General features: G+C 69.8%; 56 protein-coding genes, 6 tRNA genes and 1 riboswitch (2 of these 63 only partly in view). Of the genes, 41 read left to right on the top strand and 21 right to left on the bottom strand.

Features of this window, described 5'->3' with window-relative positions; translation table 11 throughout:
- From dxs to RBS60_RS05600, 9 genes are all read left to right on the top strand, one after another.
- Positions 1–716, top strand: the final stretch of a protein-coding gene (dxs, locus tag RBS60_RS05640) for a 1-deoxy-D-xylulose-5-phosphate synthase (RefSeq protein WP_307956552.1). Its footprint begins 1,342 nt before the window's first position; only the last 716 of its 2,058 coding nucleotides appear in the window; the start codon falls outside the window, past its left edge; it ends in the stop codon at positions 714–716.
- Positions 713–1,309, top strand: coding sequence for a DUF402 domain-containing protein (locus RBS60_RS05635; RefSeq protein ID WP_307956551.1), 597 nt, complete (start codon positions 713–715; stop codon positions 1,307–1,309). Before dxs ends, RBS60_RS05635 begins: the two co-directional genes overlap by 4 nt.
- Positions 1,306–1,863 carry a hypothetical protein gene (locus RBS60_RS05630; RefSeq protein WP_307956550.1) on the top strand — a complete coding sequence of 186 codons (558 nt, stop codon included), beginning with the start codon at positions 1,306–1,308 and terminating at the stop codon, positions 1,861–1,863. Before RBS60_RS05635 ends, RBS60_RS05630 begins: the two co-directional genes overlap by 4 nt.
- A 54-nt stretch (positions 1,864–1,917) precedes the next feature.
- Positions 1,918–2,895, top strand: a complete 978-nt coding sequence (locus RBS60_RS05625) for an aldo/keto reductase (RefSeq protein WP_307956549.1) — start codon at positions 1,918–1,920, stop codon at positions 2,893–2,895.
- A 60-nt stretch (positions 2,896–2,955) separates the two neighbouring features.
- On the top strand, positions 2,956–3,978 hold the full coding sequence (locus RBS60_RS05620; RefSeq protein ID WP_307956548.1) for a nucleoside hydrolase: 1,023 nt from the start codon (positions 2,956–2,958) through the stop codon (positions 3,976–3,978).
- Positions 3,979–4,069: 91 nt separating this feature from the next.
- Positions 4,070–4,906: an ECF transporter S component gene (locus RBS60_RS05615; protein WP_307956547.1), complete on the top strand. Its 837-nt coding sequence runs from the start codon at positions 4,070–4,072 to the stop codon at positions 4,904–4,906.
- A gap of 79 nt (positions 4,907–4,985) precedes the next feature.
- On the top strand, positions 4,986–5,696 hold the full coding sequence (locus RBS60_RS05610) for an energy-coupling factor transporter transmembrane component T (protein WP_374049227.1): 711 nt from the start codon (positions 4,986–4,988) through the stop codon (positions 5,694–5,696).
- Positions 5,693–7,324 (top strand): ABC transporter ATP-binding protein, encoded by a 1,632-nt coding sequence (locus RBS60_RS05605; RefSeq protein ID WP_407073420.1) that lies wholly within the window; start codon positions 5,693–5,695, stop codon positions 7,322–7,324. The genes RBS60_RS05610 and RBS60_RS05605 overlap by 4 nt, the downstream gene beginning before the upstream one ends.
- A gap of 122 nt (positions 7,325–7,446) precedes the next feature.
- Positions 7,447–8,061 (top strand): hypothetical protein, encoded by a 615-nt coding sequence (locus RBS60_RS05600; protein ID WP_307956545.1) that lies wholly within the window; start codon positions 7,447–7,449, stop codon positions 8,059–8,061.
- Between the two features lie 115 nt (positions 8,062–8,176).
- On the opposite strand, the gene RBS60_RS05595 is transcribed toward RBS60_RS05600, so the two are convergent.
- Positions 8,177–10,345 (bottom strand): 3-hydroxyacyl-CoA dehydrogenase NAD-binding domain-containing protein, encoded by a 2,169-nt coding sequence (locus RBS60_RS05595; protein WP_307956544.1) that lies wholly within the window; start codon positions 10,343–10,345, stop codon positions 8,177–8,179.
- Complete coding sequence (locus RBS60_RS05590) at positions 10,346–11,560, bottom strand: thiolase family protein (protein WP_307956543.1); 1,215 nt, start codon at positions 11,558–11,560, stop codon at positions 10,346–10,348.
- Positions 11,561–11,764: 204 nt separating this feature from the next.
- Here RBS60_RS05590 and RBS60_RS05585 point away from each other — a divergent pair, with 204 nt between their 5' ends.
- Genes RBS60_RS05585 through RBS60_RS05570 form a run of 4 tightly spaced genes read left to right on the top strand, consistent with a single transcriptional unit; the run spans position 11,765 to position 14,756 of the window.
- Positions 11,765–12,592 carry a hypothetical protein gene (locus RBS60_RS05585; protein WP_307956542.1) on the top strand — a complete coding sequence of 276 codons (828 nt, stop codon included), beginning with the start codon at positions 11,765–11,767 and terminating at the stop codon, positions 12,590–12,592.
- The gene (locus RBS60_RS05580) at positions 12,547–12,819 is read left to right on the top strand and encodes a hypothetical protein (RefSeq protein WP_307956541.1); all 273 of its coding nucleotides are present in this window, start codon (positions 12,547–12,549) and stop codon (positions 12,817–12,819) included. Before RBS60_RS05585 ends, RBS60_RS05580 begins: the two co-directional genes overlap by 46 nt.
- Before the next feature lie 18 nt (positions 12,820–12,837).
- Positions 12,838–14,085, top strand: coding sequence for a histidine kinase (locus tag RBS60_RS05575; protein WP_307956540.1), 1,248 nt, complete (start codon positions 12,838–12,840; stop codon positions 14,083–14,085).
- Positions 14,079–14,756 (top strand): response regulator transcription factor, encoded by a 678-nt coding sequence (locus tag RBS60_RS05570; protein ID WP_307956539.1) that lies wholly within the window; start codon positions 14,079–14,081, stop codon positions 14,754–14,756. Before RBS60_RS05575 ends, RBS60_RS05570 begins: the two co-directional genes overlap by 7 nt.
- Here RBS60_RS05570 and RBS60_RS05565 read toward each other — a convergent pair.
- The 7 genes from RBS60_RS05565 to RBS60_RS05535 form a co-directional block, all read right to left on the bottom strand.
- Complete coding sequence (locus RBS60_RS05565; RefSeq protein WP_307956538.1) at positions 14,719–16,113, bottom strand: ribonuclease D; 1,395 nt, start codon at positions 16,111–16,113, stop codon at positions 14,719–14,721. The two genes, RBS60_RS05570 and RBS60_RS05565, sit on opposite strands and share 38 nt — an antisense overlap.
- Before the next feature lie 38 nt (positions 16,114–16,151).
- Positions 16,152–16,745, bottom strand: coding sequence for a DUF3000 domain-containing protein (locus tag RBS60_RS05560; protein WP_307956537.1), 594 nt, complete (start codon positions 16,743–16,745; stop codon positions 16,152–16,154).
- 82 nt (positions 16,746–16,827) lie between these two features.
- The gene (locus RBS60_RS05555; RefSeq protein ID WP_307956729.1) at positions 16,828–17,898 is read right to left on the bottom strand and encodes a low specificity L-threonine aldolase; all 1,071 of its coding nucleotides are present in this window, start codon (positions 17,896–17,898) and stop codon (positions 16,828–16,830) included.
- Positions 17,899–17,975: 77 nt separating this feature from the next.
- A complete protein-coding gene (locus RBS60_RS05550) occupies positions 17,976–18,749 on the bottom strand; it encodes an SDR family NAD(P)-dependent oxidoreductase (RefSeq protein ID WP_307956536.1) in 774 nt (257 codons plus the stop codon).
- Entirely contained in the window at positions 18,746–20,149 is a 1,404-nt protein-coding gene (locus RBS60_RS05545) for a DUF6421 family protein (protein ID WP_307956535.1), read from the bottom strand. Before RBS60_RS05545 ends, RBS60_RS05550 begins: the two co-directional genes overlap by 4 nt.
- 171 nt (positions 20,150–20,320) lie before the next feature.
- A complete protein-coding gene (gene msrB / locus RBS60_RS05540; protein ID WP_307956534.1) occupies positions 20,321–20,773 on the bottom strand; it encodes a peptide-methionine (R)-S-oxide reductase MsrB in 453 nt (150 codons plus the stop codon).
- Positions 20,774–20,787: 14 nt separating this feature from the next.
- Entirely contained in the window at positions 20,788–21,279 is a 492-nt protein-coding gene (locus RBS60_RS05535) for a hypothetical protein (RefSeq protein ID WP_307956533.1), read from the bottom strand.
- A gap of 119 nt (positions 21,280–21,398) precedes the next feature.
- Here RBS60_RS05535 and RBS60_RS05530 point away from each other — a divergent pair, with 119 nt between their 5' ends.
- A complete protein-coding gene (locus RBS60_RS05530) occupies positions 21,399–22,703 on the top strand; it encodes an alpha/beta fold hydrolase (protein ID WP_307956532.1) in 1,305 nt (434 codons plus the stop codon).
- Positions 22,704–22,735: 32 nt separating this feature from the next.
- Here RBS60_RS05530 and ybaK read toward each other — a convergent pair whose 3' ends face one another.
- From ybaK to RBS60_RS05515, 3 genes are all read right to left on the bottom strand, one after another.
- Positions 22,736–23,251 carry a Cys-tRNA(Pro) deacylase gene (ybaK, locus tag RBS60_RS05525; protein ID WP_307956531.1) on the bottom strand — a complete coding sequence of 172 codons (516 nt, stop codon included), beginning with the start codon at positions 23,249–23,251 and terminating at the stop codon, positions 22,736–22,738.
- Position 23,252: 1 nt separating this feature from the next.
- The gene (locus tag RBS60_RS05520) at positions 23,253–23,723 is read right to left on the bottom strand and encodes a SufE family protein (protein ID WP_307956530.1); all 471 of its coding nucleotides are present in this window, start codon (positions 23,721–23,723) and stop codon (positions 23,253–23,255) included.
- 175 nt (positions 23,724–23,898) lie between these two features.
- Positions 23,899–24,813 (bottom strand): sulfurtransferase, encoded by a 915-nt coding sequence (locus RBS60_RS05515; protein ID WP_307956529.1) that lies wholly within the window; start codon positions 24,811–24,813, stop codon positions 23,899–23,901.
- A gap of 290 nt (positions 24,814–25,103) precedes the next feature.
- On the opposite strand from RBS60_RS05515, the gene zapE reads away from it, so the two are divergent.
- Positions 25,104–26,138: a cell division protein ZapE gene (gene zapE, locus RBS60_RS05510; RefSeq protein ID WP_307956528.1), complete on the top strand. Its 1,035-nt coding sequence runs from the start codon at positions 25,104–25,106 to the stop codon at positions 26,136–26,138.
- Between the two features lie 155 nt (positions 26,139–26,293).
- Here the strand turns inward: zapE and RBS60_RS05505 are convergent, their stop codons facing one another.
- From RBS60_RS05505 to RBS60_RS05480, 6 genes are all read right to left on the bottom strand, one after another.
- The gene (locus RBS60_RS05505; RefSeq protein ID WP_307956527.1) at positions 26,294–26,488 is read right to left on the bottom strand and encodes an antitoxin; all 195 of its coding nucleotides are present in this window, start codon (positions 26,486–26,488) and stop codon (positions 26,294–26,296) included.
- A gap of 231 nt (positions 26,489–26,719) precedes the next feature.
- Positions 26,720–26,791: transfer RNA gene (locus RBS60_RS05500), tRNA-Val, on the bottom strand.
- Between the two features lie 22 nt (positions 26,792–26,813).
- Positions 26,814–26,886, bottom strand: a tRNA-Gly gene (locus tag RBS60_RS05495).
- Between the two features lie 23 nt (positions 26,887–26,909).
- Positions 26,910–26,981, bottom strand: a tRNA-Val gene (locus RBS60_RS05490).
- 31 nt (positions 26,982–27,012) lie between these two features.
- A tRNA-Cys gene (locus RBS60_RS05485) sits at positions 27,013–27,083 on the bottom strand.
- 38 nt (positions 27,084–27,121) lie between these two features.
- Positions 27,122–27,194: transfer RNA gene (locus RBS60_RS05480), tRNA-Gly, on the bottom strand.
- Positions 27,195–27,419: 225 nt separating this feature from the next.
- On the opposite strand from RBS60_RS05480, the gene RBS60_RS05475 reads away from it, so the two are divergent.
- The 15 genes from RBS60_RS05475 (at position 27,420) to hisF (ending at position 38,525) form a co-directional block, all read left to right on the top strand.
- Positions 27,420–27,491, top strand: a tRNA-Val gene (locus RBS60_RS05475).
- Between the two features lie 135 nt (positions 27,492–27,626).
- Positions 27,627–28,487 (top strand): PD-(D/E)XK nuclease family protein, encoded by an 861-nt coding sequence (locus RBS60_RS05470; RefSeq protein ID WP_307956526.1) that lies wholly within the window; start codon positions 27,627–27,629, stop codon positions 28,485–28,487.
- A 100-nt stretch (positions 28,488–28,587) separates the two neighbouring features.
- Positions 28,588–29,184, top strand: coding sequence for a peptide deformylase (gene def / locus RBS60_RS05465; protein WP_307956525.1), 597 nt, complete (start codon positions 28,588–28,590; stop codon positions 29,182–29,184).
- On the top strand, positions 29,181–30,101 hold the full coding sequence (gene fmt / locus RBS60_RS05460; RefSeq protein ID WP_307956524.1) for a methionyl-tRNA formyltransferase: 921 nt from the start codon (positions 29,181–29,183) through the stop codon (positions 30,099–30,101). The genes def and fmt overlap by 4 nt, the downstream gene beginning before the upstream one ends.
- Positions 30,098–31,681, top strand: coding sequence for a transcription antitermination factor NusB (locus RBS60_RS05455; protein WP_307956523.1), 1,584 nt, complete (start codon positions 30,098–30,100; stop codon positions 31,679–31,681). Before fmt ends, RBS60_RS05455 begins: the two co-directional genes overlap by 4 nt.
- Positions 31,678–32,358, top strand: coding sequence for a ribulose-phosphate 3-epimerase (gene rpe, locus RBS60_RS05450; RefSeq protein WP_307956522.1), 681 nt, complete (start codon positions 31,678–31,680; stop codon positions 32,356–32,358). Before RBS60_RS05455 ends, rpe begins: the two co-directional genes overlap by 4 nt.
- A gap of 123 nt (positions 32,359–32,481) precedes the next feature.
- Positions 32,482–32,624: riboswitch (FMN riboswitch) on the top strand.
- Between the two features lie 79 nt (positions 32,625–32,703).
- Positions 32,704–32,847, top strand: coding sequence for a hypothetical protein (locus tag RBS60_RS05445; protein ID WP_307956521.1), 144 nt, complete (start codon positions 32,704–32,706; stop codon positions 32,845–32,847).
- A complete protein-coding gene (gene ribD, locus RBS60_RS05440) occupies positions 32,844–33,938 on the top strand; it encodes a bifunctional diaminohydroxyphosphoribosylaminopyrimidine deaminase/5-amino-6-(5-phosphoribosylamino)uracil reductase RibD (protein ID WP_307956520.1) in 1,095 nt (364 codons plus the stop codon). The genes RBS60_RS05445 and ribD overlap by 4 nt, the downstream gene beginning before the upstream one ends.
- A complete protein-coding gene (locus RBS60_RS05435; RefSeq protein ID WP_307956519.1) occupies positions 33,938–34,561 on the top strand; it encodes a riboflavin synthase in 624 nt (207 codons plus the stop codon). The genes ribD and RBS60_RS05435 overlap by 1 nt, the downstream gene beginning before the upstream one ends.
- A complete protein-coding gene (gene ribB, locus RBS60_RS05430) occupies positions 34,558–35,211 on the top strand; it encodes a 3,4-dihydroxy-2-butanone-4-phosphate synthase (RefSeq protein ID WP_307956518.1) in 654 nt (217 codons plus the stop codon). The genes RBS60_RS05435 and ribB overlap by 4 nt, the downstream gene beginning before the upstream one ends.
- Positions 35,208–35,891 (top strand): GTP cyclohydrolase II, encoded by a 684-nt coding sequence (ribA, locus tag RBS60_RS05425; protein ID WP_307956517.1) that lies wholly within the window; start codon positions 35,208–35,210, stop codon positions 35,889–35,891. Before ribB ends, ribA begins: the two co-directional genes overlap by 4 nt.
- A gap of 89 nt (positions 35,892–35,980) precedes the next feature.
- Positions 35,981–36,454, top strand: a complete 474-nt coding sequence (ribH, locus tag RBS60_RS05420; protein ID WP_307956516.1) for a 6,7-dimethyl-8-ribityllumazine synthase — start codon at positions 35,981–35,983, stop codon at positions 36,452–36,454.
- A gap of 87 nt (positions 36,455–36,541) precedes the next feature.
- The gene (locus RBS60_RS05415) at positions 36,542–36,805 is read left to right on the top strand and encodes a phosphoribosyl-ATP diphosphatase (RefSeq protein WP_307956515.1); all 264 of its coding nucleotides are present in this window, start codon (positions 36,542–36,544) and stop codon (positions 36,803–36,805) included.
- An 84-nt stretch (positions 36,806–36,889) separates the two neighbouring features.
- Positions 36,890–37,738 carry an ATP phosphoribosyltransferase gene (hisG, locus tag RBS60_RS05410; RefSeq protein WP_307956514.1) on the top strand — a complete coding sequence of 283 codons (849 nt, stop codon included), beginning with the start codon at positions 36,890–36,892 and terminating at the stop codon, positions 37,736–37,738.
- 13 nt (positions 37,739–37,751) lie between these two features.
- Complete coding sequence (gene hisF / locus RBS60_RS05405; protein ID WP_307956513.1) at positions 37,752–38,525, top strand: imidazole glycerol phosphate synthase subunit HisF; 774 nt, start codon at positions 37,752–37,754, stop codon at positions 38,523–38,525.
- Between the two features lie 72 nt (positions 38,526–38,597).
- Here hisF and RBS60_RS05400 read toward each other — a convergent pair whose 3' ends face one another.
- Positions 38,598–39,062, bottom strand: a complete 465-nt coding sequence (locus RBS60_RS05400) for a hypothetical protein (protein WP_307956512.1) — start codon at positions 39,060–39,062, stop codon at positions 38,598–38,600.
- Between the two features lie 69 nt (positions 39,063–39,131).
- Positions 39,132–39,776, bottom strand: a complete 645-nt coding sequence (locus RBS60_RS05395) for a TIGR03085 family metal-binding protein (protein WP_307956728.1) — start codon at positions 39,774–39,776, stop codon at positions 39,132–39,134.
- 145 nt (positions 39,777–39,921) lie between these two features.
- Here RBS60_RS05395 and hisI point away from each other — a divergent pair, with 145 nt between their 5' ends.
- From hisI to pyk, 11 genes are all read left to right on the top strand, one after another.
- Entirely contained in the window at positions 39,922–40,344 is a 423-nt protein-coding gene (gene hisI, locus RBS60_RS05390) for a phosphoribosyl-AMP cyclohydrolase (protein ID WP_307956511.1), read from the top strand.
- A 62-nt stretch (positions 40,345–40,406) separates the two neighbouring features.
- Positions 40,407–42,017, top strand: a complete 1,611-nt coding sequence (locus tag RBS60_RS05385) for an anthranilate synthase component I (protein WP_307956510.1) — start codon at positions 40,407–40,409, stop codon at positions 42,015–42,017.
- A complete protein-coding gene (locus RBS60_RS05380) occupies positions 42,010–42,687 on the top strand; it encodes a Trp biosynthesis-associated membrane protein (protein ID WP_307956509.1) in 678 nt (225 codons plus the stop codon). Before RBS60_RS05385 ends, RBS60_RS05380 begins: the two co-directional genes overlap by 8 nt.
- A 73-nt stretch (positions 42,688–42,760) precedes the next feature.
- The gene (locus RBS60_RS05375; RefSeq protein ID WP_307956508.1) at positions 42,761–43,024 is read left to right on the top strand and encodes an HGxxPAAW family protein; all 264 of its coding nucleotides are present in this window, start codon (positions 42,761–42,763) and stop codon (positions 43,022–43,024) included.
- Positions 43,024–43,866, top strand: a complete 843-nt coding sequence (gene trpC, locus RBS60_RS05370; RefSeq protein WP_307956507.1) for an indole-3-glycerol phosphate synthase TrpC — start codon at positions 43,024–43,026, stop codon at positions 43,864–43,866. The genes RBS60_RS05375 and trpC overlap by 1 nt, the downstream gene beginning before the upstream one ends.
- Positions 43,867–44,068: 202 nt before the next feature.
- The gene (trpB, locus tag RBS60_RS05365; protein ID WP_307956727.1) at positions 44,069–45,388 is read left to right on the top strand and encodes a tryptophan synthase subunit beta; all 1,320 of its coding nucleotides are present in this window, start codon (positions 44,069–44,071) and stop codon (positions 45,386–45,388) included.
- A complete protein-coding gene (gene trpA / locus RBS60_RS05360) occupies positions 45,385–46,194 on the top strand; it encodes a tryptophan synthase subunit alpha (protein WP_307956506.1) in 810 nt (269 codons plus the stop codon). The genes trpB and trpA overlap by 4 nt, the downstream gene beginning before the upstream one ends.
- 5 nt (positions 46,195–46,199) lie before the next feature.
- Positions 46,200–47,303 (top strand): prolipoprotein diacylglyceryl transferase, encoded by a 1,104-nt coding sequence (gene lgt / locus RBS60_RS05355; protein WP_307956505.1) that lies wholly within the window; start codon positions 46,200–46,202, stop codon positions 47,301–47,303.
- A gap of 436 nt (positions 47,304–47,739) precedes the next feature.
- Entirely contained in the window at positions 47,740–52,371 is a 4,632-nt protein-coding gene (gltB, locus tag RBS60_RS05350; protein ID WP_307956504.1) for a glutamate synthase large subunit, read from the top strand.
- A complete protein-coding gene (locus RBS60_RS05345; protein WP_307956503.1) occupies positions 52,364–53,824 on the top strand; it encodes a glutamate synthase subunit beta in 1,461 nt (486 codons plus the stop codon). Before gltB ends, RBS60_RS05345 begins: the two co-directional genes overlap by 8 nt.
- Before the next feature lie 65 nt (positions 53,825–53,889).
- On the top strand, positions 53,890–55,398 hold the full coding sequence (gene pyk / locus RBS60_RS05340) for a pyruvate kinase (RefSeq protein ID WP_307956502.1): 1,509 nt from the start codon (positions 53,890–53,892) through the stop codon (positions 55,396–55,398).
- Between the two features lie 121 nt (positions 55,399–55,519).
- Here the strand turns inward: pyk and RBS60_RS05335 are convergent, their stop codons facing one another.
- A protein-coding gene (locus tag RBS60_RS05335; protein WP_307956726.1) for a response regulator crosses the window boundary here: on the bottom strand, positions 55,520–55,703 show its final stretch. The gene runs 416 nt beyond the window's last position; 184 of the gene's 600 nt are visible here — the last part of the coding sequence; the start codon falls outside the window, past its right edge — the gene reads right to left on this strand; its stop codon occupies positions 55,520–55,522.

Here is a 55,703-nt window from a genome sequence, read left to right as displayed (position 1 = left end):
TGCCCGGGCTGCACCTCGCGGCGCCCCGCGACGCGACCCGGCTGCGCGAGGAACTGCGAGAGGCGATCGCGGTCGACGACGCACCGACGGTCGTGCGGTTCTCGAAGGGCGCCGTCGGGCCCGAGACGGAGGCCATCGAGCGACTGGCCGACGGTGTGGACGTGCTCGCGCGCACGGGCCACAGTGCCGTTCCCTTCGATGACCGCGGGCGCTCAGACGGTCTGGACAGCCGAGACCTCCACGACGGCCGGGACGTCCACGACAGCCAGGAGGCAGGACCGGACGTCCTGCTCGTAGCCGTCGGCGCGATGAGCGACCTCGCGCTCGACGTCGCCCAGCGGCTCGACCACCAGGGCATCAGCTCGACGGTCGTGGACCCGCGGTGGGTCCTGCCCGTGCCGCGCAGCATCATCCGGCTGGCCGCACAGCACCGGATCGTCGTGTGCCTCGAGGACGGAGTACGGGCAGGCGGAGTAGGCTCGCGGATCCGTCAGGAGATGCGTGCCGCTGGCGTCGACACTGCCCTGAACGAGGTGGGCCTGCCGGTCGAGTTCCTCGACCACGGGACCCGCTCGCAGGTGCTGGCCCGCGTGGGGCTCACCGCCCAGCAGGTGGCCCACGACATCGTGGCCCAGGTGCTCGGCACGAAGGTCCCCTTCGCGCGGCCCCTCCCGGGCCAGACAGCGCCCACGACCGGTACCATCCCGACGCTGTGACGTGGGTGATCCAGCCCACCGCGGCCGGTGACGCGCCCCGCCCGGGTGAGCTCGTCGTCGCCCGCAACCGGAAGTGGGACGGCATGGCCCACTGGGTGGTGCCCGGCTACGGCCTGGGCGAGGACGAGCATGGCTGGTGGATCTATCAGGGCCGCGGCGAGTTCATCTCCCGCCCGGGGGCCGCCCTCCACACCCGCTCGGACGCGGTCCTCCTGATCCCGCGGGCTGGCGGTTACGCCGCGACGTTCTACGACGAGACCAACCCCGGCGACTTCCGCGTGTACGTGGACCTCGCATGGGACCTGTCCTGGCGCCGCATTGGGGAGCCCGCAGGTCCGGGGCACCCCGGCGTGGTCGAGTTCCACATGGTCGACATGGACCTCGACGTGATCCGCTCATCGAGGCACGGGGTGTTCGTGGACGACGAGGACGAGTTCAGCGATCACACAGTCTCGATGGCCTACCCGGACGGCCTCGTGGCTGCGGTGCGCGCCGAATGCACCCGCATCCACGCCGCAGTGCTCGACGCGACGGGTCCCTTTGAAGGAATCTCGGACGCCTGGATGGCGCTCGGACGGAAGGACTACTCATGAGCTACACCCGCCTCTACCGCCGCCGCGACGACGGGACGCTTGAGTTCCGCGAAGCGTGGCACGACGAGGAGGCCGCACAGTTCGTGATCAACCACGGGAGGGTGGGCCACCAGTCCGAGACGGAGGAGACCGACGACGTCGACGGCGCCACGGCCGAGGGTCTTATGGGAGCGTTCGAGGACCAGTGCGCCCAGGACGGCTACGGGCCGCTCGGGGACAAGGAGCTGTGGCGCGTCGTCGCGCAGTTCTCCCTCAAGACGGCGGGCGGCACCGACCGCGACCGTTCCCTCGAGCGGCAGGCCTCCGAAGCCCTCGCCGCGCACCTGGCATGGCGGGGCCTCGGAACGGTGGACGGCAGCTCGATCGACGGGAGCAGGCTGAACATCGTCATGACCTGCGTCGACCCTGGTAAGGCCGTCGCGGCCGTGAAGACCTGCCTCCGCGAGGCCACGAGCGACTTCACGAAGCTCTCGATCGGCGTCGCCCCCGTCACGGATCCCGAGGCATTCAAGCTCAGGCACGGTCCGGCCGGCGCCCGCGGCTTCGCCCTCTGACGCCCGCTCCGCAGGCCCGGTTCGCAGTGTCGGAGCCGCGGGTAGGCTGGCACCATGACTGACTACCGCCGTCTCGGACACTCCGGCCTGACCGTCTCGACCGTTGGCCTCGGCTGCAACAATCTGGGCCGGGCCAACACGCCGACCGAGACGCAGGAGGGCACCGACGCGGTCGTGCACGCGGCGATCGATGCCGGCATCACGCTCTTCGACGTCGCCGACACCTACGGCCGGACGCCGGGCCTGAGCGAGGAGATGCTCGGGAAGGCACTCGTGGGCCACCGCGACGACGTTGTCGTTGCCACGAAGTTCGGCATGGACATGCATGGGGCCAACGGGAACGACTTCGGGGCGCGCGGTTCGCGCCGCTACATCCGCAAGGCCGTCGAGGCATCATTGCGGCGCCTCGGCACGGAGTGGATCGACCTGTACCAGTTCCACACCCCGGATCCACTGACTCCGATCGAGGAGACGCTCTCGGCCCTGGACGATCTCGTCCGCGAGGGCAAGGTCCGCTACCTCGGCCACTCGAACCGTGCGGGCTGGCAGATCGCCGAGGCGGAGTTCGTCGCGCGGATGGGCGGCTTCACGCCGTTCGTCTCGAGCCAGAACCACTACAACCTCCTCGACCGGCGCGCCGAGCTCGAGGTGACTGAGGCCGCGGAAGCCTACGGGCTCGGGGTGCTCCCGTACTTCCCCCTGGCCAACGGCCTGCTCACGGGCAAGTACTCGCGGGACTCGGCGCCAGAGGGCTCGCGCCTGTCCCACACGCGCACGAACCTCGTCCATGACGCGGACTGGGACCAGCTCGACCGGTTCTCTGCGTTCGCCCAGGAGCGTGGCCTCACGGAGCTCCAGGTCGCCTTCTCCTGGCTTGCCGCACAGCCCTCCGTGTCCAGCGTGATCGCCGGTGCGACGAGGCCCGAACAGATCCGCGAGAACGCCGAGGCCGCCTCGTGGGACCCGAGCGTAGAGGACCTCGCCGAGCTAGACGAAATTTTCCCCCAGACGGCCCGCGTCGCGCTCTTCTGAGGGCAGGCACGCATGCACGACCAGTCCCGCCCTGTTGTCCATGAGCCGAGCCGGACACCTGTGTCCGTCCTCCTGGACTGTGACACGGGCATCGATGATGCCCTCGCGCTCCTGTACCTGTGCAGCCAGCCCCACGTCGAGCTTGTGGCGGTCACGAGCACGCCCGGCAATGTCGACGCGGACCAGGTCGCCGCGAACAACCTCGCCCTCCTGCAGCTGTGCGGCAGGGGCGATGTGCCGGTGGCCATCGGTGCGAGGGCCCCGCTGCGGATCCCCCTCGTCACGACCCCGGAGACCCACGGACCCCAGGGGATCGGCTACGCCGAATTGCCGACGGCGAGCCGGGCCCCGGAGGCGAGGGGCGCCGTCGAGCTCTGGGTCGAGGAGGCACGAGCGCGCCCGGGCGAGCTGACTGCCCTCATCACCGCGCCGCTGACCAACTTCGCCCTGGCCCTGCGCGCCGAGCCGCGGCTGCCCGAGCTGCTGGCCGGCGTCGTGATCATGGGAGGGGCCTACTACTACCAGGGCAACACGACGCCCACGGCCGAATGGAACACGCACGTGGATCCGCACGCGGCCGCAGAGGTGTTCGCGGCGTTCGCGGGGCAGCCTGAAGAGCGGCTCCCGATCGTGTGCGCGCTCGAGACGACCGAGCGGATCGAGATGCACCCCGAACACGTCGCCGCCCTGGCGGAGGCGGCCGGATGCGCAGCTCCCGAGCTTGTCCTCCCCGACCAGCCCGAGGGGCAGCGCAGCACGGCGTCGAACAGGCTCGTCAAGCACGTCAGTGACATGCTGCGCTTCTACTTCGAGTTCCATCGGCATTACGACCAGGGCTACGTAGCCCACGTGCACGACTACTTCGCAGCGAGCGTCGCGGCCGGGACCGCCCGGTACGCGGTCAGGACCGCCACGGTGCACGTCGAGGTCGACTCGCCGCGGCTCATCGGCACGACGGTGGCGGACTACCGCGAGCTGTGGGGCGAGCGGCCCAACGCGCGGATCGTGAGCGCGAACCACCCCCAGGAGGCCTTCGCCGAGCTCATCGGCTCGCTTGCCTCTCTCGCGCGCATGGTGGGCTAGAATTTCCGGTGCGCGCGGATGAGTCCGTGCGCCCGCCGAGGTGACATAGGCGGCCCGCTTCCACGCGCAGACCTGAAGGACGTGCCCTGCCATGTCACACTCCCGGACATCACACCCCCTGACTGAGGAAGCGCCGCGCCGCACCCCGCTGAGGACAGCGCTCATCGCCCTCGGCGCGGCGGCCATCATCGCCACGTTCATCTACCTCGTGGCCACATCCCCGGCCGAGCCCGTCGACGTGCCGTCGGCCTCCGCCGCGCTCGTGGCGCTGACTGGCTATGGCCTCGCCGCCGTGCTCCTTTTCGCGGGCATCCTCCCCGCGCTGCCCACGACGACGCTTGCCCTCATCCCCGTGGCCCTCGTGCTCAATATCGTCCTGGGCCAGTTCGTGGGAACGGCCATCGTGCCCATCTACCTCGACTCGATCGGCACGGTCCTCGTCGGATTCCTCGCCGGGCCCGCGGCCGGGGCGGCGACGGGCCTGCTCAGCACGATCGTGTGGAGCTTCTTCAACCCGACGCTCATCCCGTTCGCTGCGGGCGCTGCGGTGATCGGTGCGCTAGCGGGGCTCACGGCGCGCCTGGGCGGCGTGCGGCGCGTCTGGCTCCTGCCCGTCGCCGGCCTCGTCACGGGAGCCATTGCGGCGGTGATCGGAGCGACGGTCGCGGTCGCCGTGTTCGGAGGGACATCCACTGGCGCAACCGGCGCCGTCATCGCTGTCTTCCGAGCCACGGGGGACACCCTGGTCGATTCGGTCGTCAAGGGGGCCATCCTCTCTGACCTCATCGACAAGCTCGTCACGTTCGTCGTGGCAGCACTCCTCGCCTACGCCCTGCCCCGGCGGGCCACGCAGCGGTTCGACTTCGTCCGCAGGTACCGCGTGCTCGCGTCGCGCACCAACGACGCCAAGGCGGCGCCGGCTGTCTGACCACCGTTCCCCGACCGTCCCCCCGAGGCGACGGCTCAATCCGCTGACGGGACTCGGGCTGGCCGCAGCCGGTGTCGTCGTGTGCCTCGCATGGCCCCATGCGGCGGTGTGGATCGTCGCGATCGTGGGGGGCGCAGCTGCGGCGGCACGGGCGGGAACCCTGCGCCGCGTCGGGGCGACGGCCGCAGTCGTGGTCGCTCCGTTCGCGCTGTGGGCTCTGGTGATCCACGGGCTCTTCTTCCCCGAGGGCCACACCGTGCTCGCCTCGTTCGGTCCCGCACGGGTGACCGTCGAAGGTCTCGCGTACGCGGGCGGGTTCGTGCTGCGCACGGCCGCGCTCGTCGTCGTCATGCTCGCGTTCTCCGTGTGGGTCGACATCGCGGTGCTGCGGGTCGCGCTGCTGCGGCGAGGCGTGCCCGCCCCGCTCGGGTACGTGCTGGCCTCCGCCCTCGGACTGGCCTCGACCGTCGCCGAACGCATGTGGCGCATCCGCGAGGCGCAGGAGGCCCGCGGACTCGTGGTCAGGCCGGGACCGGGCGGACGGATCCTCGCGGCCAGGCTCCAGGCGTTACCGCTTGTCCTCGCTCTCGTCGACGAGGCGGGGGAACGGGCCACGGCCCTCGACGCACGCGGCCAGCGGCTTCCCGGCCCGCTGACCTCCTATGTCGACGAGCCCGACTCGGCGGTGCAGCGCGTCCTCCGCTGGGCCCTCGCCGCCGCCTGCGTCGGGATCGTCGGCTCGGTGGTGGTTCGGGCCGTCGCCGAGGCTCTCGCCGGTGGTGCCGGATGAAGGTGCCGAACACGCTTCTCGCGGCTGAGGTCACGCGCTTCGCGTACGACGGCGCCCCCCAGCTCTTGCGTGACGTGAGTCTTGCGCTGGGGGAGGGGACCCTCACCGCAGTGCTCGGGGGCTCGGGAAGCGGCACTTCGACGCTCGCGAAGATCCTGGCAGGCTGGGCCCTGACCGGCGGACGCAACAGGTTCGAGGGGCATCTCGAGCTTGCCGGAAGCTCGACTCGGCTCGCGTTCCATGGGACCCCCGACGATCCCCGCCTCAGTCTGGGCGCGTGGGGCCGTCACGTCGCGTTCGTCCCGCAGCGGGCGGCCGATCTGCTCACCGGTGCCTCAGCGACCGTCGGCGAGGAGATCGCCTTCACGCTCGAGCATCGCGGTCTTCCCCGCGAGCGGATGCGAGCGCGCGTCGAGGAGGCCGCGCGCGCCGTCGGCCTTGCGGCCCATCTTCACCGGCATCCGGCCGGTCTCTCCGGGGGAGAGGAGCGTCGGCTCGCCCTCGCGTGCGCGATGGTCGGCGAGCCTGCCGTTCTGGTCCTGGACGATCCGGCGGCCTCCCTCGATGCCGATGGACGCGCGGCACTTGCCCGTCTGGTCGACGCCGAGCGCGCCCGCGGCGCCGCGGTGGTCGTGGCGGGCTCCTGCGCAGATGGGCTCGTCCGCTGCGCCGACCACTGGATCCTCCTCGACGGCGGCACTGCCGTCGCGGCAGGTCGACCCGCGGAGGTCCTCGCGTCCGCGGCGTTCGGACGCTCTGGGGTGCTGCCCCGCGACCCTGCGGAACCGGGGTACCCCGATCGGACGGTCTCCTCCGACGAGCCGGCATACCCCGATGGGCCGGAGGCGCCCAGCACCTCGGCCTCGCACTCCGGGTCCTCAGCGGCCTCGGAGGGCTCCGCCGCGTCCGAGGGCCTCGAGACCCGCGAGGGTTCCCGTGGTGCCCCTCTGGCGGTCCTGGACCGGGTGACGTTCGCCTATCCGGGTGCCGCCCCGGACGGGCAGCGCAGCGTGCTCATCGACGCCAACCTCGAGGTGCGCCCAGGCGAGGTGGTCGCGATCACGGGCCCCAACGGCGCGGGGAAGTCCACCGCGCTGCGGCACCTCGGGGGGCTCGTGCGCCCGGGCTCCGGCCGAGTGCGGATCGGCGGTCAGGACATCGCGGGCCTCCCGGCCGGGCGCGTCGCCGAACACGTCGGCACCCTGTTCCAGGAGCCGCGCGACCAGCTGTTCGAGCGCACCGCGCTGCGTGAGGTCGCCTTCGGGCTCCGCATCGCTGCGCGCGGACGCCCTCGTGTGCCGCGGGACGTCGCCGAGCGGCGCGCGCTCGAGGCGCTGCGCGCCGTCGGCCTTGAAGGCAGTGCCGGCGAGCACCCCTACGACCTGCCGGTCTCGGGCCAGAGGCTCGTCGCGCTCGCGACAGTGATCGCGCGGAGTCCTCGGGTGCTGCTGCTCGACGAACCGACCGTGGGGCTCGACCGGCACGGTCTTGCCCGGCTCGAGTCCGTGGTCGCCGAGGCCGCGCGGGAGGGGTGCGGCGTCGTGCTTTCCACCCATGCGCTGGGCTGGGCGAGGCGTCACGCACATCGGGTGCTTGCCCTTGAGGGCGGCCGCTTCGTGGCTGCCTGATCGGCGCGGAAGCGCCGGCTTGCGGAGCCGACGGCCCGGGCCGTTCCGGTAATGTTCTTCGCTAGGGCAACGGGCTGAGAACGGCCGCGTAAGGCAGTGGCCCGAGAGCATGAGGAGGGCGCGTGCGCGCTGCGTGGGAGCGGTGGGAGGGCTTCTGGGTGGCCGGGGTGCGGCGGGGTGCCGTCTGCCGGGCGTTCGACGGCGATGTGCTCACCACCCGCATCGCGTTCGACGACGGCTCGGGGACCTTCTTCGCGTCCGAGTCGCTCATCCGGCTCACTGCGTCGGGCGAGACGTGGGAGGCCTTCAGGTTCCGGCAGGAGCCGGGCGGCCTGTGTGCCGGCGCGCGCCGAGACGAGGCCGGTCACGACGCCGACACGCTGCCCGCGAGCGGGGAGTATCTCCTGGTCTCCCAGCTTGCCGGCTCCGCCCGCGAAGCAGCCACGTACCGGCGGGTCGAGGACGCCGCACCGCACGAGACCCCGGCTCCGGCCGAGGTCCGGCGACACCCGGAGGAGCCCGTCGATCTTCCCGACGGGCGGACGGTGTGGGCCGAGCGCTTTGATGTGACCGCTGGCGGGGTCCGCGTCGCAAGCCACTGGACGCATGGCGGGGCCGTGGTCCGCAGCTCGTGGGCCGGCGCACTCTGCTTCGCGAGTCCTTCTGGAGCCGAGGCCCTCGACGGCCTCGGCGAGCGGCTCGGTGCCTTCCTGACGGCGGGCTTCCCACGCGACTGAGCGCGTGCGCGCTCGACCAGCCGCCAGAGACCCCGCAACGGGCCGCCAGAGACCCCACAACCCTGGGTGTGGAGTTGTGGGGTCTCTGGCGGTGACTTGTGGGGTCTCTGGCGCCTCAGGACGCCTGGTGGAAGGGCTTCCCGTTGACCCGCTGGGAGGCGCCGACGCGGTCGAGGTACGGCGTGATGCCGCCCAAGTGCATGGGCCAGCCCGCGCCGAGGATCATGCACAGGTCGACGTCCTCGGGGCCAGCCACAACGCCCTCGGCGAGCATGAACCCGATCTCCTCCGCCAAGGCGTCCTGGCAGCGCGTCAGCACCTGCTCGGAGGTCGAGGGCGTGTCGCCGAACCGCAGGACGGCAAGCGTCTCGGCGGGGATCTCCTTGCCGCCATCCGGCGTCGTGGTCCAGAGTCCCTTGATTCCCGCGTCGATGAGCGCCTGCTGGTTCGCAGACACGTGGAAGCGGTCGCCGAACGCGGCGTGAAGGGACTCGGCAACGTGCTGGGCCACGGGCAGGCCCACCATCTCGGCGAGCACGAACGGCGTCATCGGAAGGCCCATAGGCGCGAGCGCGGAGTCGGCGATCTGGGCCGGGGTGCCCTCGTCGAACGCCGCAGTGACCTCGCCCATGAGCCGCAGGAGCACCCGGTTCACGACGAACGCGGCGGCATCCTTGACGAGCACCGCAGTCTTCTTCAGGCCCTTCGCGAGCGCGAACGCCGTGGCGAGCACGGTTTCCTCGGTCTCGGGGGCGCGCACAATCTCGATGAGCGGCATCACGGCCACCGGGTTGAAGAAGTGGAAGCCGACGACGCGCTCGGGGTGCGCGAGGTCCTCGGCCATGGCAGTGACGGACAGCGAGGACGTGTTGGTCGCCAGGATGCACTCGGGCTTGACCACGGCCTCGACCTCCGCGAGGACCTGCTTCTTGACCGAGAGCTCCTCGAACACTGCCTCGATCACGAAGTCCGCGTCCGCGAACTCGGCCTTTGAGGCGGACCCGGTGACGAGCGCCCTGGTGCGGTTCGCGGCGTCGCGGGAGACGCGGCCCTTCGCGAGGAGTTTGTCTACCTCGGCGTGGACGTACGCCACGCCCTTGTCCACGCGCGCCTGGTCGATGTCCGTCATGACGACCGGCACCTTGAGCTGCCGCGCGAACAGAAGGGCGAGCTGGCCCGCCATGAGGCCCGCGCCAACGATGCCGACCTTGGTGATCGGCCGCGCCAGCTTCGGGTCGGGCGCCCCCGCGGGCCGCTTGGCCCTCTTCTGGACCAGGTCGAGGAACGCGTACACGGTGTCGCGGAACTGCGGAGTCTGCATGAGCTCGGTGAGCGCGGCAACCTCTAGCTCGGCAGATTCCTTCTGCGTCGCCGTCCGGCCCGCCTCGAACACGTCGAGGACCTTGAGGGGTGCGGGGGCCGCGTTGGACGTCTTCGCGGCGACGAACGCGCGGGCGGCCTTCGCCGCGGCAGACCACCGCTGGGCCACGGCCGGGTCGGTCAGTGGTTCGACGGCGTTCGGCCGCTCCACGGCGGTCTCTCCGGCGATCACCGACGCAGCCCAGGCGAGGGACTGCTCGAGGAAGTCCGCCGGCTCGAAGAGCGCATCGGCGATCCCGAGCTCGAACGCCTGTTTCCCGCCGATCGAGCGGTTGCCGTTCAGTGGGTTCTCGAGCATGATCTTCATTCCCGCTTCAGGGCCCGTGAGCCGCGGGAGGCGCCATACGCCGCCCCAGCCCGGCACGAGGCCGATGAACGCTTCGGGGAGCCCGATGCCCTGGGCGGCGGCGGAGACGGTGCGGTAGGTGCAGGCGAGCGCGATCTCGAGGCCGCCGCCGAGCGCCACGCCGTTGATGAACGCGAAGGTCGGCACACCCATGTCGTCCAGGAGGTCGTAGGCGGCGTGGCCGAGGCGCGCCATGCTCTCTCCGGCCGCCGGATCCTCGAGCGTCTTGACGGTGGAGAGGTCAGCGCCGGCGACGAGGAAGTACGGCTTGCCGGTGACGGCGACGGCGTTGATCTCGCCTGTCGCCGCGCGGGCGTGCAGGACCTCAAGGGTCTTGCCGAGTTCGATGAGGGTGTTCGGCCCGAGCGTCGTGGGCTTGCTGTGGTCGAGGCCGTTGTCGAGGGTCACGAGGGCGATCGTGACGCGTCCGCCGTCGCGGCCCGGCAGGACGACGTCGTTCACGAGCGAGTGCGTGACGATCTCGTGCGGAACCTGCTCGGCGAGCGGGGCGAAGGAGTCGAAGCGTGAGGGCTGCGTGGGCTGGGGTGCGGCGGTCATTCACTCGCCCTTTCCGTAGTCGGGGTGGTTGGGGTTCTCCCAGATGACGGTGCCGCCCATGCCGAGTCCGATGCACATGGTCGTCATTCCGTAGCGCACGCTCGGGTCGTCGGCGAACTGGCGCGCGAGCTGGGTCATGAGTCGCACACCGGAGGAGGCGAGGGGATGCCCGACGGCGATGGCGCCACCATAGCGGTTGACGCGCGGATCGTCGTCGTCGATCCCGAAGTGGTCGAGGAAGCTGAGCACCTGGACGGCGAACGCCTCGTTGACCTCGAAGAGGCCGATGTCCTCGATGGAGAGGCCGGCCTTCGCGAGTGCCTTCTCGGTGGCGGGAACGGGGCCGATGCCCATGACCTCGGGCTCGACGCCCGCGAACGCGAACGAGACGAGCCGCATCTTCGGCGTGAGGCCCAGCTCGTCGGCCGCTTCCGCCGAGGTGAGCAAGCATGCGGTCGCACCGTCGTTGAGGCCCGCGGCGTTGCCAGCCGTGACGCGGCCGTGGGGCCTGAACGGGGTGCGCAGCCCCGCGAGGTCTTCCATGGTGGTCCCGGCCCGCGGGGGCTCATCCGCCGTTGCGAGCCCGAAGCCTTCGCCCGGGCGGCGGGTCGCGACCGGCACGAGGTCCGGCTGGATCCTGCCATCCGCGTAGGCGGCGGCCAGCTTGGCCTGCGACGCCACGGCGTACGCGTCGGCGCGCTCTTTGGTGATGGCCGGGAAGCGGTCGTGGAGGTTCTCAGCCGTGTTGCCCATATTGAGCGCCGCCGGGTCGACGAGCCGCTCCGACATGAAACGCGGGTTCGGGTCGGTGCTCTGGCCCATCGGGTGGTTGCCCATGTGCTCGACTCCGCCCGCGATCACGACGTCGTACGCGCCGACGCCGATGCCGCTGGCTGTGGTGGTCACCGCCGTCATGGCGCCCGCGCACATACGGTCGATCGCGAAGCCCGGGACGCTGCGCGGGAGGCCGGCCAGGAGTGCGGCGGTGCGCCCGATCGTCAGGCCCTGATCTCCCGTCTGGGTCGTGGCGGCGATGGAGACCTCGTCGACCCGCTCCGCGGGCAGCGACGGGTTGCGGCGCAGGAGTTCGCGGATGGTCTTCACCACGAGGTCGTCGGCGCGGGTGCCGTGGTAGATCCCCTTCTCGCCGGCCTTGCCGAACGGGGTGCGGACGCCGTCGACGAAGACGACGTCGCGTATGTGCCTGCTGGCCATGGACAGCTCCTTGGATGTCTCGACAGGGCGTGGCCGCCCTCACACTTCATGTTACTGATGAGTAACTTCGAGTGCAATCCGGTCGGAAAGCACCCCCTGCGGGGGAGAGGGTCCACTCTCACGAGGGAGGCCTGCATCCAGCGCCACGAGGAGGCTGGAGCCATGAGAACAAGCATGGCATCCAGCACACCTCACACGCGCCCTTTGCGCCACACACAGCCGAGGAGGATTGCACCCCTCGCGGGCTTCGCATCGCTCGCCTATGCCGCGGCTGTCCTGGGGTGGATCGCCCTTGGACACCCGTACCCGCTCGGTGCCGGCACAAGGCCGTCACCGGACCTCCTCAGCAGCGGATGGCCGTGGGAGCCAGCGGCGGGCGTGGCCGTTGCCGCGGCGTTGGCAGGCGCAGGGCTCGGCGCCCTCCTGTCGCGGCGCCGGGCGCCGTCCGCGCTCCTGACAGGGGGCGCCGTCGCGTTCGCGGCCGCCGTGGCCCTGGCATTCCTCACGCTCATTGCGGAATCCGGCATGCTTGCCGTCGCTGGGTACCTCCCCCTGCTCGTGGTCAAGGCGTTCTCGGACCCGGCCTGGTTCGACGGCCGTGACATCCCGTGGGACCAGTTCGTCAACGAGTACGCAGTCCTGGCCGTCGCGGGTCTGTGGGCGGGAGCGGCCGTCGTGGCCGTGCGGGAAAACCGCGGCCGGTGCGCCGCGTGCGGCCGTCGTGACACGCACGACGGCGCCCCACGGTCGCCGCGTCATTGGGTCACCTTCGCGACGTGGACGGCCGTGGCCATCCCCCTCGTCTACGCGACGACGCGCTTCGCGTGGGTTGCCGGCATTCCGCTGGGGATCAACGCGACGGCGTACGCGTCCCTCCGCGACGAGGCGGGCTCGCGGCCGCCGCCGGTCTCGCGTCGATGGCCACTCTGGGCGCCTCCCTCACGTGGGGCCTCGTGGCCCGGTGGGGCGAGCGGATCCCCACGTGGGTGCCATGGCTCGGCGGCAGGAGGGTCGCACCCCTCGCGGCCCTGATCCCGGCACTGGCAGTCGCCGCGATGCTCGTTCCCGCGAGCGTCATGATGGTCCGAGCGGGGCTCGCCATGTCCTCGGACGCGCCCTCGGGCCTCACATGGTCCGACTGGGGCGCATTCGGTCCTGGGCTGCTGTGGCCACTCTGGTCGGTGGCCCTCGCCACGGCCGCCGTCGCGTATTGGCTGCGCCGGCGCGGCGTGTGCCACCGCTGCGGCCGCAGCGCCTGAGGGATCACAATGGGAGCCATGGCGCGGTTGGTGAAGCGGATCCTGTTCGTCCTGCTCGGCAGCCTGCTGTCCGCCCCGTATGTCGCTGTCGTCGTGTGGGCGATTGCCCTCTACCGCTTCGGGTCGGTCAATCCGCTCGCGCCGCTGTTCGGCACGGGCGTGGCGATCGGCCTTTTCGCGGTGCCAGCGGCGCTGCGTGTCACGGCGTCCCTCGAACGCACAGCCTCCGACGAGCTCCTCGGGACCCGGCTGGGCCGAGACGCGCCCCCTGCTGAGCTAGGCGACGTGCTCCGAGCCGCGCTCTGGTTCGGCGTCCACCTCGCCACAGGGTTCCTCGCGGCGGTCTTCCTCGTGATTCTCCTCCCCGCGACCGCTGCGGTCGCCGTCGACGCGCTGGGCGGCGGCCCCGGCCTGATCCCAGGCCTGCTCGAGGGCGTCGGTACGGGCACGACGGCGGTGCTGCTGTCCGCGGGCACGCTCGCCTCGGCGGCGCTCCTGACCGTGGTCGTATCGCAGCTGCCCCGATGGGCGGCGTTCCTGCTCGGGCCCTCCGCGGGACAGCGGGTGGCTCTCGCCGAACGCGAGGCCCGCGCCGCCGCGGCAAGGAACCACCTCGCCCGCGAACTCCATGACTCGATCGGCCACGCGCTCACCGTGACGACGCTCCAAGCGGCCGCGGCACGGGCCCAGCTCGGCACTGATCCCGGCGCGGCCTACGCGGCGCTCACAGCAGTCGAGGAGACCGGGCGCCGGGCCCAGGGGGAGCTCGACGCCGCGCTCGCGGTGCTCCGCGACCCGGGAAGCCCCCAGGCCTCGGGCACGCTGGCTGAACCGCCCGGGCTCGCGCAGCTCGACGAGCTGGTTGCCACGTTCAGCGCCGCGGGCCTCACCGTCCACCTGACCGCCGATCGCGCGTGCCGGACTGGCGCGCTGCCGGCGGGGGCGTCCCGCGAGGCGTACCGGATGGTCCAGGAGGCACTGACGAACGCGCTGCGGCACGGCGCCGAGCCGGTGGCCCACGTGTGGCTCGCGCTCGACGGCGCGTGGCTGCGGATCCGTGTCACGAACCCCTCTGACCCGGGCACGCTCGTGTGCGCGAGGCCCGGCACGCCGTCCACGGGCCGGGGACTGCTCGGCCTGCGCGAGCGGGTGCTCCTTCGGGGAGGCAGCCTCGAGGCGGGCCGGAGCGACGGGACGTGGACGGTGGTCGGTGCCCTGCCGCTGGGCGACAGAGGAGACCGGATGGAGGGCGGAGACCCATGGTGACGGTGGTGCTCGCGGACGACGACGCGCTGGTCCGCTCGGGCCTGCGGGCCCTGCTCGCCGCGGCCGGGGGGATCGACGTTGTGGGCGAGGCCGCGGACGGCGCGGAGGCGGTGAGCGTCGCGCGCGAGGTCCGGCCCGACGTCGTGCTCATGGATGTGCGGATGCCGGGAATCGACGGCATCGAGGCAACCCGGATCCTTGTCTCTCGGCCGTCGCCGCCCAAGATTCTCGTGCTCACGACGTTCGGCAGCGACGACTACGTTTTCGCGGCGCTCCGGGCTGATGCGTCGGGATTCCTGCTCAAACGCGCCCGGCCCGAGGAACTCGCCACCGCCATCGAGGCAGTTGCCGCGGGCGAGAGTCTCGTCTTCCCTGAGGCCATCCGTGCCCTTGCCGCGCACGCGGCGCAGGGCTCCGAGCAGGAGGTGCCGCAACGCGGCGAAGGCTGGGCCCGGCTCACGCCGCGCGAGGAGGCCGTGCTGCGTGCGGTGGCCCGAGGGATGAGAAACGCCGAGATCGCCGCGACGATGTTCGTGGCGTCGGAGACGGTCAAGACGCACGTTGGGTCCGTGCTCGCCAAACTCGGGGTCCGGGACAGGACGCAGGCGGTCATCGCCGCCGATGAGGCCGGGTTCATTGATCCCCGGACGCCCCGCGCTCCTTCGGCTTGAGGGGTTCGGGGTGCTCGAACGCGTCGAGCAGCGTGGGGACCACGCGCGCGATCTGCCACTTGCGGGCGCCCAGGTCCCGCAGGGCGGAGGCGAGGGACTCATCGGTGAGCGGCTCGGGTGGCCGCCAGGCGACCCGGCGCAGGTAGTCCGGAGTCAGCAGGTTCTCCGTGGGCATCCCGAGGCCCTCGGCGACCGAGGCAATGCGTGGGCGGGCGGTCTTGAGCCGTGCGGCGGCCGCGGGGTCGCGATCGTCCCACGCGCGGGGCGGAGGCGGTCCCGAGCTGGAGACGTGGAGAGGGGGAAGCTCGTCGAGGCGCCGCGCCGCCGAGATCGCCCTCAGCCAGCGCGGTGCCTCGCGCTGCGCAGCCCGTCCGTGGAACCCCTTCGTGGTGAGCAACTGCGGCACGGTGGTGGGCATCGCGCGGGCTACGGCGACGAGCGCAGAGTCCGGAATGAGCTTGCCGGGGGCGATGTCCCGCTTCTGGGCCAGAGCGTCCCGCTCGAGCCAGAGTTCACGGACGGCCGCAAGTTCGCGACGGTCGCGGATCTGGTGCACACCGGACGTGCGGCGCCAGGGTTCGGGCTTGGGCTCGGGGAGGCCCGCGGCCAGGATCGCGGCGAACTCCTCCTGAGCGATGCCGAGCTTGCCTTGAGACTCGAGGAGGTCCGCGAGCTCGTCGCGCAGTTCGACGAGAACCTCGACGTCGAGCGCCGCATAGCGCAGCCAGGGTTCGGGGAGGGGGCGCGTCGACCAGTCGGCCGCCGAATGCTCCTTCGCGAGGCCGAACCCGAGCATCTGCTCGACGACGGCGGCGAGGCCCACGCGTGGAAGGCCCGCCAGACGCGCGGCGAGCTCAGTGTCGAACAGCTCATCGGGCCACATCCCGAGCTCGGACAGGCAGGGAAGGTCCTGCGTCGAGGCGTGGATGATCCACTCGACGCCCGAGAGCGCCTCGTTGATGACTGAGAGGTCCTCGAACGCCTCGGGGTCGATGAGCCAGGTCCCCGCCCCATCGCGCCGGATCTGCACCAGGAAGGCGCGCTGGCCGTAGCGGAAGCCCGAGGCGCGCTCGGCGTCGACGCCTGCCGGACCTGTGCCCGCTGCCAGCGCGGTGGCAGCGCGCTCGAGCCCCTCAGGGGTGGAGATGACCAGCGGAACGCCATCGCGCGGTTCGTCGAGCTCGACGACGGCCGGGATGGGCACTTCGAAGCCGTCGACGACGATGCTCTGCGGAGCGTCCTTCGGAACTGCTCTGCTGGGCTCCGAGTCCGGATCGGCCTCCGGGCCCGTCCGCGGTCCGCCGCCCGCTCCCGTCCCCGTGCTTTCGTGGGTGTCGTCCTGGGGCTCCGCGGTCATGATTCCGCCAGTCTAGCGCCGTCGTCGGATTTCACCGGTCAACGGGACTCGGCCCGGCGGCCGCGGCGGGGGAGCGCGGAGACGCCGGCGGGGAGTGGCGGCACCCCGGCGAACGTCGCCACCATGTCACACCAGGCTTCGAGATGGTCGGTGAGATCAGGGCCGGCCGGAGTCCAGGAGGCCCGCAGCTCGATGTCGATCGTGTCGCTGCGGTCTGCGAGGGTCCCATAGGTCTCGGACAGCACACGGGTGGCCGTTCCGCCCGCTGCGGTGTACTGGGCGTGGTGCTTCTCGAGGGACTCGACGAGCCAGGTCCATGCCACCGAGCCCAGGAGCGCATCGTTGCCCATCTCCGGCTCGAGCTGCGCCCGGATGTAGGTCACGACACGGAACGTGCCCGCCCACACCTCGGGCGGCTCGGGATCGTGCAGGACGATGAAGCGTCCCGTGGCGAGCTCTTCGTCTCCCTCGATGACGTCGGCCTCGAGCGCCACGGCGTACTTGGCGAGCCGTGCGGGTGCCGGGATCTCTTCGAGGCGGAGGCCCCCCGGGCGAGCCGCGCTCGTGGCACTCCGCAAGGAACGGAGGGCGGCCAAGAAGTCCGCAGGCAGATGTGCTGATGCGGTCACCATCACAGGGTACGCCGGGCCCACGAGTCTGGGGGGAGCGGCACGCCGGAGCTGGGTGCTGGGCCCGCTCGGGAGGCCGAGCCGCCTAGCGGGCCACTTCCTCCTTGAGCGCGGCAGCGAACGCGTCCACGTCGTCCTCCGTCGTGTCGAAGGAGCACATCCAGCGGACCTCACGCCGTGCAGGGTTCCAGTCGTAGAAGCGGAACCGTGCGCGCAGACGATCCGCGACCCCCTCGGGCAGGATCGCGAAGACTCCGTTGGACTCGGTCGCCTGGGTGAGCTCTACGCCGTCAACTCCTTCGACCGCTGCGCGCAGCCGCGCCGCCATCGCGTTGGCGTGGGCGGCCGAGCGCAGCCACAGGTCGTCTTCCAGCAAGGCCAGGAACTGCGCCGAGACGAACCGCATCTTGGAGGCGAGCTGCATGTCCATCTTGCGCAGGTACGTCAGGCCCCGCGATGCCTCGGGGCTGAGGGCTACGACGCACTCGCCGAAGAGCATGCCGTTCTTCGTCCCGCCGAACGAGAGCACGTCGATGCCGGCGTCCGTGGTGAACTCCCGGACCGGGATCGCCAGGCCGGCGGCGGCGTTCGCGAGGCGTGCGCCGTCCATATGGACCTTCATGCCGAGGGCGTGCGCGTGGTCGGTGATCGCCTTGATCTCGGCCACCGAGTACCGCGTGCCCAGTTCAGTGGTCTGCGTGATGGAGACCGCGAGAGGCTGTGCGCGGTGTTCGTCGCCCCAGCCCCAGGCCTCGCGGTCGATGAGCTCTGGGGTGAGCTTGCCGTCCTCTGCGGGCACGGACAGCAGCTTGAGCCCGCCCACGCGCTCCGGGGCGCCGTTCTCGTCGACGTTGATGTGGGCCGTCGTCGCGCACACGACCGCGCCCCAGCGCGGCACGAGCGACTGGAGCGACACGACGTTGGCCCCCGTCCCGTTGAACACCGGGTAGGCCTCGACGCTGGCGCCGAAGAGCGCGGTCATCTCGCTCTGGAGCCGCGCCGTGTACTCGTCCTCGCCGTAGGCGACCTGATGCCCGCCGTTCGCCGCCGCGAGGGCCGCGAGCACCTCGGGCTGGGCGCCCGAGTAGTTGTCGGACGCGAAGCCGCGGACCGAGGCGTCGTGCAGGGGCCATCCGGCCGGGGCCGAGGGGGACAGGGCGTGCGCAGACACGTCAGAAGCAGAGGGGAAGGAAGTCACAGTCACAGCCTAAGGTCGGGGCGGGGATCAGGCGGTCAGATCGATGAGGCGGTCAGATCGATGCGGGAGCCGTTGACGTCGGCGGCATCGTCGGAGAAGAGGGCCACAGCGCGCGCAGCCAGGACGTCGACGTGCGTGTAGCCGGGAAACCGGCGGTTCGGCTCGGCGGCGCGCATCGCCTCGTCGAGGAGCGCTTTGACCGCGAGTACGACGGCGGCGCTCGTCTGAGGTTTCGGATCCTCCTTGCGCGCGGACTCCAGGAGCGAGAGGCCCTGGGCCATCGACCTCGTCCAGGCCTCGGCGGCGGCCTTGGCGGCCTGGTAGTTCGCGTTGGCGGCACTGGGCCGGGCCAGCGTCGTCGAGGACACCATGGCGAAGCGCCCGCGCTGCGACGCGGCGACGTCTTCGAAGAACGCCCGGGAAGTGTTCCGCAGCGTCGTGATGCCGCCGCGGGCGAGGAAGTCCCAGTCTGCGTCGCTCTGGTCGGCGAAGGTCCCGCCGCCACGCCATCCGCCCACGAGGTGGATCACACCGTCAACGGCGCCGAATGCGCCACGCACGTCCGCGGCGAGCGATTGGACAGCCCCGAAGTCGGCGAGGTCGCAGGTTCGCTGGGGGACCGCGCCGTCGCGCGCGCCCGGCTCCCCGAACGCTGCGGCGAGCCGGGCGGCGTCGCTGCCCACGGCGATCGGCGTTGCGCCGGCAGCGCGCAGGGCGCGGACCGCCGCGCGCCCGGAAGCCGAGGTGGCTCCAGCGACGACGACGACCGCGCCCTGCGCGCCCGGGCCCGGAGTCGGCTCCGGCTTCACGCGGCGTCCGGGTGGCCGGGCAGCGCGGTGTCGCCGGTGATGCCGGCGGTGGACTCGATCACGGAGCGCATCTTCTTCTCCAGGGCCTCGTAGAACATCGACAGCGGGAACTCATCGTCGAGGACCTGGTCCGTGATCTCGCGCGGGGTCCCCGTCAGCGGCAGGGCGTCGGGGCCCTTGGCCCACCTCGATGCCGGATGGGGGGTCACGGTGTTCGAGACGAGCTCGTACGCTGCGAGCCAGTGTGCCACCTTCGGGCGGTCAATGGAACGCCAGTACAGCTCGTCGATCGAATCGCCGAGGGCGCTCACCACCTCGGGCACCCGGTCCCAGTCGATCGTAAGCTTCGTGTCGGTCCAGTGGAGCACGTGGTGCTGGTGCATCCATGCGAAGAGCAGCTGCCCACCGAGCCCGTCGTAGTTGCGGACCCGGCCTCCCGTGATGGCGAAGCGGAAGATCCTGTCGAAGATCACGGCGTACTGGACGAGCTTCGCGTGCCGGCGTGCCTCGGCAGCCGCCTTCTCGTCCCGCTCGATCCTGACTGATTCGCGGAACGCCGTGAGGTCACAGCGGAGCTCCTCGAGCGAGTAGAGGAAGAACGGCATGCGCTGCTTGATCATGAAGGGGTCGAACGGCAGGTCGCCGCGCATGTGGGTGCGGTCGTGGATGAGGTCCCACATCACGAACGTCTCCTGGGCCAGCTTCTGGTCCGTGACGAGCTCGGCGGCATCGGCAGGCAGCTCGAGATTCGTGACCTTCGCGGCGGCGTCGAGCACGCGGCGGAAGCGCGCGGCCTCACGGTCGGCGAAGATGGCGCCCCACGTGAACGTCGGGATCGAACGCATCGCGACGGTCTCGGGGAACAGGACGGCGGAATTCGTCGCATATCCGGGCGTGAAGTCGAGGAAGCGGATCGGAACGAAGAGCTTGTTGCTGTAGGCGCCGGACTCGAGCTCGGCGACGAACTCGGGCCACACGACCTCCACGAGGACGGCCTCGACGTAACGGTTGCGGCTTCCGTTCTGGGTGTACATCGGGAAGACCACGAGGTGCTGCCGGCCGTCGGTGCGATCAAGCTGGGGCTGGAACGCGACGAGTGCGTCGAGGAAGTCGGGCACACCGAATCCGGTGGCTGCCCACGAGCGGAAGTCCTCCTGGAGCAGCCGGAGGTACTCGGCGTCGTGCGGGAAGCGGGGGGCGAGGGCTGCGACGGCGGCGACGATCGTGTCGACCAGGACCCTGGCATGCTCGGCGTCCGATGACTCGGGCACGGAGCCATCCTGGGACTGGAGGCCCTGGAGGCAGATCGCAGCATCCTTGAGGGCGAGCCAGGCGGGGTCGGCCTGGACGGGGAGCAGGGGATTCGATGCGACGGGGGTCGCGACAGCGTTGGCGGTCATGTCACTCTCGCTTTCTATCAGCTGCCCCGAGCGTAGCGAGATACCGGCTTGCCTGAGTCTGAAATAGCTTGAGCATCAGAAAGAATTATGCTTGAGGGGACGCGCGACGACGGAGGCGGGCCTCGCGCTGATCCTCGCCAGCGCGCGACCCGCCTCAACGGGGGGTGTGATTCAGCTCTCGTCCGGAACGAGCACTAGGGAGATCGAATTGATGCAGAATCGCTGGTCCGTCGGCGTCCCGTAGCCCTCGCCCTCGAAGACATGGCCGAGATGGGAGTTGCAGGTCGCGCACCTGACCTCCACCCGGTCCATGCCCAAGGTCCGGTCGTGCAGGTAGATGACGGAATCATCGGCAAGCGGCGCCCAGAATGAGGGCCAGCCGCAATGCGAATCGAACTTCGTGGTGCTCGTGAAGAGCTCTGCGCCGCACGCGCGGCAACGGTAGGAGCCCTTCGTGTGCGTATCCCAGTACTCTCCCGTGTAGGCCCGCTCGGTACCGGCCTCGCGGAGCACGCGGTACTCGTCCGGCGTGAGCTGGGCACGCCACTCGGCATCGGTCCGCTGGACCTTTCCCTGGACGTCCGTGGCGGAGGCGTCAGGCGTGGAGTCTGATGTGGTGTCCATGCACACTCCAACGCTCAGGAGTCGCCGATGAATCCCGTTCCGGCGTAGAGATGCAGTACCGGGATGCCGATCTTCCGCTGGGCCTGGTTCGCCCAGTCCGTATGGAACGTGTCCTCGATCGCGTGGGGGAGCGTCACGACTACGGCCTGCTCCGCCCCCGTCGCTGCGGCTTTGTCGGCCAGCGCCTGAACGGGGTCGCCCTCGATGATGCTGCCTGTCACGCCGGTTCCGAGGCCTTGGAGGGCCGCGATCGAGGTATCGAGAGCGGTCTGGGCGACCGAACGCGCCACCTCGGGCGCGGGGCCGCCAGCGGAGAGTCCACCGACGGCCTTGGAGAACTCGAGCATCGAGAGGTGGTCGAGGAAGTCGATGACGAGCCGGCGCTTGCGTCCGGCGGGGACGAGGACCTCGAGCGCGGCGGCACCACTGGCCAGCAGGCCCTCGACGGCCTCCCGCTCGCTCGGGCCTAGGGCAACTTCGGTCAGGATGAGGATCGGGGCGCTCATGAACACAGACTAGGCCAGCGCGGGTACTGCGGGGGAGAGGCGTGCTCCCGCACGGGGTGTGGCGTCCTCTCCGGCCCTGCTGGGCGCCGCGACCGCCTGGCGTTTGCCACAATGGGTCCATGCCCGACCGAGTGACCAGCGCGCCGTCGTCCTTGCCGCACCTGCTCTTGCCGCAGCCGTCCTTGCCACAGCCGTCCGCGGTCAGGCGCTCCGCATCAGAGCCCCTCCCGCGCACAGTCTGGGCACTCCTCGGCGCCGGCGGCGCACTCGCGCTCGCGTCCGCGGCGGCGGCGTCGAGCTCGGCGCTCGCCGCGTACTTTGCCCGACGCATCATCACGCCCGAGCGGATCAAGGCAGAGGACGAGGAGGTCCTCGCCGTCCAGGGCGAGGGCTCGGCGCGCCGGGTCATCCTCCGGGCCACCGGGGAGACACGGATCGACGGCGAGTACAGCCTCTTCTTCGACCGTGGGGCCGGCCATGTTCGCCTCGGGCCCCTCGAGGACTTCACGCCCGAGGAGTCGACCGTGACGCGCCGGGTCCTCGCGGAGTACGCGGGCGATGTCACGAAGGCGGTGCGGGCGCGCTGGAGCGGCTACGTCTTCAGCTCCCCTGCGGATGTGGGTCTCGAGTACGAGGACGTCATGCTCCCGCTGGACGTCGGCTCGGCGCCGGCCTGGCATGTTCCGGCGGCCGACCCGCGGTCGACGTGGGCCATCATGGTCCACGGCCGGGGCGCCATGAGGGGCGAAGGGCTGCGGGCCGTGACGAGCGCCCACGCGCTCGGGATGCCGAGCCTGCTCATCTCCTACCGCAACGACGGCGAGGCACCCTCGACGCCGGACGGGCGGTACGGCCTCGGCATGACCGAGTGGCGCGACGTCGAAGTCGCGATCCAGTACGCGCTCGACGCCGGTGCGCGCGACGTCGTGCTCTTCGGCTGGTCCATGGGCGGGGCCATCAGCCTGCGCACCGCCGATTCCTCGATGCTCCGCGAGCACGTGCGCGCGCTCGTGCTCGACGCTCCGGTGGTGGACTGGGTGGATGTGCTTGCGTACCAGGCCCGTCTCAACCGCATCCCCTCGGGGGTCGGGCGGCTCGGGCAGCTCCTCCTCGGGCAGCCGTGGGGCAGACGCCTCACGGGCCTCGCCGCCCCGCTCGACTTCCGGGCCATGGACTGGGTCTCGCGCGCCGTCGAACTGCGTACCCCCACCCTCGTGCTGCACAGCGTCGACGACGACTTCGTGCCAGTGGGTCCCTCGCTCGAGCTAGCGAAGCGCAACCCCGAGATGGTCACGCTCGAGACGTTCAGGCATGCGCGGCACACGAAGGAGTGGAACGTGGACCCGGAACGCTGGGAGACCACCGTGCGCTCGTGGCTGGCGGACGTACTCGCGCCTCGCAGGGTGCCGGGGCGCACCGAGTAGGGCGTTCGCCGTTGTTCAGCCGGTCGTGCCGGTCAGCCGGCGGTGCGCAGCCGGGCGACGACGGCGCCGGTGAGCCGCACCAAGTCCGCCGGCGCGAGTTCGATGTCGAAGCCGCGCCGCCCACCCGAGACGAGCACCGTCTCGTGCTCGAGCGCCGAGTCGTCAATGGCCGTGGGCGAGGACTGGCGCTGCCCGAGCGGGGAGATGCCGCCCCGCACGTAGCCGGTCCGGCGCTCAGCCGCAGCAGGATCGGCCATAGCCGCCTTCTTGGCTCCGAATGCGGCGGCGGCGGCTTTCAGGTCCAGGCTCCCGATCACGGGCACCACGGCGACGCACAGCAGGCTACCGCTGCTCGACGCGACCTCGACCATGAGCGTCTTGAACACACGGGCGGGGTCTGCCCCGAGGGCCTCGGCCGCCTCGAGCCCGTAGCTCACGGCCGAGGGATCGTGGGCGTACGAGCGCGCTGTGTAGGCGACCCCGGCGACGTCGAGCGCCGTCGTGGCCGGCGTGCCCGGGCCATGGGGTTCCTTGGACTTCTTAGCCACGTCAGCCTAGAGGGCACTCTCCGCGCACCTTGCGCTTGATCCGGCCGAGCATCGCCGACATGCCGCGCATCCGCAGGGGGCTTACGAGTCGCGTGAGGCCGAGCTCCTCGGGCATGTCATCCGGGACAGCGAGGATCTCGGCGGCAGTGAGCCCGTCGAGACCCTCGTGGAGGACCGAGGCGAAGCCCCTGGTCGTGGGGGCCTCCGGTGGGGCCGAGAAGAAGAGCCGCACCACCGGACCAGCTTGCGCCGGCGTCCCCTCCGGGGCGGGCTCCGACTCGATGGCGATGAACAGGGGAGACTGGCACTCCACGACCTGCTCCAGCATCTCGGGGTGGTCCTTGAGCCGCTCGGGGAGCTCGGGGAGAGCGCGCGAGAACTCGAGGAGGAGCTGGAGCCGGTCGCGCTCGTCCACGGCCTGGAAGTCGCCGACGATCTCCGCCAGCGCAGTGGGAATGGTATTCGTGCTCATCTCCTCCAGCCTACGCGCAAGGCCCCACCGAACGGCGTGTGTTCGCCGTCGGCAGGGCCTTGTGTGACTCCGGATTGCCGGGCCTCATGGTTGGGCGGCAGGATTGCCGCGCCTCAGCTGAGCGGCCAGGCCGCCCTTTCCGCCTCTCCGATCGGGGCCGCAGGATTGCCGCGCCTCAGCTGAGCGGCCAGGTGCCTCGCGATTCGCCCTTCACAATCGGCACGCGCACAGCGTTTCCCCACTCGGTCCACGAGCCGTCGTAGTTGCGCACGGTGTCGAAGCCGAGGAGGTACTTGAGCGCGAACCACGTGTGGCTCGAGCGCTCGCCGATGCGGCAGTACGCCACGACGTCGTCGCCCGCCGTGAGCCCGGCCTCGCCCAGATACAGGTCCTCGAGCTCCTGGCGCGACTTGTACGTGCCGTCCTCGGCGGCCGCACGGGCCCACGGGATCGACGCCGCAGTCGGGATGTGGCCGCCGCGGAGGGCGCCCTCCTCCGGGTAGGCCGGCATGTGGGTGCGCTTGCCCGAGTACTCCTCGGGGGAGCGGACGTCGATGAGCGGCTTGCCGAGGTGCGCGAGGACGTCGTCCTTGAACGCACGGATCGGGGTGTCGTTGCGGGCGACGACGGGATAGTCGCCTCGCGCGGGAGCCGGCGCCTCGGTCGTGAGCTCGCGGCCCTCTGCGATCCACTTGTCGCGGCCGCCGTCGAGGAGACGGACGTCCTCATGGCCGAACAGGGTGAACACCCAGAGCGCGTATGCGGCCCACCAGTTGGACTTGTCACCGTAGATGACCACGGTCGTGTCCCGGGAGATGCCCTTGGCGGCGAGGAGTTCGGCGAACGCGGGGCCCTCGACGTAGTCGCGCTCGACTTCGTCGTTCAGGTCCGTGTGCCAGTCGATCTTGACCGCACCGGGGATGTGGCCTGTCTCGTAGAGCAGCACGTCCTCGTCCGATTCCACGACGACGAGCCTGCCGCTCGCGGCCGCGCCGGCGGCGAGCTGCTCGGCGAGCCATTCGGTGGAGACGAGACGCTCGGGATGTGCGTAGGCGGCGAACTTCTCGCTGCTGTCGACTGGGTAGCCCATGGTGTGCCTTTCGCTCGGCTGAGCCAGGGCGCGCGGTTCGTCACGGCGGGCGTTCGCCTCCCGTGGACAGACGTCCTGGACCGCGCTCCTGAGTGGTCCCCTCAAGCGTAGCCATGGGCCGCGGCCCATGGCTCCAGCGTGGTCTCGCTGGGAGTCACGCAGCGCAACATCGGTTGTGCGCCGAGGGCCGATCGTGGCCCTGTGCCGTTGAGCACAGACCGGCCGCGTGCGGCGGTGGCCGCGATATGCTGTCCGGTGGCCCTGCGACCCCTTGACCACGGACGGATTCTTTGGCGACTGTCGAACACCTCACCACCCGCACGCCTCGAGCGTCCGTCGAAGAGCTCCTGACCGGCCTGCACCCCTCATCGCGTTTCGGCGACGTCTCCTTCTCCAGCTACCGGCCGGATCCCGCCCAGCCAAGCCAGACCGCCGCAGTCAAGGCCCTCGAGGCTTTCGGCGACGGCATCACCGTCTCCAATGGCGGGCTCTTCGCCAAGCTCTTCGGCTCCAAGCCCAAGGGGCGCGCGGGCATCTACCTCGACGGCGGATTCGGCGTGGGCAAGACCCATCTCCTCGCCTCTCTGTGGCACTCAGCGCCGGGGCCCAAGGCCTTCGGCACGTTCGTGGAATACACGAACCTGGTCGGTGCCCTTTCGTTCCGCAAGACCGTGGAGGCCCTGAGCTCCTACCGGCTCGTGTGCATCGACGAGTTCGAGCTCGACGATCCGGGCGATACCGTCCTCATGTCCCGACTCATGCGCGAACTGGCCGACGCCGGCGTCAAGCTCGCGGCGACGTCGAACACGCTTCCCGGTTCTCTCGGTGAGGGCCGCTTCGCGGCCGTCGATTTCCAGCGCGAAATCCAAGTCCTGGCCGAGCAGTTCGACGTCGTCCGCATCGACGGCGAGGACTACCGCCACCGGGGGCTGCCGGCGGCGCCGGCGCCGCTGTCCACCGGCGAGCTCGACGCCCGGATGAATGCCGAGTTCGACGGCGGGCTGGTCGCCGTCGACGACTTCGGAGCACTCTTGAAGCATCTCGCCGGAGTCCACCCGAGCCGCTACCGCCAGCTCATCGACGGGATCGACGGGATCGTGTGGAAGGACGTCCACACCATCGAACACCAGGCTACGGCGCTGCGCTTCGTAGTCCTCGCCGACCGGCTCTATGACAAGGATGTGCCGATCCTGGCTTCGGGCGTGCCGTTCGATCAGCTCTTCACTGCCGAGATGATGGCCGGCGGCTACATGAAGAAGTACTTCCGCGCTGTCTCGCGCCTCACCGCCTTGGCCCGCGAGGGCCAGAGCCACGAGCCCTCCTGACCTCAAACGCCAAGTGCCGGTCCCGCCTCGCGGCGGTACCGGCACCCAGTGACGATTTCGGGCTGCTCAGGCTCCTTCGACGGCGGCCTCAGCTGGCGCGGACGGCTCCGCGACGGGCGCGGATTCGTGCGCAGGCGCGGCATCGGTCGGTGCGGTCACGGCGTTGCGTGACCCAAGCCTCCCACGAATTCGGAGGCGGCCTGCTGGACTCCATCGACCTGATCGGCGAGCTTTCCACCGGTCTTCTCGTCGATGAAATCACCGGCCTTCTCGATGCCGCCCTTCACAGCGTCGGCATTGCCGCCGATGAGTTCCTCAGCCTTGCCCTTGATGTCGTCGAGAAAAGACACGGCCACCTCCCTTCATGCCACCGGGGCCACATCGCCCCTCCTGTGGTAGATGGTAGCCACGCACCGCGCCCAATCCAACCACTGGGGCGCGAGGGGGGTTGCGCTGTCAGCGGACGGCCGGGAGCGGCGCGGCGCGTGGCCGCCGACAGGTGGGAGACTCCGGGGCGGCCAGTATGACGCGAGTTTCGTCGGGAATGCAGAACGGCGCCCCGAGGGGCGCCGTTGGGTCCGTGGGCGATACTGGGATCGAACCAGTGACCTCTTCCGTGTCAGGGAAGCGCGCTACCGCTGCGCCAATCGCCCGTGTTCAATTGTGAGGTTCCTGAGCGGACGACGAGACTCGAACTCGCGACATCCACCTTGGCAAGGTGGTGCTCTACCAACTGAGCTACGTCCGCAGGGGGAGCGCAGGGCTCCTCCGTGGGCGATACTGGGATCGAACCAGTGACCTCTTCCGTGTCAGGGAAGCGCGCTACCGCTGCGCCAATCGCCCTCACTCCCGTGAGGAAGCAGGTTGTCCACCGAGGTGGGGACGGGATTCGAACCCGCGTATACGGCTTTGCAGGCCGCTGCCTCGCCTCTCGGCCACCCCACCGTGTAGGCATCACGAAGATGCTTCGACAGTGTCCTGCGAGCGGACGACGAGACTCGAACTCGCGACATCCACCTTGGCAAGGTGGTGCTCTACCAACTGAGCTACGTCCGCAGGGTGTTCCAGTGCGCTGGGCAAGAAGAGACTCCCAGGGGATCTCTTTTCCGGCTCCAAGGCGCGCTTCAACGAGTAACGACTTTATCGGACCGCTAGGCAATGCACAAATCCGCGCGGCCCTTTCTGGAAGGTCGCGATGCGCCCTCGGGATTTGGCGGCCGGGGCGCTTCTGGGCTAGAGTCGGATAGCGCCGCAGGCCGGTAGGACCGTGCTGGTGGCAGCGGGCGATTGGCGCAGTGGTAGCGCGCTTCGTTCACACCGAAGAGGTCACTGGTTCGAACCCAGTATCGCCCACGTTCAGGACCCCCGGACCGCGTCCGGGGGTCCTGTTGCTTTTCGCAGGCCCGCCGGGCCGCGCCGGCAGGCCAGGTCTCCGGCGTCTAGCGTGCTCGTCCGTAGACTGTCGGACCGTCGTGAAAGGGTGGCCGCATGACAGCCCCGGAACTCGCAGTAGCCTCCCCTGACGGGTTCGGACGCATGTACCGGCGTTCGTCCCACGAACCGCCGACCGTGCCGTCAATCACCACGGTCATCGCACAGCAGCCAGTCGAACTCGACGGCTGGCGCAGCTATATGGCGGCGAAGCACGTCGCGGACCATCCCGACCTCCGGGATGTGCTCGCGGACCCCGCGCAGATGCGCCGGCTCGTGCGGACCGCAGTGGATGCCTCCGAGGCTTACGCACGCTCCGCGGCCGAGCGCGGGGACCGGGTCCATTCCTATGGCGAGCAGCTTGCCCTGCGCGCGCTCGGGCGCCAACATCGCGTCGAGGAGACGCGGGAAGCGCTCCGGGAGCATGGGGAAGAGGGGTTTGCCGAGAGCATGGACCGCTGGTGGGAGACGTTCGAGGTCGAGCCCCTCGCGGCGGAGCTCACGGTATGGAATCACACCCTCGGCTATGCGGGCACCCTCGATCTTGTGGCACGGATCAACGGCCGCGTGTGCCTCGTGGACTACAAGACGAAGGGAACCTCGCGCGACGGCCGAGTCAAGGCGCTCGACGACAAGGTCGCCATGCAGCTCGTCGCGGGCATGAAGGCCGAGGAGAGCCTTGTCGATGCCGAAGCCGGCACGTGGGAGCCCTGGGCCTACGGCGAGGATCCGCTGCTCATCGCTGTCGCCGTGGGGGAGACCGAGTACGCGGCCGTCCGGGTGAACCCCGACGTGCGGCGGCACCACTGGCTGACCTTCTGCCAGCTGCGGCGCGTGTGGGGGGCACGGGTTGACGCTGCGTCTGCCGGGCACACCTTGCTGCCGCTTCCCCCGCCCCCTGGCGCGTCGGCGTCGTGAGCCCGCCCGCCTAGACTTGAGGGGCATTCACACGGTGCCCAGCTCTTCCCGTACCCACAAGTGCTTGGTGTACGCAGTCCGCCCGAGAAAGGCATCCGCCATGGCCGTCTTGCCCATCAGGATCATCGGCGACCCCGTGCTCCGCACGGTCGCGGAGCCCGTGACGGACTTCGGCCCCGTCCTCAAGCGCCTCGTCGACGACATGCTCGAGACGATGGAGGATGTCGAGGGCGCCGGCCTCGCGGCGCCACAGGTGGGCGTGAGCCAGCGGGTCTTCACCTACCAGATGGCTGGCGAGCGCGGTCATGTGGTCAATCCCGTCCTGACGCTCTCGGAGGATTTCCAGGACGATGCGATCGAAGGGTGCCTGAGCATCCCTGGCGTGGCGTTCCCCGTCCGACGCCGGGCGCGCGCCAAGGTTGCAGGGTTTGACGTCGATGGAAATCCGGTCGAGTTCGATGCCGACGGACTGCTCGCACGCATCGCCCAGCACGAGACGGACCATCTCGACGGCGTCCTGTTCCCGGACCGGCTCGAGGGCGAAGACCGTAGGGCTGCCCTGCGGTCTATGCGGTCCATCAACTACAACTCCACGGTCGATGCGACCCTGGCCAAGCGCTCCGCCCACGTCGGCTCCGCCTTCGGGGCCGGGCAAGTGGCACCAGGAGCCTCATTCGGGGCAGGCGCCCGCACATGAGGATCCTCTTCGCGGGAACGCCGCAAGTGGCGGTACCGTCCATGGACCGACTCGTCGAGGCCGGCCACGAGATCGTCGGAGTGCTCACACGGCCCGACGCACCAGTCGGCCGCAGGCGGGTCCTCACGCCGTCGCCGGTCGCCGCCCGGGCCGAGGCCCTCGGCCTACCGCTGCTCAAGGCCAGCCGCGTCACGGACGAGGCCACGGCACAACTCGCCGCCTGGAACCCTGACGCCGCGGCGATCGTGGCGTACGGCGGGATCATTCCGCCCGCCGCCCTCGCTGTGCCCGCCCACGGCTGGATCAACCTGCACTTCTCGCTGCTGCCTGCATGGCGCGGAGCGGCCCCGCTCCAGTATTCCGTCATCCACGGCGATGACGTGGTCGGCGCCAGCACGTTCCGGCTCGAGGAGGGCCTCGACACCGGACCTGTCTACGGGACCCTCGTCCTCACGCCAGGACCGGAGGCCACAAGCGGTGAGCTCCTTGCCGAGCTCGCCGAGAGCGGGGCCGAACTTCTCGCCCAGACCATCTCGGGTATTGACGCCGGGCGCCTGGAGCCCCGTCCCCAGACCGGCGAGCCGACGTACGCCCCGAAGCTCACCCTCGACGACGGACGACTCGAGTGGAGCCTCCCGGCGGTCGCGCTGCACCGCCGTGCCCGCGGGGTCACTCCTGAGCCGGGCGCGTGGACGCTCCTTGACGGAGCGCGGCTGAAGCTCGCGCCGCCCCGACTCAGGCCGGACATCCAGGGTGTCCCTCCGGGCAGACTGGCCTGGGCGGGCAGGGCAGTCGTCGTGGGAACCGGCACTCACGCGCTCGAGCTCACGCGGGTCCAACCCTCCGGGAAGAAGATGATGCCCGCGTCAGATTGGGCCCGCGGAGCGGGAGACATCGAAGGGACGGTTCTGGGATGAGCGAACGCGGGGAACCACGCGACCGGGGGAGGGCTCGGTCCGGAGGCGACGGCGAGCGCCGTCGGGACCCTCGTCGGGACGCCCAGGGCCGGGAGCGCAACCGTGGCGGGGCCGCACCGCGCCGCTTCAGCGAGCAGGCTCCGAGCCAGCGCTCGCGCGCGGCGGACCCGGCGCGGCTCGTGGCGTTCGAGGTGCTGCGCGCAGTCTCGCGGGACGACGCCTACGCGAACCTCGTCCTGCCCCAGCGGATCCGCCATCATCGATTGGACCGCCGGGACGCAGGGTTCGCAACGGAGCTCGCCTACGGAGCCCTGCGCGGCCAGGGGACGTATGACGCGATCCTTGCCCTGAACGTCGACCGTCCGCTGGGCCAGCTCGATCCCGCCGTCCTGGACGTCCTGCGTCTCGGTACCCATCAGCTCCTCGGGATGCGCGTCCCGCCGCACGCCGCACTCAACCAGACTGTTGCGCTCACCCGCGCCGTCGTGGGCGCAGGTCCGGCCTCACTGGTCAACGCCGTGCTCCGGCGCGTCAGCGAGAAGGAGCTCGACGAATGGCTCGCCGAGCTTGAGTCTGCGCAGCCGGATGCGACGGAACGGGACGCACTGAGGTACTCCCACCCGGGGTGGATCGTGCGCGCCCTGAGGCAGTCCCTCGTGGCCCACGGCCGCGGTGCGGACGAGATCTCGGACCTGCTCGAGGCGGACAACGCGGCGCCCGTGGTCAATCTCGTCGCGCTTCCGGGCATCGGGACGCTTGACGAAGCACTCGATGGGGGTGCCCGCACCGGCGACCTCGTCGAAGGGTCAGCGCTGTCTGGCGGAGGCGACCTCGGACGGTGGTCCGCGGTACGTGACGGGACACTGCGCGTGCAGGACGTCGGTTCGCAGCTCGTGGCCCGTGCTGTCGCCGCCGCACCATTGGATGAACCCCCGCAGGACTCCGGGCGCAGGCCCGAGCGATGGCTCGACCTGTGCGCCGGGCCAGGCGGGAAGGCCGCGCTGCTCGGTGCCCTTGCAGCCGAGCGCGGCGCCACCCTGTTTGCCAACGAGGTGCTGCCGCACCGGGCCGAGCTCGTCCGCAAGGCCCTGCACCCGGTTCCCGCGGACGCGTGGGAGGTCCACACCGGCGATGGACGCACCCTCGGGACCGAGCATCCGGGTCAGTTCGACCGGGTGATCGCCGACGTCCCGTGCACGGGCCTAGGCGCCCTCCGCCGGCGCCCCGAGTCGCGGTGGCGCCGCTCGCCCAATGACCTCGCAGAGCTCGGCCCGCTCCAGCGGGCCCTCCTCGAGTCGGCGATTGATGCGACGGCTCCCGGCGGCGTGGTGGGCTACGTGACGTGTTCCCCCCACCCCGCGGAGACTACCGTGGTCGTCGCGGATGCCCTCAGACGGCGCGACGACATCGAGCTCCTCGACGCGGGAGCCGCCCTCGACGCCGTCGCGCTCCACCCGCTTGGAGCCGGCCACGACGGCACGGCCCAGCTCTGGCCGCACGTCCACGCCACCGACGCGATGTTCCTGGCCCTGTTCCGCAAGCTGCCGGCCGCCACGCGTCCGGCGGACCGTCGTCGATGAAGGAGTCCCCAGTGACCTGCTGCATCCACCCGAGCATCCTCTCGGCCGACTTCGTCAACCTCGAGGCGGAGCTTGCGAGGATCTCCACGGCGGACGCCGTGCACGTCGATGTCATGGACAACCACTTCGTGCCCAACCTCACCCTCGGCCTCCCCATCGTCGAGCGGATCCAGGCCGTCAGTCCGATCCCGCTCGATGCGCACCTGATGATTGCCGACGCCGACCGGTGGGCACCGCTGTACGCGGACTTGGGCCTCGCGTCTGTCACCTTCCACGCCGAGGCTGCCACGGCACCCATCAAGCTCGCGCGCGAGCTGCGGGCGAGGGGCTCGAGGGCGGGAATGGCACTGCGCCCGGCGACCGCCGTCGAGCCCTACCTCGACATGCTGGGCGAACTCGACCTGTTGCTGATCATGACGGTCGAGCCGGGGTTCGGAGGGCAGTCCTTCCTCGATGTCACGCTGCCGAAGATCCGGCGTGCCCGCGCCGCGGTTGACGGCTCAGACGCGAAGGTGGCCATCCAGGTCGACGGCGGCATCTCCGCTGCGACCATCGAGCGGGCGGCGGAAGCCGGCGCCGAGGTGTTCGTCGCGGGCTCGGCGGTCTACGGCGCGCAGGACCCGGCGGACGCCATTCGCCGGCTTCGCGGGCTTGCAGTGAGCGCGTCCAAGGCCTGAGGCCGCCCTTCGGGGCTTATTGTGACTGTCCGCACTTCACCACTGCGCGGCGTGTGGCACAATGTAGATGGCCGTTTGGTTGAACTGTCATTAAACACTTGACCAGACGCCTGTACCAATGAAGAACGTGCTCCGGGGTCGGTGAAAGTCCGAACCGGCGGTGATAGTCCGCGACCCGGCATCCTGCTTGTCACAGAGCGGGAGGCTGGTTGAGCCGGTGGAATTCCGGCACCGACAGTCAAAGTCTGGATGGGAGAAGCACGTGCAGTCCGCGGTGCGCCGAATGTGGCGTATCGCTTCTGTCGCAACCCCGGAGCCGCTGCGGTGAAGGGAAGGATGGTTGCGATGGACTTCATGCAGTGGCTCTTGACAGCGCAGATCCCCGTGGGGGGATCCAAGCTGCTGCCCCGCGAGGTGGTCGGAAAAGACTCCGGTCTCGCGATGGCCCTTGGCGGCATGCCCCGCCATGAGGCGGTGGTGGTCGTATGAGGGCCGCGGACACGACCCTTTCGGTCGTCGACGCCGATCTGACATTCATGGACCAGGCTCTTGCCCTCGCTGCGCGCGGCGTGCGGGGGGTCAACCCGCTCGTGGGAGCGGTCGCCGTCGGCCGCGACGGTGCGGTCCTCGCGACGGGCTGGCACCGGGGTGCCGGGACCTCCCACGCAGAGGCGGATGCGATCGCCACTGCGGCGCGCGAGGGCACAGACCTTGCCGGCGCCACCATGTATGTGACGCTCGAGCCCTGCAACCACACAGGGCGCACCGGACCGTGCGCACAGGCACTCATAGCGGCACAGGTCTCCCGTGTCGTGTACGCGATCGACGATCCGCACGCCGCCGCGAGCGGTGGTGCCGAGACGCTCCGCGCGGCCGGCATTGAAGTGGTCAAGGGCGTACGCTCCGACGAGGCGACCGAACTCAATCGTCGGTGGCTGGGCGCTGTCTCGTCACGCCGCCCCTTCGTGACACTCCACCTCGCGCAGACGCTCGACTCGCGGATTGCCGCCGAGGACGGCACGAGCCAGTGGATCACCTGCCCGCAGTCCCTTGCGGACAATCACGCCACACGCTCGCTGATCGACGCCATTCTCGTCGGCAGCCAGACGGTGGCCGTGGACAACCCGAGGCTCACGGCCCGGGACACTGACGGTTCCCTCCTGGCCCACCAGCCGCTGCGGGCCGTCATGGGACTGCGCGACGTCCCTGAGGGCGCCGCAGTCCGCGGAACCGACGGGAAGTTCGTGCACCTGCGCACGCAGGACCCGGCGGAGGCGCTCGAGACGCTCTTCAGCCTCGGCGTCCGCCACGTCATGGTCGAGGGCGGCGCGCGCATCATCGCCGCGTTCCTCGGCGCGAGCCTCGTCGACGAGCTCATCGTCTACCAGGCCCCCACGATCCTGGGCTCGGGCAAGAACGCCGTGAGTGACATCGGCGTGCACACGCTCGCCGACGCCCAGCACTGGGACTGGGACGAGTCGGACGGTGGCGCCGTACGGCGGCTGGGCAACGACCTCAGGCTCCACCTCTTCCCGGCCGCCGCGCCGGCTACCACCCTGTCATCCAAGGAGATCCACTGATGTTCACCGGAATCATCGCCGAGCGCGGCACGATCGAAGAGGTCCACAGCAGCGGCGAGAGTGCCGTCCTGACGCTCACTGCCCCGACGCTCGCGCGGGACCTGCCGCTCGGCGGTTCGATCGCCGTCGACGGCTGCTGCCTCACTGCCGTCACGAATGACGGGCACCGCTTTACCGTCGACGTCATGGGGGAGTCCCTCGTCCGGACCACGATCGGCGGGCGCAAGGCCGGAGACCAGGTCAATCTCGAGCGCTGCGTCCCCGCAGGCGGGCGTCTCGACGGCCACGTGGTGCAGGGGCACGTCGACGGTGTCGGCACCCTTCTCGAGCGGGAGCCGCTCGAGAACTGGAACCGCCTGCGGTTCTCCGTTCCGGCGGACCTTGCAAAGTACATCGCCGAGAAGGGCTCCATCGCGGTCGACGGTGTGTCACTGACAGTGACGGCCGTCAGCGAGGCCGGCGCGGAGTCCCCGTGGTTCGAAGTGGGACTCATCCCAGCGACCCTCGCGGAGACCGGCCTCGGCGCGAAGCCCTTGGGCGGCGCGGTGAACCTCGAGGTCGACGTGCTCGCTAAGTACACGGCCCGCCTCCTTGCCTTCGACGGACAGGGGGCCCAGCGATGACCGATACGCTGCACGGCATCAGGCTCGAACCGGTCCAGGCCGCCGTCGATGCACTCCGGGACGGTCGGCCGGTCCTTGTCGTCGACGACGAGGACCGCGAGAACGAGGGCGACATTATCTTCGCCGCCCAGCACGCGACCCCGGCGCTCATGGGCTGGACCATCCGCTACTCGTCCGGCGTGATCTGCGTGCCCATGCCGGGGGAGACGGCTGAACGGCTCGAGCTCCCGCCCATGGTGGAGGTCAACCAGGACGCCAAGGGGACCGCCTACACCGTCTCGTGCGACCTGCGCGCGGGAATCACCACGGGCATCAGCGCGACGGACCGCGCGAACACCGTCGCGGCCCTCGCGGACGCCACGTCGGCTCCCTCCGACTTCACCCGGCCGGGGCATATTTTCCCGCTGCGTGCGGTTGACGGAGGTGTACTGGTCCGTCAGGGCCACACCGAGGCGGCGGTGGAGCTGTGCCGTCTCGCAGGTCTCGCCCCTGTGGGGGTGATCGCCGAAGTGGTGCATGACGACGGCGAGATGATGCGGCTTCCAGCGCTGCGGGGGTTCGCGGACGAGCACGGCTGCCCGCTCATCTCGATCGAGGACCTCGTGGACTACGTGGCCGCCAGGCGGACCGCGCAAGGAGGAGAGCGATGAGCAAGAGTCCTTCCCCGACACCGGCGGCGCGCCCCCAACATCCCCACCCAGTCTCGGGGGGCCCGATCGTGAAGCTGCCCACGGCATTCGGCGATTTCGTCGCCCAGGCGTGGACTGACGAGGAGACAGGGGCCGAGCACCTGGCGGTGAGCTCGCCCGAGTCGCCCGCGGCGGGTGTTGCGCCCCTCGTGAGGCTGCACTCGGAATGCCTCACGGGTGACGTCTTCGGGTCCTACCGGTGCGACTGCGGCGAGCAGCTCGCCTATGCGCTGGGACTCATCGGCGCCGAGGGAGGAACGCTCCTGTACCTGCGCGGCCAGGAAGGCCGCGGCATCGGACTCGCGAACAAGATCAAGGCGTATGCCCTCCAGGAGGCCGGCTTCGACACGGTTGAGGCCAACGAGCAGCTTGGACTGCCGGTGGATGCCCGCTCCTACAGGGCCGCGGCCCAGATCCTCGCCGAGATGGGCCTGACGCACATTCGGCTTCTGAGCAACAATCCCGACAAGAAGCGGCGTCTGGCGAAGGCCGGCGTGCACGTGGTCGAGATGGTCCCGACCGAGGTGCCCTCGCGCGTCGAGAATCTCCGCTACCTGCAGACCAAGAGGGACCGCATGGACCACCTGCTCCAACTCGCTGCCGAACCGGCCGGCCTTCGGGCCATCGGCGAGGCCGACTGACGGCGCCTGGCCCTGTCAACTGGCCCCGCTCGCGCTCGACCCACGATCCATCCCCCAAGACCCAACCCCAGACGAAGGAACCATTCTGCATGAGCGGCTACGGCGCCCCCACCCTGTCCCTTGACAACCCCGAGCTTGCAACGCTTCGGCTCGCCGTCGTCGCTGCAAGCTGGCACACGCAGATCATGGACGGTCTCCTCGACGGCGCCCTGCGCGCCGCGGAGGAGGCGGGAATCGCCTCGCCGACCGTCGTCCGCGTCCCCGGCAGCTTCGAGCTGCCGGTGGCCGCCGGGAAGCTCGCCGAGACGCACGACGCCGTGGTCGCGCTCGGCGTCGTCATCCGTGGCGGGACGCCGCATTTCGAGTACGTGTGCGAGGCCGCGACGATGGGCCTCACCGACGTGAGCGTGCGCACCGGCGTGCCCGTGGGCTTCGGCGTGCTCACGTGCGACACCGAGGAGCAGGGGATCGAGCGCGCCGGCCTCCCGGGCTCGAAGGAGGACAAGGGCCACGAGGCGACGACGGCGGCGCTGCTCACCGCGGCGACCCTCCGCGCGCTCTGACGGGGCATGTCGTCTTTGTCACACGGGGTCGGTCACATGACTGGCCCCGGTGCGGGCCTACTCTCGGCCTCCAGTAGTCTTGAGCCCGTGAAGGATTTCGAGACACTGTTCGCCGAGCTCAGCGAGAAGGCCCAGACCCGTCCGGCCGGCTCGCGCACCGTCGCCGAACTGGAGTCCGGAGTGCACGGCATCGGCAAGAAGATCGTCGAAGAGGCCGCCGAGGTGTGGATGGCCGCCGAGTACGAGTCGGACGAAGAGGCCGCGGAGGAGATCTCGCAGCTGCTCTACCACGTCCAGGTGCTCATGATCGCGAAGGGCATGTCGCTCGCGGACGTGTACAGGCACCTCTAGCCGCGCGCGCCCACGGGCGCCGCGGCGAGAGAGAAGCCAGTGGCAGCAACAGCCAGTACCGCACCAAGACCAGAGAAAGCCCTCATGCTCCGTGTAGCCGTCCCGAACAAGGGATCCCTGTCAGAAGCCGCGACCTCCATGCTGTCCGAGGCCGGATACCGCCAGCGCCGCGAAGGCGGCCGCGAACTCGTCATGGTCGATCCTGACAACGACATCGAGTTCTTCTACCTCCGTCCCCGTGACATCGCGGTCTACGTGGGCCGTGGAACCCTTGATGTGGGCATCACGGGCCGTGACCTCCTCCTCGACTCGGAGGTCGAGGCCGAGGAACTCCTCGGTCTAGGCTTCGCGGCCTCGACGTTCCGCTTCGCAGCCCCCGTCGGGGCGTTCTCCACCCTCGCGGACCTCGAGGGCAAGCGCATCGCGACGAGCTACGACGGACTCGTTCGCCGCTACCTCGGTGAGCGCGGGATCGAGGCGTCGCGCGTCGTCCGGCTCGACGGCGCCGTCGAATCCTCGGTGCGGCTCGGCGTCGCCGACGCGATTGCCGACGTCGTCGAGACCGGCAGCACGCTCAAGGCCGCGGGCATGGAGGTGTTCGGGGAGCCGCTGCTCCAGTCCGAGGCCGTCCTGATCGGCCGCACTGGCCACACGCTGCCGGCGATCGAGGTGCTCATCCGCCGCCTCCAGGGTGTCCTCGTGGCGCGTCAGTACGTCCTCATGGACTATGACGTCCGCAAGGACCTCGTCGAGCAGGCCGCAGCGCTCACGCCGGGCCTCGAGTCCCCGACTGTCTCCCCGCTGCGCGACTCGGAGTGGGTTGCCGTGCGCTCTATGGTCCCCAAGCGCGAGACCAATCGGATCATGGACGAGCTGTACGACCTCGGCGCCCGCGCCATTCTCGTCAGCAGCATCCACGCCTGCCGCATCTAGGGGAGGTACACGCATGTCCGTCGCCATCCGCGTCATTCCGTGCCTCGACGTCGACGCCGGCCGCGTCGTCAAGGGCGTGAACTTCCTGAACCTCCGTGACGCCGGTGATCCAGTCGAGCTTGCCCACCGCTACGACAACGCTGGCGCCGACGAGCTGACGTTCCTCGACGTCACCGCGTCCTCGTCAGACCGGCAGACCACGTTCGACGTCGTGCGCCGCACCGCCGAGGAAGTCTTCATCCCGCTCACCGTCGGCGGTGGCGTGAGGGGAGTGGACGACGTCGACCGCCTCCTCCGTGAGGGCGCGGACAAGGCGTCGATCAACACGGCGGCCATTGCGCGGCCCGGCGTGATCGATGAGATCACCCGCCATTTCGGATCGCAGGTGCTCGTGCTCTCGGTCGATGCGCGCCGGGTCCAGGGCGAGACGATGACGCCGTCGGGCTTCGAGGTCACGACCCACGGCGGCCGCAAGGGCACGGGGATCGATGCCGTGGCGTGGGCCAAGGAGGCCGCAGATCGGGGCGTGGGGGAGATCCTGCTCAACTCGATCGACGCGGACGGCACGAAGGAGGGGTTCGACCTCGAGCTGATCCGCCTGATCCGCGCGGCCGTCAGGGTCCCGATCATCGCTTCGGGCGGTGCCGGTGAGCCCGGGCACTTCCCGCCGGCGATCGAGGCCGGGGCGGATGCCGTTCTCGCCGCGTCGATGTTCCATTTCGGCCCCGCGGACATGATCGGCCAGGTCAAGGCCGCGATCCGTGAGGCTGGCTACGCCGTCCGCTGACGCTGGTTCCGCCACCACGGCAGGCAGGTACGGCGTCTCGCGCCAGCCGGTGCGGCGGCTGGCGCGACGCAGCTATCGTGCCCTGACCTTCGCCGCCTCGGCCCAGCCCTGTTCGAGGTAGGCGGGGATGCTGGCGGGATCGCCGTCGACAATCGTCACGAGCCACTCCGCGCCCTCGAGGAATGCTTCCTCGGCCAGCGCCGAGACGACGGCCGCCCCGAGGCGCCCATCGGCGTCGTCGGCGGTGAACTCGAAACCACCGATCGCTGCGACTCCGTCGCCGAACGACACGAGGCCCTTCGCGGCCGGGCGGCCCCAGATGGTGAGCTCGACGGCGTCGTAGTCACCCAGGGGCGCCTCGGCGAGGCCTCCGCCCTCCGGCAACTTGGGCGGCTGTGGAATGTCTCCGGTCGGGATGGCCAGGACAGTCGCGTCCGCGCTGCCGGAGCCGTCATGCAGCGAATACCCGTGGGGGTCCTCGCCGAGGGCAGCAAACAGTGGAGCGACGGTGTCCCAACGGAGCTCGAAGTCAGTCATGACTCCATCCTGCCACCGCGCACGCGGGCGGCTCGCCCCTCACCGGCGCCAGTGGTCCGAGGACCGGGATCAGTGGCCGATGTCGGCGCTTGCCAGGAGGGCGACGGCGTCGGGCTGGCCCTCGAATGTCACGAGCGACTGCGCGGTCCGGCCGTAGGCATGCAGGAGCAGTTCGCCCGGGTCCCCGACGATTGCGACGGAGACAGACGACCGTTTGGCCACGTGCCGCGGGCCCGCGGTGCTCACGAGCACGATGCCGAGATCCACTCCGCGGTAGAGGAACGCCGCCCGCCGGACCACCTCGTCCCACAGTGCGTCGGCATACGCGGTGTCAAGCGCTCGAGGCGCCCATCGGTCGCCCGCGCGCCGCACATCCTCCGTGTGGACGAAGAACTCGGCCAGGTTGGCCGCCTCGTCGAGGGCCGCGAGCTTCAGCGGCGAGTAGGCCGGCGGCCCGGCACGGAACGATTCGACGAGTTCGGAGAACCGCTCGGCAGTGGCGTGCTCGGCCGCGAGCCTCTCCGTTGCGCGATCCGACGTGCCCGCCCGCGACTTGATGAGCAGGCCAAGGCCGACTCTGGGGCTGTGCTCGCGCAGGAAGAGGTGGGCGGCCAGATGCCTGGCCCTCCACCCCTCGCAGAGGGTGGGCGCATCGGGGCCGGCCGCGAGGAGCGTCTCGGCCAGGACTTCACGCGACGGGTCTACGAAGTGCATCACTGGCGAACCTAGCACGCGCGCGTGTGAACAGCACACGCCGGAGCGCGCGGTGACCTTGCGTCCCTGAGGGGGACGCCGCGGGACGCCGGGCGGCACGGCGCGAGGACCGGAGCCGCCCCGCCAGCGGACTAGACTTGGGGGGATGTCTGAGCAGATCACGCCACCCGCCACACCGGCCGCAGAAGGGCAGGCCAGTTCCTTGCCCGCCGGCCTCGCAGCGCGCCTCAAGAGGGACGACGCCGGCCTTGTCGCCGCCGTCGTGCAGCAGCACGACACGAACGAGGTCCTCATGGTCGGCTGGATGGATGACGAGGCCCTCCACCGCACCCTGACCTCCGGGCGCGTGACGTTCTGGTCCCGGTCCCGGCGGGAGTACTGGCGCAAGGGCGACACCTCGGGGCACGTCCAATGGGTCAAGTCGGTCGATCTCGACTGCGACGGCGATGCCCTCCTCGTGCGGGTCGACCAGATCGGCGCGGCCTGCCACACGGGGACGCGGACGTGCTTCGATGGGAGGCGTCTCGACGCCGTCGTCGGCCACGCCGCCGCTGACCCCGCGGCCTGAACCCAGACCTTCCTTCCTGAAGCGCTGAACAGGCGCAGAGCCCGAAAGCGGTACCGCACCCCATGAACGACCTTGGAGTCATCAGCCCGACGCTCGAGGAATTCCGCGACGTTGCCGCCCACCGTCGAGTTGTCCCCGTCCATGTGCGGGTGCTCGCGGACGCCGAGACCCCCATCGGCCTGTACCGCAAGCTCGCGGACGGCAGGCCCGGGACGTTCCTGTTCGAGTCCGCGGCCGTCGGCGGCTCGTGGTCTCGCTACTCGTTCATCGGCGCCGCATCCCGCGCTACCCTCACGAGCCGCCGCGGAGAGGCACACTGGATCGGCGAGCCCCCTGTCGGCGTTCCTACCGCGGGGAACCCGCTCGAGGCCCTCCGGGACACCGTCGCGGCGCTGCGCACCGAGCGCTTCGATGGGCTGCCGCCGCTGACCTCCGGCATGGTCGGGTTCGTCGGCTGGGAGGCTGTGCGCCGCTGGGAGAAGCTCCTCACCCCGCCGGAGGACGATCTGGACCTCCCTGAGCTCGCCATGAACCTCGTCACTGACCTTGCGGTCCACGACAACGTCGACGGCACGGTGACCCTCGTGGCCAACGCGATCAACTTCGACAACAGCGACGAGCGCGTCGACGAGGCCTGGCGCGACGCCGTGGCCAGGCTCCAGCACATGCTCGCGGCCCTCCTCCGCCCGGCCCCCGCGGCCCTGAGCGTCCTGAGCCCCGTCGGGGACTATCAGGACAAGGTCATCCACCAGTGGGCGGAGCAGGGCTACCTGGACGCGATCGCCCGCGGCAAGCAGGCTATCTACGACGGCGAGGTGTTCCAGGTGGTCATCTCGCGCCGCTTCGAGCTCGAGTATGACGCCGCGCCGTTGGATGTGTACCGCGTCCTGCGGAAGATGAATCCGAGCCCGTATATGTACCTGCTGACGCTCGAGGACCCAGAGGGACGGGAGTACTCGATCGTCGGGTCGTCGCCCGAGGCGCTCGTGACGGTGACAGGGGAGCAGGTCGTGACCCACCCCATCGCCGGCTCCCGGCCGCGCGGAGCCACGGTCGAGGCGGACAAGGCCTTCTCCGATGAGCTCCTCGCGGACGAGAAGGAGCGCGCCGAGCACCTCATGCTCGTCGATCTGGCGCGCAATGACCTCTCCAAGGTATGCCGGCCCGGCACCGTCGAGGTGAGCGAGTTCATGGAGGTGGAGCGGTTCAGCCACATCATGCACCTCGTCTCCACCGTTGACGGCAAGCTGCGCCCCGACGCGACGGCCTACGACGTCCTGGCCGCGACGTTCCCCGCCGGCACCCTCTCGGGGGCGCCCAAGCCCCGCGCACTGCGACTCCTCGACGAGGTCGAGCCCGTGCGCCGCGGTGTCTACGGCGGCGTGGTCGGGTACTTCGATTTCGCGGGGGACATGGACATGGCCATCGCGATCCGGACCGCCCTCCTGCGCGAGGGCCGGGCCTACATTCAGTCCGGCGGGGGCATCGTAGCCGACTCGGACCCGGCGGCCGAGGCTCAGGAGTCGGTCAACAAGGCGGCCGCCCCGCTGCGCGCCGTCCACACGGCCTCGGCGCTCCGCCCGGCCGAGACCATCGCCGGTGCCCGCGCTGATTCCGGGTCAGAAGGCGGCCCCGACGCAGCTGCCGGGAAGACCGGGGTCGCACGTGGCTGACGCTCCAGGCCGTGGACCGGACGCAACGCGTCGTGGGGTGCCCCGGTGGGCCCGCAAATCGATCGTGGTGATCGTCGCGGTTGCCTTCGCACTGCTCGCCTTCGGCGCGACGACCCAGACCTGGCTGGATGCCGAGGTCCAAGGATCTGCGGTCCGTACCGCACATCTGACCGTCCAGGGCAGCAAGGCCGCGACGTCGGTCTCTGCCCTCGCCCTTGTGGGCCTGGCCGGGACGCTCGCCGCGGCAGTCGCCGGACGGGTCGGGCGTGCGGTGGCGGCGGTCGTCGTCGTGCTTGCCGGGATGGGTGTCGCGGCGGCCTGCGCGTCAGTCCTCGCAGATCCGCGTGGCTCGGCCGAGGGGGCGATCGCCCAGACGACGGGCCTAGCGGGAGCATCGGCTTCCGTCACTCTCACCCCGTATCCGATGCTCGCCGCTGTCGCGGGGGCGCTCCTCGCTGCGTCCGGCGTGCTCCTGATCGTCGCCTCGCGCTTCTGGTCACTGCGGACCAAGTACGACGCCGCCCGGCCGGGCGTGTCGGGGCACGCACCGTCGGCAGGGGCTCCGACAGGCACCGGCAGTCAGGCGGGGGGCCCGGAGCGCGGTGCCGGAGCGGTCGACGGAATCGACGGCTGGGACCAGCTTTCCCGCGGCGAGGACCCCACCGACTGACCCGCCCGGGGTGGCCTTCACCCTTGCCCGAAGATGGCAGAATGACACTAGACACGCAACGTCAGGAGTAGAGATGAGCAACACGCGCAGTTCGCAGGCCGGGACCAACGAGGTCATGCACGGTGAAGACCTCGGGCACGGGAACAGCCCCGCCGCCTGGACGTGTGTCTTCATCATGATGCTCGGCTCGATCGTCTCCTGCATCGCCTTCGCGATCGCGAACACCCCCGTCTTCTGGGCAGGCATCGTCGTGATCGCGATCGGCCTCGTCGTCGGCTGGGCGATGCGCCGGGCAGGCTACGGAGTCGGCGGCAGCAAGCTCAAGAACCAGCACTGATGCCTACGGTCCTCGACGACATCATCGTCGGTGTCCGCGAGGACCTCGCAGAGCGGGTCCTTGCGGTACCGGCGTCGGAGGTCGAGGCGGCCGCCGCCGCGCGTCCTGCTGCGCTCGACGTCTGGGCCGCGCTCGGCGGCGGCAGCCCAGCCGGAGACCTGCGGATCATCGCGGAGGTCAAGCGCAAAAGTCCCTCGAAGGGCGCACTTGCCGAGATCGCGGATCCGGCGTCACTCGCGGCCCAGTACGAGCAGGGCGGCGCGTCGGTGATCAGTGTGCTCACCGAGCAGCGGCGCTTCAACGGTACTCTCGCCGACCTCGATGCGGTGCGGGCCGCCGTCGGCATACCGGTGCTCCGCAAGGACTTCACGGTCGAGGAGTACCAGGTGCACGAGGCCCGTGCACACGGCGCCGACCTTGTTCTCCTCATCGTCGCCGCGCTCGACGACGCGCGGTTGCGCGGGCTCCTCGATCTCACCCATTCACTGGGCATGAACGCGCTCGTCGAGACCCACACTGAGGAGGAGATTGATCGGGCTGCAGCCGTCGGCGCCCGGATCGTGGGCGTCAACGTGCGCAACCTCAAGACGCTCGACGTCGACCGCGCGGTCTTCGCCCGTCTCGCGGGCCGGCTCCCGGAAGGCGCCGTTGCCGTCGCCGAGTCCGGTGTGCGCGGGCCTGAAGACATCGCGTACTATGCGGGGCTCGGCGCAGGTGCCGTCCTCGTCGGTGAGGCACTCGTGACCCACGGCGACCCGGTGGCCAGAGTTCAGGAATTCAAGAGAGCAGGTGCGGCAGCGATCGCCGCACGCATCGCAGCGCAGCAGACGACAGCGCACTAGAGCACACGGCGTCGGCCCAGCAGGCGCCGCAAGGAAGGTAGGACTGGTGGACGAGAACACGCCAGCAGGCATCCCGGGCGCCGGGGAGACATCGGGCGGTGGCATCACAGCGGGGGACACCTCGACCGGAGGCGACGCAGCCCAGGATACGGCTCAGGCTTCAGCCGAGGCATCCGCCACGGAGGCCTTCCTCTCGGGGCACCTGCGACACGCACCAGGGCCCTACTTCGGTGCCTACGGCGGCCGATGGATGCCGGAATCGCTGATCGCCGCACTCGACGAGCTCGAGGACACCTTTGAGAAGGCCAAGGTCGATCCCGACTTCCTGGCCGAAATTGCGGAGCTGAACCGTTCCTACGCAGGCCGGCCGTCGCTCCTGACAGAGGCCAAGCGCTTCTCGCAGCATGCCGGTGGCGTCCGCGTCTTCCTCAAGCGTGAAGACCTGAACCACACGGGATCGCACAAGATCAACAACGTCATCGGGCAGGCGCTCCTGGCCCGACGGATGGGCAAGTCAAGGCTCATCGCCGAGACCGGAGCCGGCCAGCACGGCGTTGCGACCGCGACCGCCGCGGCCCTGTTCGGCATGGAGTGCATCGTGTACATGGGAGCCGAGGACTGCCGCCGGCAGGCCCTCAATGTGGCCCGTATGCAACTGCTCGGCGCTACCGTCGTGCCTGTCACGAACGGATCCCAGACCCTCAAGGACGCCATCAACGACGCCCTCCGCGACTGGGTCGCGAACGTCGAGACCACCCATTACGTCCTCGGCACTGCGGCCGGGGCCCACCCCTTCCCCGCCATGGTGCGCTTCTTCCACGAGGTGATCGGCGAGGAGGCACGCGAGCAGATCCTCGCCCAGACCGGACGCCTGCCCGACGCTGTGTGCGCGTGCATCGGCGGTGGGTCCAATGCCATTGGGATCTTCCATGGGTTCCTGGATGATCCGTCGGTCAAGATCTACGGATTCGAGGCGGGTGGCGAAGGCGTCGAGACGGCCCGCCACGCGGCGACCATCACCCTGGGGCGCCCCGGCGTGCTGCACGGGGCGCGCTCCTACCTCATGCAGGACGAGGACGGACAGACGGTCGAGTCCCACTCGATCTCCGCCGGCCTCGACTACCCGGGCGTTGGGCCGGAGCATTCCTACCTGCACGACATCGGCCGTGTCACGTACGAGCCCATCACGGACACCGAGGCCATGGACGCGTTCAGCCTCCTGTGCCACACGGAGGGCATCATCCCGGCGATCGAGTCCGCGCACGCCCTCGCCGGCGCCGTCAAGGTCGGCGAGCGGCTCGCGGCTGAGGGCGGTGACCCGCACGAGCGGATCGTGATCGTCAACCTCTCGGGCCGTGGCGACAAGGATGTCCAGACAGCCGCCGAGTGGTTCGGCCTGCTCGATGAGAACGGACAGGTCAAGGGCACGACCCTGTCGACGCGGCGTCACAAGGGTTCCTCCCGGCTTGGCGAGGCCCAGAACGAAGCAGCTCAGGACGAGTCGCAGGAGGGAATCGCGTGAGCAAGGTCGCCGACGCCATCGAGAAGGCCAGGGGCGAGGGCCGCGCAGCCCTCGTGGGGTATCTCCCTGCGGGCTATCCGAGCGTCCAGGAGAGCATCGACGCCGCGATCGCACTCGCCCGCAACGGCGTGGACATCATCGAGATCGGTATTCCCTACTCTGATCCGGTGATGGACGGGAGCGTCATCCAGGCAGCGACGACCGAGGCCCTCGCGAAGGGCTTCCGCGTCGCGAGCGTCTTCGACGTCGTCAAGGCCGTCACGGATGCCACGGCCGACCTCGGAACCGCCGTGCTCGTCATGACGTACTGGAACCCCGTCATGCGGATGGGCGTCGACGAGTTCTCGCGGCGGCTCGTCGAGGCGGGCGGCTCCGGCCTCATCACCCCGGACCTGGTCCCGGACGAGGCGGCCGAGTGGTTCGAGGCGTCGGACAAGTACGGCCTTGACCGGGTGTTCCTGGTCGCGCCTTCCTCTTCCCCCGAGCGCGTGGCAATGACCGTCGCCGCGACGCGCGGCTTCACGTACGCCGTGTCCCTCATGGGGGTCACGGGTGCCCGCACCGCGGTGGACTCCGCGGCGCGCCACGTGGTCGAGGCGGCCCGTGCCGCAGGCGCCCCCCGGGTGTGCGTGGGGCTCGGCGTATCGACCTCAGAACATGTTCGCGAGATCGGGTCCTACGCCGACGGCGTCATCGTCGGAACGGCCATCGTGAGCGCCCTGCGTGAGGGGGGTCCCGAGGCTGTCGGCCGGTTGGCCGCGGAACTCAGCTCCGGCCTCAAGCGCACGACGGCGGCCGGGGCCTGAGCACCATGGCTCTGACGTTCGTGGCCGGTGTGTCGGCGACGATGGCGATCCCGAGCCCCGTCTGGTCCGGCTTCGACATCCCGTTGCCTTGGGGCACTCTGCGGATCCATGCCTACGCGCTCTGCATCCTCGCGGGCATCGTCGTGGCGCTGTGGCTCACGGCGCGGCGCTGGAAGGCCCGCGGCGGCAACACCGACGCCATCTGGGACATCGCCATCTGGGCGATTCCCGCCGGAATCATCGGCGGCCGGCTCTACCACGTGTTCACCTCGCCGGACCGGTACTTCGGCCCGGGCTACAACGGGACGGGCGATCTGAGTGCGATCCCCCGCATTTGGGAAGGCGGCCTCGGCATCTGGGGCGCCGTCGTGCTCGGAGCCGCGGGCGCATGGATCGGCTGCCGCCGCGCGGGAGTCCGCCTCACGGCCTTCATGGACGCCGCGGCCCCGGGACTGCTTCTGGCCCAGGCCATCGGCCGTTGGGGCAACTACTTCAACCAAGAGCTCTTCGGCGGCCCCACGACCCTGCCGTGGGGACTTGAGGTCGACCCCGGGAGCCCCAACTTCCCCGCTGGGTATGCGCCCGGTACTCTCTTCCACCCGACGTTCCTCTATGAGATGGTGTGGAACGTTGTCGGCGTCATCATCCTGCTCCTCCTCGACCGCCGATTCCGATTCCGCGGGGGACGCTTGTTCTGGCTGTACGCCGTGTACTACACGTTGGGGCGCGTGTGGATCGAAGCCCTGCGTATCGATGATGCCCAGATGATTACGATCGCGGGGGTGACCGCACGCCTGAATGTGTGGACGTCGATCCTCGTGTTCGTCGGCGCGCTCGTCGTCCTGGTCGCTCTCACGCTGCGACGCAGCCGAGAGAGCGATATCGTCTGGCTGCCGGGCCGCGGCCCTGCCAACGAGGTCGACGTGAGCGGGGGCGACCAGTCTGCAGACGGCACCGGTCCCGACGGTGGGGCTGAGGCCGAGGGCGGTGCCGAGGCGGACGAGGGCGTTGAGGCGGACGCTCCGAGTGCCTTGACGGATGCGCCGAAGCCCCTGACGGATGCGCCGAAGCCCGCGAAGGACCCGTCGCATCACGGCCGGGCTGACTGACCTTTTCTTCACACATGGCTCCGCCAGGAGTCACATGACGTCCGGTATTCGGACGCCTAAGTCTCGCCATGTGGCGGCGTGGTAATCTTGCCCCAGTCGAGACGGCGATCACACTCCGCGGCCCGCATCAAAGGCCGCACCGGAGTGCTGGGACCGCCGAACGGCCGCACGGCAGGGGGAGCCGTGGCCGCTCCTTGCCCGGGCCACCGCCCAGGCGGCTCGCACGCCACAACGATGTGGACCAGAATGCCCTCCCGCGCCAACCAAGGGATGGGCACGATCGTATAGTCGCAAGTCCGGCGGGCCATTCAGCCCAGCACGGGACGGCCATACAATTTCCAGTAATCAGCGCCTTGCTGTGCCCTGTTGTGGCCAGCATTGCGGGGCCAACGTTGTCCCCTGTCGCACCATCGACCAGGAGGAAGGACGTTACGTCATGACTCACCACACCCAAGGCGCCGCCGAGACTGTGTCCGAGAGGGTGCTCTCGCCCTTTGAACGCTTCTCCGCTCTGCCTTCCTCCCAAGGCCTGTACAACGCCGACGCCGAGAAGGACGCGTGCGGCCTTGCGATCGTCGCAACACTGCGCGGCGAGGCCGGGCATGACATTGTCGATGCGGCACTGCACGCGCTGCGCGCCCTTGAGCACCGTGGCGCCGTCGGCGCCGACGAGGGCACGGGCGACGGCGCGGGCCTCCTCACGCAGATCCCTGACGGCTTCTACCGTGAGGTCGTCGACTTCGAACTGCCCGCTGCGGGCCAGTATGCCGTCGGCATCGCGTTTCTGCCTACCGAGGACCGCGAAGTGGCAACCGCCCGCGCAGGCATCGAGTCGCTCGCCGAGGCCGAGGGCCTCACCGTTCTGGGCTGGCGCAAGGTTCCTGTTGTCGCCGAGCTCGTCGGGGCGATGGCGCGCGCGTGCATGCCCCGCTTCGAACAGCCGTTCTTCGCCTCGGCCTCGGGCGAGGAGCTGGACCGCAATGACCTCGATCGCCGCGCCTGGCGTATCCGGAAGCGCGCTCAGAACAAGCACGGCGTGTACTTCCCGTCGCTGTCCGCGCGCACCATCGTGTACAAGGGCATGCTGACGACCGCCCAGCTCGAGCCCTTCTACCCGGACCTCTCGGACGCCCGCTTCGCGACCAAGCTCGCGATCGTCCACTCCCGCTTCTCGACGAACACGTTCCCCTCGTGGCCGCTCGCCCAGCCGTTCCGCACGATTGCGCACAACGGCGAGATCAACACGGTCAAGGGCAACCGCAACTGGATGCGTGCGCGCCAGTCCCAGCTCAAGAGCCCTCTCCTGGGCGACGCTCCCGAGGAGCTCTTCCCGATCTGCACCCCAGGAGCATCCGATTCGGCCTCGTTCGACGAGGTTGCCGAGCTACTGTGGCTCTCGGGTCGTCCGATCACCCATTCGATCATGATGATGATCCCCGAGGCGTGGGAGAACCACGTCTCGATGGATCCCGCCCGCCGGGCGTTCTACGAGTACCACTCGCTCCTCATGGAGCCGTGGGACGGCCCCGCGGCCGTGTCCTTCACCGACGGCACCCTTGTCGGCGCAACCCTTGACCGCAACGGGCTGCGCCCCTGCCGCTACTGGGTCACCGAAGACGGCCTCGTGGTGTTCGCCTCGGAGGTTGGCGTCGTCGACGTCGAGCCCGCCAACGTGGTCAAGAAAGGCCGCGTCTCGCCGGGCAAGATGTTCGTCGTCGACACCGAGGCCGGCCGAATCGTGGACGACGAGGAGGTCAAGGCCGAGATCGCGGGCACGAACCCGTGGGCCGAGTGGCTCACGGACAACGTGATCCGCCTCGACGAGCTCCCTGAGCGCGAGCACGTGGTGCACACGCCTCAGTCGGTCAACGTCCGCCAGCGGACCTTCGGGTACACGCAGGAGGAGCTGCGCATCCTCGTCGGCCCGATGGCACGCACGGGGGCCGAGCCCCTGGGCGCCATGGGCACCGACACCCCGGTTGCGGTGCTGTCCAAGCGCCCCCGCCTCCTGTTCGACTACTTCGTGCAGTCCTTCGCCCAGGTGACGAATCCGCCGCTCGACGCGATCCGTGAGGAACTCGTGACGAGCCTCAACGGCGCGATCGGCCCGAACGGCAACCTCCTGAGCACCGAGCGGGTCAAGGAGAGGCAGGTCATCCTGCCCTTCCCGGTCATCAACAACGACCAGCTCGCGAAAATCGCCAACATGGAGGCGCCAGCCACGGCGGAGCACAGTGGGAACGCGGGCGACCGCATTTCCGTCAAGATCCGCGGGCTCTACCGTCCTGAAGGCGGAGAGGCCGCTCTGCGCGCGCGCCTCACCGAGATCTGCGAGCAGGTCTCGGGCGCGATCAACCGCGGCGTCCAGTACATCGTGCTGTCCGACCGCGACTCGAACGCCCAGTGGGCGCCGATCCCCTCGCTCCTGCTGCTCTCTGCGGTCCACCACCACCTCCTCCGCAGCGCGAACCGCACGAAGACCGCGCTCGTGGTCGAGGCGGGCGACGTGCGCGAGGTGCACCACGTCGCCGTCCTGCTCGGCTACGGAGCCTCGGCCGTCAACCCGTACCTCGCCATGGAGAGCGTCGAGGAGCTCATCCGTTCCGGAGAGCTCCCCGGCGTGCGTCCCGAGGACGGCGTCTACAACCTCATCAAGGGCCTCGGCAAGGGCGTCCTGAAGATCATGTCCAAGATGGGCATCTCCACGGTCGCGTCCTACTGCGGCGCGCAGACGTTCGAGGCGCTGGGCCTGTCCCAGGACCTCGTGGACGAGTTCTTCGCCGGAACCCGCAGCCAGCTCGGCGGCATCGGCCTCGACGTCATCGCTGCCGAGGTTGCGGCACGGCACGAGATGGCCTACCCGTCCACGGGCATCGAGCAGCCTCACCGACCGCTCCTGAACGGCGGGGAGTACCAGTGGCGCCGCGACGGCGAGCCGCACCTGTTCAACCCTGAGACAGTGTTCCGCCTCCAGCACTCCACCCGCGAACGCCGGTACGACGTCTTCAAGTCGTACACGCAGGGAATCGACGACCAGTCGAAGAACCTCATGACGCTCCGCGGTCTGCTGAAGTTCAAGGATGGCGTGCGTCCTGCCCTCCCGATCGACGAGGTCGAGCCCGTCGCGAGCATCGTCAAGCGCTTCTCGACGGGTGCGATGAGCTATGGGTCGATCTCGAAGGAAGCCCACGAGACGCTCGCCATCGCGATGAACAGGCTCGGGGCCAAGTCGAACACGGGTGAGGGCGGCGAGGACGTCGACCGCCTCCTCGACCCGTCGCGCCGATCGGCGGTCAAGCAGGTCGCCTCGGGCCGTTTCGGCGTCACGAGCCTCTACCTGACGAACGCCACGGACATCCAGATCAAGATGGCGCAGGGTGCCAAGCCGGGCGAGGGCGGCCAGCTCATGGCCCAGAAGGTCTACCCGTGGGTGGCCCGGACGCGTCACTCGACGCCGGGTGTCGCCCTCATCTCGCCGCCGCCGCACCACGATATCTACTCGATCGAGGACCTCGCGCAGCTCATCTACGACTGCAAGCGCGCCAACCCGAGCGCGCGCGTGCACGTCAAGCTCGTCTCCGAGGTGGGCATCGGCACAGTTGCCGCAGGCGTGACGAAGGCGAAGGCCGACGTCGTGCTCGTTTCGGGGCACGACGGCGGAACGGGCGCCTCGCCGCTGAACTCGCTCAAGCACGCTGGAGTCCCCTGGGAGCTCGGCCTCGCCGAGACGCAGCAGACCCTCATGCTTAACGGCCTTCGGAACCGCGTTGTCGTCCAGGTCGACGGCCAGCTCAAGACGGGACGAGACGTTGTCATCGCGGCCCTGCTCGGGGCCGAGGAGTTCGGGTTCGCCACGACCGCACTCGTGGTCTCGGGCTGCATCATGATGCGCGTGTGCCACCTGGACACGTGCCCGGTCGGCGTCGCGACCCAGAACCCCGAGCTGCGCGCGCGCTTCACGGGCAAGCCCGAGTTCGTGGTGAACTTCTTCGAGTTCATCGCCGAGGAGATCCGTGAGCTCCTCGCCCAGCTGGGGTTCCGCTCGATCGAAGAGGCGATCGGTCATACCGAAGTCCTCGAGACGCGCGCGGCGATCGACCACTGGAAGGCCGAGGGCCTCGACCTGTCGCCGATCCTCGCAGGCCTCGACTTCGACGAGGATGCGCCGCTGCGGAACATGACCGGCCAGAACCACGAGCTCGAGAAGCACTTCGACGTGCAGCTCATCGAGCTCGCCTCGGACGCGCTGGCCGAGCGCACCCCGGTGAAGATCAGCCTCCCGGTTGTCAACACCGACCGCTCGGTCGGAACGATGCTCGGCTACAACGTCACGAAGAAGTTCGGCATCGAGACCCTCGGAACCGACACGATCGACGTGACGCTCACCGGCACCGCGGGCCAGTCCCTCGGGGCGTTCCTACCGGCCGGCATCACGCTGCGCCTCTTCGGCGACTCGAACGACTACGTCGGCAAGGGCCTCTCGGGCGGGCGGATCATCGTCCGGCCGGACCGCACCAATGTGTTCCCCGCCGAGCACAACGTCATCGCCGGCAATGTGATCGGGTACGGTGCCACGGGCGGCGAGCTGTTCCTGCGGGGACAGGTCGGCGAGCGGTTTCTGGTCCGCAACTCGGGTGCGACGGCCGTCGTGGAGGGAATCGGCGACCACGGCTGCGAGTACATGACCGGCGGACAGGCCCTCATCCTCGGACGCACGGGCCGCAACTTCGGCGCAGGCATGTCCGGGGGCACGGCCTTCGTGCTCGATCTCAAGCCGGGACGCGTCAACAAGCAGGCGCTCGACTCGGGCGAACTGCAGCTCATTGAGCTCGACGACGAGGACCGCGACATCGTGCGCAACCTTCTCGTGAAGCATGTCGAGGAAACCGACTCCGCGCACGCGCAGCGGCTCCTCGACAACTTCGATGACACCGCGGCCAGGATCACCAAGGTCCTCCCGCGTGACTATGCAGCTGTGCTGCAGACCCGTCTGGGCGCCCTCGAGGAGGGCCTCGACCCGGACGGGGAGGAAGTTTGGTCTCGCATCCTGGAGGTGACCGGTGGCTGACCCACGCGGATTCCTGAAAGTCCGGCAGCGTGAGACGCAGCCGCGGCGCCCAGTTCCCGTCCGCATCATGGACTGGAAGGAGGTGTACGAGGCCAGGCAGGAGGGCACCATCCTCGCCCGGCAGGCCGCGCGCTGCATGGACTGCGGCGTGCCGTTCTGCCACCACGGGTGCCCGCTCGGGAACCTCATCCCCGAGTGGAACGATCTGACGCGTCGCGGCAAGGGCCAGGACGCCTCCGAGCGTCTGCACGCGACCAACAACTTCCCGGAGTTCACCGGTCGCCTGTGCCCGGCCCCGTGCGAGAGCGCCTGTGTGCTCGGCATCAACCAGCCGGCCGTGACGATCAAGCAGATCGAGGTTTCGATCGCTGAGCAGGCGTTCGACGAGGGATGGGTGGAGCCGCTCCCACCGGCCCGCCTCACGGGCAAGACGGTCGCAGTGGTCGGCTCGGGTCCCGCGGGACTCGCGGCGGCGCAGCAGCTCACCCGCATCGGCCACACCGTCGCCGTCTACGAGCGGGACGACCGCATCGGCGGCCTCCTCCGCTATGGCATCCCCGACTTCAAGATGGAGAAGGACGTCATCGACCGGCGCGTGGCCCAGATGCAGGCCGAGGGCACGCGCTTCCGCACCGGAGTCGGCGTCGGCAAGGACGTCAGCTGGGATCAGCTGAGGCGGCGCTACGACGCCGTCGTCATCGCGACCGGGGCAACCGTGCCGCGTGACCTTCCGATCCCCGGTCGCCACCTCGGCGGCGTCCACTACGCGATGGACTACCTCGTGCAGTCCAACCACGCGTCCGCGGGGGACACCGTGACGGACCAGATCGACGCGCGCGGCAAGCACGTGGTGATCCTCGGCGGCGGCGACACGGGAGCCGACTGCATCGGCACCGCGCACCGCCAGCAGGCTGCCTCGGTGACGACGCTCGCGATCGGCAAGCAGCCGCCCACCGAGCGCCCGGCCCACCAGCCCTGGCCGATGTTCCCGAATCTCTTCGAGGTCGCGACCGCCCACGAGGAGGGCGGGGTGCGCACGTACCTCGCCTCGACCGTGGAGTTCGTGGGGGAGAATGGCAAGCTCGCAGGGCTCAAGGTCGCCGAGACCGAGTTCGTCGACGGCAAGCGTGTTCCCAAGGCAGGGACGGAGCAGATCATCCCTGCCGATCTCGTCTTCCTCGCCCTCGGCTTCACAGGCGCCGAGCCCGCCGGCATCTCGGATCAGGTCAAGGCCAGCTTCGATGAGCGCGGCAACGTGGCCCGGGACGGCGACTACATGACTGAGATTCCCGGGATCTTCGTGGCGGGCGACGCCGGTCGTGGCCAGTCGCTCATTGTCTGGGCCATTGCCGAAGGCCGTGCGGCCGCTGCGGCGGTGGACCGGCACCTCATGGGCTCAACGACACTGCCGGCGCCGGTCGCGCCGTCGGACCGGGCTATCACGGTCCTCTGATCAGGGCCCCAACTGTTCACCTCACCAGAAACCGCTGTCGACAACTTCAGACCTAGGGTAGGTATATGAGACGCGCGAAGATCGTGGCCACGTTCGGTCCGGCCATCTCCAGCTACGAGAACACCGTCGCTGTCATCGAGGCGGGGGTGGATGTGGCCCGCATGAACATGAGCCACGGCGACTACTCGGTGCATGACGGCACCTATGAGAACGTCCGCAAGGCGGCCGCCGAGCTCGGCAAAGCCGTGGGCATCATGGCCGACCTCCAGGGCCCCAAGATTCGCCTCGGCCGGTTCGTCGACGGCCCGCACCTGCTTGCCGTCGGCGATGTCTTCACCATCACGACCGATGACGTTCCGGGCACCAAGGACATCTGCTCGACGACACTGAAGAGCCTCACCGAGGACGTCAGGGTGGGAGACACCCTTCTCATCGACGATGGAAAGGTCGCGCTGCTCGCGACCGCGGTTGACGACGTGAAGGTCGTCACCGAGGTCACGGTGGCCGGCACGGTGTCCAATAACAAGGGCATCAACCTGCCCGGTGTCGCCGTGAATGTCCCCGCGTTGAGCGAGAAAGATGAGGCCGACCTCCGCTGGGCTCTCAAGCGCGGCGTCGATTTCATCGCGCTCTCGTTCGTGCGGGATGCGAGCGACGTCGACCGAGTGCACGAGATCATGGACGAGGAAGGTCGCCGTGTGCCGGTGATTGCCAAGATCGAGAAGCCCCAGGCGGTGGACCAGCTCCACGAGATCATCGACGCGTTCGATGCGATCATGGTGGCCCGTGGCGACCTCGGCGTGGAGCTTCCGCTCGAGCAGGTCCCGCTCGTGCAGAAGCGCGCGATCGAGCTTGCACGCCGCTGGGCCAAGCCGGTCATCGTGGCGACCCAGGTGCTCGAGTCCATGATCGAGAACCCCCGCCCGACGCGCGCCGAAGCCTCCGACTGCGCGAATGCGGTGCTCGACGGCGCGGATGCGGTCATGCTCTCGGGCGAGACGAGCGTTGGCGCCTACCCCATCGAGACCGTGAAGACGATGGCGCGGATCATCGAGTCCACCGAGGAGCATGGCCTCGAGCGCGTACCGCCGCTCGGGTCCCAGCCGAAGACGCGAGGTGGTGCGATCACCCGTGCCGCCGTCGCGATTGCGGACCAGCTCGACGCCAAGTACATCTGCACGTTCACGCAGTCCGGTGACTCGGCGCGTCGCCTGAGCCGCCTCCGGCCGCAGAAGCCGATCTTCGCGTTCACCCCGCTGACCTCGACGCTGAACATCCTCAGCCTCTGCTGGGGGATCCAGCCGCGGATGGTGGACTTCGCTGCGCATACCGATCAGATGATCGCGCAGGTCGACGACTACCTCCTCCACGCCGGTCTCGCTACGCCGAACGATATCGTCGTGGTCGCCGCCGGCTCGCCTCCCGGGGTCGCGGGATCGACCAACGCCCTGCGCGTCCACAAGGTCGGGGACCTCGCCGACGCCGGGCAGATGCTCGAGGGTGCGGCAGCCCCGGTCCGCGAGCAGATCGGTCCTTGGCCGCTGCCCACCGAGCCCAGGCGCCAGAAGCTCTAATCGGCGCTCCGGCATCTGGCCGGCATCTGCCGACCACGAAGAAGGGCGGCACCCACAGCGGGTGCCGCCCTTCGCCGTCGTCCGACGACGCTGATGTTGCCGTCGCCGCCGGACTCCGACCTCAGGTGACCTGGTTGATGATGGTCTCCGAGACCTCGCGCATGCTCAGCCGGCGGTCCATCGACGTCTTCTGGATCCAGCGGAATGCCTCGGGCTCTGTGAGGCCCATCTTCGTGATGAGGAGGCTCTTGGCACGCTCAACGAGCTTGCGCGTGGCGAACTGCTCCTTGAGGTCTGTGACCTCG

Source organism: Sinomonas sp. ASV486 (genome assembly GCF_030908215.1).
GTDB classification, from domain to species: domain Bacteria; phylum Actinomycetota; class Actinomycetes; order Actinomycetales; family Micrococcaceae; genus Sinomonas; species Sinomonas puerhi.
This window is presented reverse-complemented; position numbering and strand designations above follow the sequence as displayed.

Bases quoted from the DNA above. Each gene is read 5' to 3' on its own strand.
- RBS60_RS05630 (WP_307956550.1), top strand. From the start codon at position 1,306: ATGAGCTACACCCGCCTCTACCGCCGCCGCGACGACGGGACGCTTGAG.
- RBS60_RS05625 (WP_307956549.1), top strand. From the start codon at position 1,918: ATGACTGACTACCGCCGTCTCGGACACTCCGGCCTGACCGTCTCGACC.
- RBS60_RS05615 (WP_307956547.1), top strand. From the start codon at position 4,070: ATGTCACACTCCCGGACATCACACCCCCTGACTGAGGAAGCGCCGCGC.
- RBS60_RS05605 (WP_407073420.1), top strand. From the start codon at position 5,693: ATGAAGGTGCCGAACACGCTTCTCGCGGCTGAGGTCACGCGCTTCGCG.
- RBS60_RS05595 (WP_307956544.1), bottom strand. From the start codon at position 10,345: ATGACCGCCGCACCCCAGCCCACGCAGCCCTCACGCTTCGACTCCTTC.
- RBS60_RS05590 (WP_307956543.1), bottom strand. From the start codon at position 11,560: ATGGCCAGCAGGCACATACGCGACGTCGTCTTCGTCGACGGCGTCCGC.
- RBS60_RS05575 (WP_307956540.1), top strand. From the start codon at position 12,838: ATGGCGCGGTTGGTGAAGCGGATCCTGTTCGTCCTGCTCGGCAGCCTG.
- RBS60_RS05570 (WP_307956539.1), top strand. From the start codon at position 14,079: ATGGTGACGGTGGTGCTCGCGGACGACGACGCGCTGGTCCGCTCGGGC.
- RBS60_RS05565 (WP_307956538.1), bottom strand. From the start codon at position 16,113: ATGACCGCGGAGCCCCAGGACGACACCCACGAAAGCACGGGGACGGGA.
- RBS60_RS05560 (WP_307956537.1), bottom strand. From the start codon at position 16,745: ATGGTGACCGCATCAGCACATCTGCCTGCGGACTTCTTGGCCGCCCTC.
- RBS60_RS05545 (WP_307956535.1), bottom strand. From the start codon at position 20,149: ATGACCGCCAACGCTGTCGCGACCCCCGTCGCATCGAATCCCCTGCTC.
- msrB (WP_307956534.1), bottom strand. From the start codon at position 20,773: ATGGACACCACATCAGACTCCACGCCTGACGCCTCCGCCACGGACGTC.
- RBS60_RS05535 (WP_307956533.1), bottom strand. From the start codon at position 21,279: ATGAGCGCCCCGATCCTCATCCTGACCGAAGTTGCCCTAGGCCCGAGC.
- RBS60_RS05530 (WP_307956532.1), top strand. From the start codon at position 21,399: ATGCCCGACCGAGTGACCAGCGCGCCGTCGTCCTTGCCGCACCTGCTC.
- RBS60_RS05520 (WP_307956530.1), bottom strand. From the start codon at position 23,723: ATGAGCACGAATACCATTCCCACTGCGCTGGCGGAGATCGTCGGCGAC.
- RBS60_RS05515 (WP_307956529.1), bottom strand. From the start codon at position 24,813: ATGGGCTACCCAGTCGACAGCAGCGAGAAGTTCGCCGCCTACGCACAT.
- RBS60_RS05470 (WP_307956526.1), top strand. From the start codon at position 27,627: ATGACAGCCCCGGAACTCGCAGTAGCCTCCCCTGACGGGTTCGGACGC.
- def (WP_307956525.1), top strand. From the start codon at position 28,588: ATGGCCGTCTTGCCCATCAGGATCATCGGCGACCCCGTGCTCCGCACG.
- fmt (WP_307956524.1), top strand. From the start codon at position 29,181: ATGAGGATCCTCTTCGCGGGAACGCCGCAAGTGGCGGTACCGTCCATG.
- RBS60_RS05455 (WP_307956523.1), top strand. From the start codon at position 30,098: ATGAGCGAACGCGGGGAACCACGCGACCGGGGGAGGGCTCGGTCCGGA.
- rpe (WP_307956522.1), top strand. From the start codon at position 31,678: ATGAAGGAGTCCCCAGTGACCTGCTGCATCCACCCGAGCATCCTCTCG.
- RBS60_RS05445 (WP_307956521.1), top strand. From the start codon at position 32,704: ATGGACTTCATGCAGTGGCTCTTGACAGCGCAGATCCCCGTGGGGGGA.
- ribD (WP_307956520.1), top strand. From the start codon at position 32,844: ATGAGGGCCGCGGACACGACCCTTTCGGTCGTCGACGCCGATCTGACA.
- RBS60_RS05435 (WP_307956519.1), top strand. From the start codon at position 33,938: ATGTTCACCGGAATCATCGCCGAGCGCGGCACGATCGAAGAGGTCCAC.
- ribB (WP_307956518.1), top strand. From the start codon at position 34,558: ATGACCGATACGCTGCACGGCATCAGGCTCGAACCGGTCCAGGCCGCC.
- ribA (WP_307956517.1), top strand. From the start codon at position 35,208: ATGAGCAAGAGTCCTTCCCCGACACCGGCGGCGCGCCCCCAACATCCC.
- ribH (WP_307956516.1), top strand. From the start codon at position 35,981: ATGAGCGGCTACGGCGCCCCCACCCTGTCCCTTGACAACCCCGAGCTT.
- hisG (WP_307956514.1), top strand. From the start codon at position 36,890: ATGCTCCGTGTAGCCGTCCCGAACAAGGGATCCCTGTCAGAAGCCGCG.
- hisF (WP_307956513.1), top strand. From the start codon at position 37,752: ATGTCCGTCGCCATCCGCGTCATTCCGTGCCTCGACGTCGACGCCGGC.
- RBS60_RS05400 (WP_307956512.1), bottom strand. From the start codon at position 39,062: ATGACTGACTTCGAGCTCCGTTGGGACACCGTCGCTCCACTGTTTGCT.
- RBS60_RS05395 (WP_307956728.1), bottom strand. From the start codon at position 39,776: ATGCACTTCGTAGACCCGTCGCGTGAAGTCCTGGCCGAGACGCTCCTC.
- hisI (WP_307956511.1), top strand. From the start codon at position 39,922: ATGTCTGAGCAGATCACGCCACCCGCCACACCGGCCGCAGAAGGGCAG.
- RBS60_RS05385 (WP_307956510.1), top strand. From the start codon at position 40,407: ATGAACGACCTTGGAGTCATCAGCCCGACGCTCGAGGAATTCCGCGAC.
- RBS60_RS05375 (WP_307956508.1), top strand. From the start codon at position 42,761: ATGAGCAACACGCGCAGTTCGCAGGCCGGGACCAACGAGGTCATGCAC.
- trpC (WP_307956507.1), top strand. From the start codon at position 43,024: ATGCCTACGGTCCTCGACGACATCATCGTCGGTGTCCGCGAGGACCTC.
- lgt (WP_307956505.1), top strand. From the start codon at position 46,200: ATGGCTCTGACGTTCGTGGCCGGTGTGTCGGCGACGATGGCGATCCCG.
- gltB (WP_307956504.1), top strand. From the start codon at position 47,740: ATGACTCACCACACCCAAGGCGCCGCCGAGACTGTGTCCGAGAGGGTG.
- pyk (WP_307956502.1), top strand. From the start codon at position 53,890: ATGAGACGCGCGAAGATCGTGGCCACGTTCGGTCCGGCCATCTCCAGC.